This window comes from Thermoanaerobaculia bacterium, assembly GCA_018057705.1.
Classification (GTDB): Bacteria; Acidobacteriota; Thermoanaerobaculia; order Multivoradales; family JAGPDF01; genus JAGPDF01.
Genome location: JAGPDF010000001.1, coordinates 1 through 57495, shown reverse-complemented (window position 1 = coordinate 57495; position 57495 = coordinate 1). Strand labels below are relative to the sequence as shown.

Sequence of the window (57495 nt, the reverse complement as noted above, 5' to 3'; positions counted from 1 at the left end):
GGCATGCGCCGGGTGCTCGAGCTGGTCGAGCGCGTCGCACCGCGCAGCGTCAACGTCCTGGTGCGCGGCGAGAGCGGCACCGGCAAGGAGCTGATCGCGAAGCTCCTGCATCACCTCTCCGGCCGCTCCGGCTCGCTCGTCGCCATCAACTGCGGCGCCCTGCCGGAGTCGCTCCTCGAGAGCGAGCTCTTCGGCATCGAGGGCGGCGTCGCGACCGGAGTCACGGCGCGCCGCGGCAAGTTCGAGCTCGCCGACGGGGGGACGCTCTTTCTCGACGAGATCGGCGATATGGCGCCGGCGCTGCAGGTCAAGCTCCTGCGTGCGCTGCAGGAGCGCGAGATCGTCCGTCTGGGCGGCGAGCGTCCCATCCCGGTGGATGCACGGCTGGTGGCGGCGACGCACCGCAGTCTCGAAGAGCTCGTCGCCGAGGGGAGCTTTCGCGAGGACCTCTACTACCGCATCAAGGGCGTCGAGCTCGAGCTGCCCCCGCTGCGCCAGCGGCGCGAGGAGATCCCCCTCCTGGTGCGCCATTTCGTCGAGCAGTTCTGCCACCGCGAGGGGATCCCGGTGCCGCAGATCTCCCGCGAGGCGCTCGCCCTGCTCCTCGACTACGACTACCCCGGAAACGTCCGCGAGCTCGAGAATCTGATCGCCGGCGCGGTTTCGCTCGCCGACGGGACGATCGAGGCGGCGCTCGTGCGCTCTCTTCTCGGCAGCGAGAACCGCGGGGCGGGTCCCGAAGCGCTCGATCTGGGAGCGGTCGAACGGCGGCACATCGAGCGCGTGCTCAAGCTGGCGAGTGGCAACCGGAGCGCCGCGGCGAAGCTCCTCGGCGTCGATCGCCGGACGCTGCACCGCAAGGGTTTCTGACCGCGTTTCATTAACCCTCCTGTTCTCAAAGCTTTACAGCAATGGCGACAATTTGTCTCTATTGCGCCAGACTGTCCCATGCGCGCTGGTTCCGTGACACTTGGGCACTGCGGACGTTCTCGGAGAGGAAAGGTCACAGGCCGCGGGGCAATATGTCCCAACAAGGGTGGGCGCCCGGTTCGGGCCGGCAGGCGGGCCATCCAGCCTAACCCATTGCAGAAAGGACATTTATCCGACCTTCACCGAACCCGGGACGGACCTGGCAGCGGGGTTGCCTCTGTCGTACGGCACCAAGGAGATTGCACATGCTACAGTCCGCCGCCAAGTCGATAGATGTCCGTGCGTTGCCGATCGAGTGGATCGCCGGAACCGTCGCTATCGGGTGCGTCACCTGGCTCCTCGCCACCGACCGCATCCCCCCGGCGTTGGTCTATCTGGTGCAGCTCTTCCTGAGCTTTTGAGAGCGAGAACCTGATGTCTGGACGGTCCCGGCTGCGGGAGGTCAAGTTGACGCTCCCCATGGCGCCTGACATGGAGGTCGTGGCCAGTCAGGCCGCGAGCTCCCTGGCGGCGTTCATCGGCATGAGCCCGGACCGGGTCGACGAGGTTCGACTGGCCGTCGTCGAGGCCTGCATCAACGCCTTCGAGCACAGCCACTCCTCAGAGCGCAAGGTGGAGATCACGTTTTGCCTCATCGGCGACAAAGAGCCGGACTGCCTCGAGATCAGCGTCCACGACCGCGGTGTCGGTTTCGCCTTTTCCGAGGTGGAGGAGCCGAGGATCGAGGCCAAGCTCAAGGGCTCGCGCAAGCGCGGCTGGGGCCTTAAGATCATCCAGGGGCTGATGGACGAAGTTCGGATCCTCTCGGGCAACGAGGGCACCACCGTAGTCATGAGCAAGTCACGCTAGGGAAGGACGGGGAACGATGACCGAAGCGCTCAAACTGACCATCGATCGCCGCGACGCTCTCGCCGTGATTCAGACCGAGGGCTACATCAACAACCAGGGCGGCGAGGAGATCGCTCGCGCCGCGTACGAGTTGCTGGAATCGGGCTACACGCTGCTCCTGCTCGATCTCACCGGGACGAAGATCATCAACTCGATCGGCATCTCGATCCTCATCGAGATCATCGAAAAGATGCTGGAAGTCCAGGGCAAGCTCGCATTCTGCTCGCTGACGCCGACGATCGAGAAGACCTTCCACATCATGGGACTCGCCCAGTACGCCTCGATCTACCCCGACCAGCAGACCGCGGTGACGCAGCTCAAGCCGTGAACGCCGGCGGACCTACTTCAACCGCCGCGAACCGGCGGGCGCTGGACGATCTGGAAGAAGCCCTTCTCGCCCTGGCGCGCCGCGAACCTCAGGGGCGGCAACTCACCGAACAACTGCTGGCGCTGCTCGACCGTGCGACCGGTTCGGGCGGAGCGGCGCTCTATCTGAAGAGCGACCGCGGTTTCCGCCGCGAGATCGCGACCCCGGGCTCGGCACACGAGGAGCTGCTCACCGTGGCGCCGGTCGACGGCCCCGGGCAACTCACTTTCTGCGGCGGTCTGGTGCGCTGGAACGGCGCGACGGTGGAGCCCGGGGTGGCGACGCCGGCGCTCCTCCTCGCGCTGGTCACGGCGGCGCGCGAGCTCGTGCTGCGTGGCCAGCTCAAGCGGCAGGATTTCGAGGCCAAGTCGCGCGGCGTGCAGCTCGAGGCGCTCTACGACGTCGGATTGGCCATCGCCTCGACGCTCGACTTCGAGCGCCTGTGCGAGGAGATCCTCATGCGCGCCGTCTCGCTCTCCGATGCGCGGCGCGGCGCGCTCTATCTCATGCAGAGCGGCCGGTTCGACCTGCATCGCGTCTTCGGCGGCGACGCCCAGGCGCGGCTCGACCCGCAGGAGGACGAGACCCGGGAGCTCCTGGCCGGCGTCTCCCGCCCGACCTGTTGCGTCCTGCCGGGGGCGCTGCACGTCCTGGGCGTGCCGATCGCCGTGGACGGCCTGCCCAAGGGCCTGCTGGTGATCGGCGACAAGGAGAGCCGACAGGGCGTCGGCCCGTTCTCACCCGCCGACCGCCGGACCCTCGATCTGCTCGCCAACCAGGCGGCGATCGCGCTCGAGAACGCGGACCTCCACCGCCAGGCGCTCGAGAAGGAGCGCCTCGAGCGCGAGATCGAGCTCGCCTCCGAGATCCAGCGGCAGATTCTGCCGAAAGGGACCCCCGAGATCGCGGGCTACGAGCTCGCCGGGTGGAACCGTCCGGCGAAGCACATCGGCGGTGACTACTACGATTTCTTCCCGTTCGACAAAGGCCGCAGCTGGGGGCTGGTGCTGGGGGACGTCTCCGGCAAGGGCGTGCCGGCGGCGCTCCTGGTCTCGACGCTGCACTCGGCGCTGCGGCTGCTGCTCGATCGCCTGGAGCTCGGCTCGGATCTCTTCTCGCGCCTGAACGACCACATCCTCGCCTCCTCGGCGGCGAACAAGTTCATCACGCTGCTCGCCGCGCGCTTGGACACCGCGACCGGCGTGCTCCACTACCTGAACGCCGGACACAATCCAGGCATCATCGTGCACTGTCGCGGAGGGGTCGAGCAGATGGGGCCCGGAGGCCTGCCCCTGGGGCTCCTGCCGGGAGTCTCCTGCCGCACGGAGCAGGCGACGATCGAGCCCGGGGACCTCCTCTGCTTCTACAGCGACGGCATCACCGAAGCGGTCGGACCGGACGACGTGGAGTTCGGCTTCGACCGTCTCGCGGACCTCCTGGCGGACGCCTGCGAAGCGCCCCTCGGCGACATCATCCGGCGCATCGACCTCGAGGTCAGCGCCCACGCCGGCACCCTCCCGCAGGGCGACGACCAGACCGTCCTGCTGCTGCGCCGCAGCGCCCTTACTTCCTGAGCTAGCCGCGCGCCTCGCGCGACGGGGTCATTTCGCCCACCGCGGCGAGGCGCAGTGCGGGCGCGACGGCGGCCGAGCGGTGCGTCCCTGGAACCCAGAGCACCCGCTCCCGCGCGCAGCCGTCGACCGCGGCGAGCAGGTCGAGGAGCTTTCCGGTCCAGATCAACGGCGGCAGCGCGGCCGCGAGCGCGCCGCCGGCTGCGATCCGCCGGACGCTTCTGGCGACGCCACGGAACGGCAGCCCGGGGCCGGGAAGGCAGCGCAGGTTCTCGATCGACCCGATGCGGATCCCGCCCTCCGAGCGCGCGAGGAGACCAGCCTCGTCCTCTTCGCCCGCCAGCCATTGCGGATGCCCGGGGATGGCATCCTCGCCGGCGACGCTGTGTCCGGTGGAATGCCGGCCGCAGCGGGCCGCGAGCTCGAGGTCGAGCACCGGTCCCCCGAGCTCGCCATCGTGCACGAGCTCGCGGCGGCGTTTGAGAACACCGTCGTAGTCGAACGGGAAGCCGAGCGCCATCGCCTCGCCCGGCTCGTCGATCAGCCGGACGACGGACGAGAGCGGACGGCGCTCCGAGGGATCGGCGAGCGGCCCCTGACCGGCCAGGAAGCGCCGGCCCGAGAACACCTCTCGCGCCACGAGCTCGAGCAGAGCCACGGCCGCCTCGGGAGCGAGCACCGCTGGAGCTCCGGGCTCCGGAACCGCCTCGGAGATCTCGGTCGCCTGCAGTCTCTGGGCGCGGGCGATCAACGCTTCGATCGCCAGGGAGGCGAGCGAGCGGCTCGACGCCGCTGCGAATCCCGACCCGGGCCGCCGGCCGGTGCGCGCTTCGAGGCTGATCTCGGTGGCGCTCGCGGCGCGCAGCGGTCGCCCGGTCGCCGCCACGACCAGATTGCGCTCCGTCCAGGAGCAGCGCAGCGCCGAGCGCTTGTCGGAAAGCTGCTGCAGCCGCTGGAGGACGGCCGGAGGGGCAAGCGCCGCCGTTTCGGCGTCGTGGAGCACGGCCAGGGAGGCGGCCGCGACCGGCTCTTCGGAGCCGCGCGGCCACTCCCAGTCGGGCGAGATCGACGCTCCGCGGGCGACGGCCAGCGCCTGCCGGAGGGTCGCTTGCAGCTCGCCGACGTCACTCGCCGCGCCGCGAGCGAGTCCGGTTCGCCGCCCCTCGCGCACCCGCACGACGACGACGCGCGAAGCGCTGGCCTCGGCCCGCCGGCTGCGGGCGCTTTCGTTCGCGACACTCGAGGAGGTCTCGATCCAGCTGAGGATCGTGGCGTCGGCGGGGGAGAGTCGCAGAAGGTGTTCGCTTCGTTCGACGATTTCGGCGAGTGAGAGTTGACCGGGATTCACCCTCGCATCCTAGCAATCGGTAGATGTCGGCCGATGCCCCAAGATGACGGCCGATCGAGTCGGTTGCCGCCCGATGCCCAAAGGCGCCGGGCCATGGCTTGAACTTTGCAGCCTGCCCCAGCCAGAATGCACTCCACCGTGTTCGAGCCTCGACGCCTCTCAGCCTGCTCCCGGCGCCTCGGCGTCGCGCTTCTGTTCGCCTGCGCCAGCTTCGCCGCGCTGCCGGCCGCCGCCCAGGAGGACCTTGCGACAATGCGAAGGCAGCAGATGGTCGAGGTCGTGCGCGACCGCGGCGTCTCCGACGCCCGGGTGCTCGACGCCATGGGGCAGGTGCCGCGCCACCTCTTCGTCCCCGAGAAGGTACGGCCGCAGGCCTACGAGGACTTTCCGCTGCCGATCGGCTCGCAGCAGACGATCTCCCAGCCCTACATCGTGGCCCTCATGACCTCTCTCCTCGACCTCAAGGGCGGCGAGCGGGTCCTCGAGATCGGCACCGGCTCGGGCTACCAGGCGGCGGTGCTCTCCAAGGTGGCTGGCGAGGTCTACACCATCGAGATCCTCGGCGCGCTCTCGGAGGGCGCCCGCAAGGCGATCGACGGGCTCGGCTACGACAACATCCACTTCCGCGTCGGAGACGGCTATGCCGGCTGGCCGGAAGCGGCCCCGTTCGACGGTATCCTGGTCACCGCGGCGCCGGAGAAGGTCCCCCAGCCCCTCCTCGATCAACTGAAAGTCGGCGGCAAGCTGGTGATTCCGGTCGGCTCGTTCTTCCAGGACCTGCTGGTCTACACCCGCACGGCCAACGGGATCGAGAGGAAGAACGTCGCCCCGGTGCGCTTCGTGCCGATGACCGGCGAGGCGCAGAAGCCGCCGCCGAGATAGACGCGCCGCCGGGTGTCCGACATCCCTGCAGCCTCCTCGGTCTCCGGCAGCGCGGACCCGCGCGTCGCGCAACGCTGGGACGAGACGGCCTGCGTCCGGGCGCGGAACCCCCTCCAGGGCTGGCTCGATTCGCAGCTTCTCTTCGGCGAGGTGTTCCAGGCCCGCCTGTCGGGAGCGCCGCACCGGAACTGGCTCGAAGGGCTGATGACGCGCGGCGGCGTCCCCAAAGGAGGGCGGTGGGCGAGTCTGGGGTGCGGCGCCGCCGGGGAGGAGATGGGCGCGGCACGTCTCGGGCTCTTCGAATCGCTCGTCGGCTTCGATGCCTCGCCGGCGTCGCTCGAGCTCGCCCGGCGATCGACGGCGGCGGAGGGCCTCCACCAGCTCACTTTCGAACCGATCGACCTCGACGACTTCACCCTGCCTCCCGGCGCCTTCGACGTCATCCTGATGAACATGGCGCTGCATCACGTGCGCGAGCTCCCGGCGGGGCTCGAGGCCGTCCGCCGCGGGCTCGCGCCGGGAGGGGCCCTCCTGCTCAATGAATTCGTCGGACCGCGCCAGTTCCAGTATCCCGAAGCGCAGGTCGAGACCGTCCGCGCCCTGCTCGCGGCGCTGCCGGAGTCGCTACGCCGGGATACGGCGAACGGCGTCCTGAAGCGCGACTATGCCGTCTGGCCGGTCGAGTTCTGGAACCGGGTCGACCCGTCGGAGGCGATCCGGTCCGATCTCATCCTGTCCGAGGTCGAGCGGCGATTCGAGATCACGGTCCGCGTCGACTACGGCGGGACGATCCTCAACCTGCTGCTCGAGAACATCATCCACAACTTCGACTCCGAGGACGAGAAGGACGCCGCGATCCTCCGCCTCCTCGCCGCCTTCGAGGCCGTGCTCGTCGATTCCGGCTTCCTCGACAGCGACTTCACCGCCCTCGTCGCGCGGCCGCTCGCCCACGATCGCGAGGTGCCGCCGGGCGGATTCGCGCCGCCGATTCGCCTCGGCGCGGCCGCCCCCGCCGCGCCCCGCGGCGCTGGCGCCGCCGCCCGGGAGATCGCCGCCCTGCGAGCGGAGCTCGCGACGATGCGCTCGTCCCGAGGCTGGCGGTGGCTGCAGGCGCTGCGCGGCCTCGTCGGCCGGCGCTGGTAAGTCGAAGCGGCCGGTCCGCTCCAGGGTTGCCTCGCCTGCTTCACCGAGCTCGGGTGCTAGAGTTTTTTCTCCGATGCGGACAGCGAATCGCTCCTTTTCCCGCACTCGGTTCGCCGGTTTCTATTTCCTGTTTCAAGGCCTCCTGGTCGGCGCCTGGTGGATCCTACTCTGGGCGCTCCCGGAGTCGAGGGCCGACTTTCGGCCGCCCGGGGCCTCCGAGGTCGAGCTCCTCGCCTTCGCGGCTCCCGATCTTTTCCTGCTCGTCCTCGGCTCGGTTGCGGCCGGCGGGCTCGCGCTCACGCAGTCGAGTTGGGCCATGCCCCTGGGCTGGCTCGTGGCCGGCGCGATGGACTACGCGACCCTCTACTGCATCGCCTGGGCGGCGCTGCGCGGCGGAGGATGGGTGAGCGTCGTCGCGATGGCTCCGGCTGCGCTCCTGTCCACCATCGCCGCGCTCGATGGCAGCGCCGGCGTCGTGCCCATCTTCCGCCGGGCGACGCCGGCCTCGCCGACGCGGAACGTCGCGGCTACCGCAGGGCAGATTCTGGTGTTCTGGACGTTCTTTCTCCTGTTCGTCCCGGCCGGTATCGCCCATGTCGAGCGCGCACTCGGGGTGCCGCCGCTGGCTTTCCCTGGACGGGATGTTGCGGGTTGGCTACTCCTGACGCTGGCGAGTCTTCTCGGCCTCGCGAGCGGCTGGGCCCTCGCAGCGCACGGTCGGGGCACACCGCTTCCGATGGACGCCACGAATCGTCTGGTGACGAACGGCCCCTACGGCCACCTGAGAAATCCGATGGTGGTCGCGGGACTGGCTCAGGGAGCGGCTTCGGGCCTGCTCTTCGGGTCGTATGCCGTCGTCGCCTACGTCTTGACCGGAGGCCTCATCTGGCAAGCTCTGGTGCGTCCGGCCGAGGAAGACGAACTGGCGACGAAGTTCGGTGCCGAGTTCGATAACTACCGCGCCGCGGTGCGGTGCTGGATTCCGATGACCCGTCGCTACTTGCCCCCCTCCTGAGCCTGGGTGGCGGACCGCCCCCTGCCCGAGCGGGGCCTCTCCCTGAGTTGGAAAAGGGGCCGGGGCAGGAAGTCGAAATCCAGCTAGGCGAGTCGAAAAACCTACCTTTCGCGAGGACTCTGCCGAAAAGTAGCGCGTTCGTCGCTCGATCTACCTCGCTGCCTGCAGCTGGCGCGCGTTCGGCTCACCGGGGCCGACAGCCGCCCCGAGCCGGGAGCGCAGGTCGAGCTCGGCGGTGAGGGGCAGGGTGTCGCGGCTGCGCAGGAGCACGAGGAGGTCTTCCACGGCGCCGCCCGAGGCGAGCTTGGCGCGCGCTTCGGAGAGATCGGCGTTCGCCACCGCGCTCGCCAGGGCGGCGAGGGCCGGTTCGACGAGGTCGGGCGGGCGGAGAGTCGCTTCGGCCGCCGCGATGACGGCGAGATCGCAGATCGCCGGGCTCCCACCGCGCTCGGAGAACCAGCAGACGCCCTCCTCGACCAGGTCGAGCAGCAGGTGGAAGGCGCCGAGCGACTGCGGCAGGTCGACCTCCACGAAGAAGGTGAGCTCGGCTCCCGGCAGTACGCCAGGCGGAATCTGCACGCCTCTGAGCTCGCCCAGAACCCTGCCGTCGCCGTCGAGAAGCCGCACGCCGAGGCGGAACGAGCCGGCGCCGGGGCCGCCCCAGACCGCGAGCCCTTCATGGCGCACCGTCACTGGCAGAAGGACCCGTTCGCCCGGGCGTCCGCGCAGAGCCGTGATCCGCGGCCGGATTCCGGCGCGGTGGCGCAGCGCCTCGTAGCCGCCGGCGCGGACGATCTCGGCGCCCTTCAAGTCGCAGGAGAGCGCCCGGAAGGCACGCTCGCCACCGACCAGCGCCGCCAGCGCCTCGCTCCCCGGGAGATAGCGCTGCGAGGCCCCGGGTGTGTGGGTCACCACCCACTCGATCGGCACGCCGATGCCGGCGGCGATCTCGCGCGCCTCCGCGAGCTCTTCGTCGGAGTCGTTCCATTCGAACAGGATGTACTGCCACCAGATCTCGAAACGGTCGCGCGTTCCGGCGGCGTTCGCTTCGGCGACCATCTGGCGCATCGCGCCGAGCGCCTTGTCGAGCTTGCCGCCGACGCGGTAGCGAGCGTAGCTCTCGGCGCGGGCGCCGTCGATCGCGAACAGCATCCGGTCGACCAGGCGCTCGGCGACGACTTCGCGCACCCGCGCCGCGGTGAGCGCCAGAGCGTTGGTGCTGATGTGGATCGCGAGCTGCGGCCGGTTCTGCCGCAGCCAGCGCAGGAGCGGCAGCGCGTCGGCGTGCAGGAACGCTTCGCCGTAGTTGTAGAACAGGACCTTCTCGAGCGACGGGAGCTGCTCGAAGATGGCGATCATCTCGGCGAGGGTCAGCGACCCGGTCCGGTCCGCGGTGTAGCGCGGGTCCGTGCCGAACTCGGTGACCGGGCAGGCGGGGCACTTCAAATTGCAGTGCGACGTCGGCTCGAGCTGCAGCATGCGCGGCAGATGGCCCTCCACCGTATCGAGCGGCGTCGCGCGGTGGACGCGCAGCGGGCAGTCGCCGGAGATCGCCGGGCACCAGCGGTCCGGCCGCGAGGCGAGCTGCCACTCGCGGATCTCGCGGAACATCGGCCCAGCCAGGATCTCCCCGAGTGGCTGCTTTCGGATATTGCCGTAGACCCGCAGCCCAACCGAGTCGGCGCACGAACAGACGACGTCGCCGTTGGCGAGCACGCAGACCTCTTCGAAAACTGCCTTGCAGATGAGCGGCGCGCTCGCGTCGCCCTGCTCGCGCGGCGCCGGCGCCGGCAGTTCGCCGGCCTGACGCACCCGGAAGCGATGGTCCGCCAGCGCCTGTCGGGCTTCGAACACCCAGCGCGCCGGCCCCGTCCTCTCCTTGCCCATACCTCTCGCCTCCAAGAAGCGGAAGATAGCAGGAGCGGCGGCTAGCTCCACCCCTGGCGGGCGATCCAGGGGTCGCTGTAGATCGTCGAGAGGTAGCGGTTGCCGGAGTCGGCGAACAGGGTGGCGATGCGCACTCCAGCGCCGGCACCGTCGGTCGCGGTGAGGCGGGCAGCGAGCTGGCGGACGCCCCAGAGGCTGGCGCCGGAGGAGCCGCCGGCGAAGATCGCTTCGGTGCGGGCGAGCTCGCGGGCGGCGAGGATGGCGTCGCGGTCGGTCGCCTGCACCATGTCGTCGAGGCGCTCCCATTCGGGGCAGCCGATGATCTCTTCGTCGCCCAGGCCCTCGACGAGAGTTCGCTGCGGCGTCACGCGGCGGCCGTGCTTGAAGTGGTCGAGGAACACCGAGCCGGCGATGTCGACCGCCAGCACCTTCACGTTCGGGTCCTGCTCCTTGAGATAGCGCGCCACGCCGGAGACCGTGCCGCCGGTGCCGATGCCGGCGACGAACCAGTCGATGCGGCCCTCCATCTGGCGCCAGATCTCGGGGCCGGTCGAGCGGTAGTGCGCCTCGTTGTTCGCCCGGTCGTTGTGCTGGTCGGGAAAGTAGGCGCCGGGGATCTCGGCGGCGAGGCGGCGGGCCATCCGGTTGTAGCTCTCCGGATGCTCGGGGGGCAGGTCGCCGTCGACCAGCACGAGCTCGACGCCCATGGCCCGCAGGGCGTCGATCTTCTCGGGGCTGGTCTGCTTCCTCACCACCATGACGCAGCGCAGGTCGTACTCGATCGCCATCATCGCGAGACCCATGGCGGTGTTGCCCGACGACGCCTCGACGACCGTGCCGCCGGCCGCGAGCCGGCCGTCGGCCATCGCCTGCTCGACCATGTGGCGGGCGATGCGGTCTTTGATGCTGCCCATCGGGTTCATGTACTCGAGCTTGGCGTAGACCTCACCCGCGAAGCCGGGCACCGCCCGGCGCAAACGCACCATCGGCGTATCGCCGACGGCATCGGAGACTTTCTCGAAGACCTTTCGGACGCTCATCGGGAGCGAGGATAGCAATCCGGACCGCGAAGCGCAGGGGCCGCCAAGGGTTGCCGATGCCGGCCGACGACTGCCTGCGGCAGCCGATGGCTACCGACGACCAAGGACAGTGGCGGCCGGCGGGCGGCGGCCGGGGCGTGCCGACATCGTCGACCCCGCCGCAGCCGCCAACGAAGTCAGCTCTTCAGAACGCCGCGATCAGGCCGAAGCTCACCCGGTCGTCGTCGAGATCGAGATCGTGGTAGATCTCGCCGTTCGCCCGCATGTTGCGCGCCAGGAGGTAGGAGAGCGTCAGAGAGACGTTCTCGGCCTGCGACTCGAGGACGTCCGAATCCACTTTGTTGTAGAGCCCCGCGATCGCCCAGCGGCCGTCCGGGCCGCCGGGGAGGAAGATCAGCTCGGCGAATCCGCCCTCGGTTTTCAGATCCGGTCCGGTGCGCCCGACCAGGAACGGATCCTCGTCGCTGCGCTCGAGATAGATGGCGTTCAACTGCCATTTCTCGGAGATCTCGATGGCGAGGTCGGGACCGAGGTAGGTGAAGCTCGTCGACGGTCCATCGACGAGCTCCTCCTTGCCCCAGTAGCCGAAGGCGCCGACGCGCACCGGTCCGAACTGCCGCGCGAGACGCAGCGCCGTGTTCTTGAAGTCGTTGTCGTCGAAGTTGCCGTTCTCCGCCGCCTCGATGCCGTTGCCGTTGACGATCTGCCCGACGACCTCGACGGCGGCGGGGGCGTGCCAGGTGAGCACCATGCCGCGGTCGTAGGTCAGGTTGCTCGGCAGCACGCCGACGCGGGTCTTGAAGATCGTGTAGTCGTTGCGCTCGAGCCGCAGCTCGCGCTTGAACAGCGAATCGGAGAGCTGGAACTGCCCGACCACCATGTCGACCGGCAGACCGAAGAGGTCGTTGAACTGGAAGAAGGTGTCCTCCAGCTTGACCGACTCGCCCTGCTCGAAGATGGCGTAGAAGTAGTAGGAGATCTTCTCGGTGATCGGCCCGCCGGAGAGGAGCTTGAGCGACCAGGGCCACTCGAAGTCGGTCTGCGGACCGCCGTTGTCCTCGTACGAGGCCCAGGCGTCCATGCGCACCGCGAGCGGCACGTCGCGCACCAGCTTGAGCAGCGGGTCGCCGACGTCGAACGTCGCCCGGGAGGGCTCCTTGGTGGGGTCCTCCATGCGGAAGCCGCGGGCCGCGAACTCCTCGCCGAACGGCTTCAGGCGGGGGAACGGCGCATGGCAGGTGCTGCACGAGATCTGGTACTTGCGGGCGAAAGCCGGAATGGCGCCGGCGTCATCGGTGACGGTGACCGCCAGCAGCACGGCCACCGCGAGCAACGACAGGACGAACGAGCGGGTATAGGTCATCGCGGGCTCCGTCACTGAAGAACGGTGAAAGTCGTTTCGTGGAAGTTGAGGGTCACCGGCGCGTACTCCTCGGCGGGGACCTTGAGGAACTCGCCGACCGACGAGACCAGGCGCGAGTAGTAGAGGCTCGCCCTCACCGTCACCGGTCCGGCGGCCATCTCCTGCGGCAGCTTCCAGGTGTAGGTCTCGGCGACCGCCTGGAGCGGCGCCAGGCGGTAGTCGGTGGCGAACGATGCGGTCGCCCATTGCGCGATCGTCATCCGGCCCTTGGCGTCGAGATACGGCAGGCGGAAGATCCGGTCGCCTGCGGCCATGGTCTCGTAGGTGCCGTCGCGCTTGAGGCCGGCGAACCCGGCGATGTCCCGGATGTCGCCGATGTCCTGGTAGGCGAGCGCGCTCGCCGACGCAATCGTGAGCTCCTCGTCCTTGAACCCCTTGGGGTCGACCGCCAGGTGGTAGCTCTTGCCGGCGGCGTCGGTGGCTTCGACGTGCAGCCAGAGAACGCGCTCCTCGGCCGAGCCGCTGGGGATCTTGTGCCCTGCCTTGGCGTTGACCACCACGGCGGTCATCTTCAGGGTGTCCCCGGGCTCGGCCTCCCGCGTCTCCGGGTGGATCCGCACTTCGGCGACGCCGGCGAGCTTGCCGGGGTCGTGCGCGCCGTGGAAGAGGTGCTGACGGACGTCCGGAAGCTCGGCCCCCATGCGGGCGCTACGCCCCGGCGCCGGCGGCATATGGCACTCCTGGCAGACGACGCCTCCGCGGCCGTGTGGCCCCTCTTTCCACTCGAGGTGCGTCGACTTGACGAACAGCCCCCACGGATTCTTCTCGTTGTGGCAGGTGCCGCAGAACTCGGCGCTGCGCAGGAACGGGTTCTCGCGCGTCTCGTGGTGCGGACTCACCGCGCCGGCGCGCGGGCCCTGCTTGACCTTGCCGGGAGAGATCGTCCAGTTGAAGTTGACCGGCACGTCGCCGCTGAAGCCGGTCACCGTGTGGCAAAGGTCGCACGACACCGATTCGTTGGCGCGGCTACCCTTCTCCGGGCGCTGCGGCGGAATGTCGCCGGCGAGGAAGGCGAGCGGCGCGTGGCAGCCGTTGCAGCCGGCCTTGACACCGGCGACCTTGGCCTCCTTCTCTGCGTGCAGGACGGCGAGCTCGAAGTACTCGATCTCGTCCCAGGCATGCGTGTACGCCTGCGACATCATCGCCTGCTCGTGCTGCCGGGCGATGTCGATGTGACAGGTGGCACACGCTGCCGGACGCTCGAACGCGTCGTACGGCTGGGTGCCCAGGGCTTCGTCACTGACTCTGGGTGCCCCCTGTCCGGCGAGCGGGCCGGCGAAGAGGCAGGCGAGGGAGAGTAGAGAAGAGAGGAGAACTGCGGAGCGGCTTCGGGGCATGAACACCTCCCGGCCGGAATCGGCCGCTCCCTCAAGGGTCGGCCTGCCACCGGGAGGTGTCCACACCCCAGAGGGTGGGCTGTCTAGCGTCGGTTCTTGAAGTCGGCGACCGGCGCGGCGTCGAAGGTCAGGTCGTAGAAGAGGTCGTACTTCTCGAACACCTTCCAGGCCTGGCCGCCGAAGACCCGCAGGCGGCCGGCGAAGTGCCCCGCCACGGCGGGTTCCACTTTCCACTCGTCGTCGCCCGAAACGGTGGTCGAGTAGCACATGCCGTCGCCGAACTCCGGGTGGCAGATCGAGATGTCCGCCTTGCCGCCGGACCGCGCCTCGACGACGACCCGCTGCGGGGCGAACTGCAGCGCTTCGACGAGCGTCTTCGCCTGCCGGAGCTTCGCCTCGTCGAGCGGTTTCGCCGTGATCATCACGACGGAATTGATCTCACCCTCCTCCCAGTTGTCCGGGGCGTGGAAGAGGTAGGCGTGGTTCACCGCCAGCGGCTTGCCGTTGACGGTGACCTTGCCGGCGGTCTTCTGCGGCGTGATCGGGGTCACTGCGAAGGCCGGAGCGAGAAAGGGCGTGGCGACGAGAAGAGCGATGGCGATTCTGCAAGAGCGGGCGTTCGAATGGGGCATGGGGGTCTCCTTGAACCTGAGACGCCGAAAGGGGCACGAAGAGGACACTCCGCAACCGAAGGGCCTGGCCGGCCGTCGTTTCCGACGATCTGGCAGGGGCAGCCCGACGGGTGCTGGTGGTTCGGACGGCCGCATGTCCGTTTGGCGGCGCGGATGGCGTTCGTCTCTACGACGCTTCCGGTCCGCCCGCCTGTTCCACTCTCACCGATCCTCGAGGAGTCCACGCATGTCGCGCTTCGCCCTCCAACTGACGCTCGCCCTCTCGCCGTTCGCCGCTCTCTTCCCGCTCGCCGCGGCCACTGCCGCCGCCGACTTCCCCACCCGCAAGCCGGGCATCTGGGAGACCACGATGACAATGGACGGCGGCGCGCCGGTCACCCACCGGATGTGTTTCTCCCCGGCGGTCGAGAAGAAGGTGCTGGAGACCACCGCCGCCGCCTGCTCGCGCTACGAAGTGCGCCGCGACGGGCCGGCCTGGATCATCGACTCGACCTGCAAGATCGGCGCTGAGGTGACGAGCGGACGGGTCGTGACGACCGGCGACTTCACCGGCCGGATCCACGCCGAGGTGACGTCGGAGTCGGCGGGCAAGACGACCGCGATGACCCTCGACGCCAAGTGGCTGCGCGACTGCGCGCCCAACGAGAAGCCGGGCGCCATCGTGAAGTAGGGGAGCGGCGTCGCCCCAGCCTGTCCGACGCCGTTCGACCCGGGTGAACTCCTACACCGACCCGCTCCCGAAGTGCGCGATAGAATCAGGATCCGCACCCTTTCGTCCAGCTTCGGAGGCTCGATGCATCGATTTCTCGCCGTGGCCCTCGCGCTCGCCCTGCCGCCCGCCGCAGCCGCCGCACCTGCGGCGTTCGCCGACAAGATCTCCCCGGCTCTGGCTCGAGCCCTCGGCGAGGCCCCCGACGGCCGGGCCGAAATGCTGATCGTGATGGCCGAGCAGGCCGACCTCGGCGCGGCCCGCGGAATTTCGGGCAAGGCAGCCAAGGGCCGCTTCGTCTTCGAGAGCCTCACCGCGACGGCGCGCCGGACGCAGGCGCCGCTCCTCGCCGAGCTCGCGCGGCGGGGCGTCCCGCACCGCTCCTTCTGGGCGGCGAACTTCATCTGGGTCGAGGGCGACCGCGCGCTCGCCGAGGCGCTCGCGGCGCGCGGTGACGTGGCGCGGCTCGACACCAACCCGCGTTTGATCCTCCAGCCGCCGGTCGCCGAGCCGGAGGACCTCCTGCCGCGGGCGCCGGAAGCGATCGAGTGGAACATCCTGAAGGTCAACGCCGACGACGTCTGGGCCCTGCCGCCCGGCTACAACGGGCAGGGCGCCGTCATCGCCGGCCAGGACACCGGCTATCAGTGGGATCACCCGGCGCTCAAGGAGCAGTACCGCGGGTGGGACGGCGCGGTGGCTGACCACAACTACAACTGGCACGACGCCATTCACGCCGGCGGCAGCAACTGCGGCGCGGACTCCCAGGTACCTTGCGACGACACCGACCACGGCACCCACACCATGGGCACCATGGTCGGCGACGACGGCGCCACGAATCAGGTCGGCATGGCGCCGGGGGCGCGCTGGATCGGCTGCCGCAACATGAACGAGGGGGCTGGCACCCCGACCACCTACATCGAGTGCTTCGAATGGTTCATCGCGCCGACCGACCTCACCGGGCAGAACGCGAACCCCGCGATGGCGCCGGACGTGATCAACAACTCCTGGGGCTGCCCGGAATCCGAAGGCTGCAACCCGGGCAACTTCGCCGTCATGCAGCAGGTGGTCGAGAACGTGCGTGCTGCCGGCATCTTCGTCGCCGTCTCGGCCGGCAACGACGGCTCGTCGTGCTCGACCGTGAATACGCCGGCCGCCATCTATGACGCCGTCTTCTCGGTCGGCTCGACCACGTCGTCCGACGCAGCCTCGAGCTTCTCGAGCCGCGGCCCGGTGACCGTGGACGGCTCGAACCGGATGAAGCCGGACATCGCGGCGCCCGGAGACAGTGTGCGCTCCGCGCTCCCGGGCGGCGGCTACGGCTTCAAGTCGGGCACTTCGATGGCGGGCCCGCACGTCGCGGGCCTGGTCGGGTTGTTGATCTCGGCGGTGCCGGCAGCGGCCGGCGAGGTCGACCTGCTCGAAGAGGTGATCCGTCAGAGCGCCTTCCATCCGACCGCCATCGCGCAGATCTGTGGCGGCGTGGATACCAACGTCTTTCCGAACAACACCTTCGGTGCCGGCCGGATCGATGCCCTGGCGGCGGTGAACCTCCTCCTCTCGCAGGCCGGTTTCCAGACTGCCGTGACACCGTCGGGCCAGGCGGTCTGCGCGCCGGCGAATGCGCTGTTCGATATCGCGGTCGACCAGCTGGGAGATTTCTCCGAACCGGTGACGCTCTCGGCATCGGGGAACCCGGCCGGCTCCACGGTCGACTTTCTGACCAATCCCGTGGCGCCACCCGGCACCTCGTTGATGACCGTCACGACCACAGGTGTCGCGGCCGGCGCCTCGACGATCACCGTCACCGGCACGGCGCTGCCGAGCGGCCTCGAGCGCAGTGACACGGCGACGCTCCAGGTCTTCACGACCGGAGCGGCCGCTCCCGCGCTCACGACGCCTGCGAACGCCGCCACCAACGTCGCGGTGCGGCCGGCCTTCACCTGGAGCCCGGCGGCCGGCGCCGCCTCCTATCTCCTCGAAGTCGACGATGCTGCCGACTTCGCGAGCCCGGTCCATAGTGCCACGCTCACGGGCACGACCCACACCCCGGCGAGCGATCTGCCCTCGAACGCGGAGCTCTACTGGCGGGTGACCGCCAGCAACCCCTGCGCATCGGCGGTGTCGCCGACCTTCTCGCTCGCCACCGTGCCGCTGCCCGGAGACTGCGCGACCGGCGCCATCGCCAACGCGATCTACGAGTACGGTTTCGAAGCGGGCATTGGCGACTGGGCCTCGAGCGGCACGGGCAACACCTGGGCGCAGTCGTCGGCGCGCGTCCACTCCGGCGCCTTCGCCTGGCGTGCCCTGGACGTGGACTCGACCTCCGATCAGCGCCTGGTCTCTCCGGCGATGCTGCTGCCCAGCGGCGAGCTGCCGCTCACGCTGCAGTTCTGGAATCACCAGACCTTCGAACCCCGCAGCGGCGGCTGCTGGGACGGCGGGCTGCTCGAAATCTCCACCAATGGCGGTGCGACCTACACCCCGATCACCGCCGGACTCCTGACCGATCCGTACGACGGGCCGCTCGGCAGTGGCAATCCGGCCGCGGGACTCTCCGCCTGGTGCGGCGATCCGCAGGACTGGATGCGCTCGGTCGTCGATCTCGCCCCCTGGGCGGGGCAAACCGTGCACTTTCGCTTCCGCGCGACGTCCGATGGCAGCCTCGGCCGGGCGCCCGACGGCTGGTACCTCGACGACATCAGAGTCCAGAGCTGTTTCGTCGCCACGACGCTCTTCCTCGGGGACTTCGAGGCCGGGAACGCCTCGCAGTGGTCTCTCGTGGTCCCCTGATCGGCCGGTCCGGGACGCTGGCGCAGGCGCGGAGGCGGGCGGCGCAGGTTCTACAAAGGAATCCGTCCCGCGACGGCCGCGAGCCTCTCGATCTGCAGTTCGGGCCCGTATCGGCCTGGTTTCGCGTCGGCTCCGGTTCTGCCGGATTGGCACTCTCCTTGCTATCGACATCTGCGCTGCCGCCGTTGCGGGAGGCTTCTCGATCCGATTCGAACGAGCTCTGAGAGGAGCCACTGATGCTGTCCTGGGCCGTCGCCTTCCTCCTCATCGCCGTCATCGCGGCGGTACTCGGTTTCGCCGTGATCGCCGGCACCGCAGCACTGCTCGCCAAGGTCGCTGTCTTCGTCTTCCTGGTGCTCTTCGTGGTCGCCCTCGTTGTGGGCCGCAGACGCAGCTGACGCAGTTTTCGCCGCCCAGGTCGATGACCTGACAGACTCGCGTCCTCCCGACGGCCGCGCGCCTTCCGGTGCGGCGGGCTCGAAACGGATGGGGCGGACGGAAGCGAACCTCCGGAGGTGGACGGTGAAAGCGCAGCGCCGCGAAAAGATCTTCACCGGCTCTCTCCTGCTGGGTATCTCTGCGGTCCTCGCCCTGATGATCGGCAACATCTTCGTCACGCAAAACACCAGCGAGGATCAGCGCAGCGCGACGGCCAGGGTCATCCACACCCTCGACGTCATCGCCCGTCTGGACGAGATCTACGCTCTCGTCTTCGAATCCGAGTCGGCGCAGCGCGGCTTCATTCTTACCAGCGACGCCGACTTCCTCTCGATGTATGCCACTACGGCGGCCGCCGCGGAGCAGCGCATCGACGAGCTGAAGACCGCGAGCTGGGACGATCTGCGGCAACGGGCGCTCGTCCAGCGCCTCGGGGCGCTGGTCAACGAGCGCCTCAAGCAGACGGATGAGGTGGTCCAGGTCAGCAAAGGAAAAGGGCTGCTGGAGGCGCGCCGTGTGCTGCTCGCGAATCGCAGCAAGGAGACGATGACCTCGATCCAGGGGCTCATCGTGGCGATGAAGGCCTCCGAGGACGAGGTCCTGGCGAAGCGGCTGCGGAGCGCCGACGCGAGTCATCGCCGGTCGCAGAGCCTCAATCTGGCCGCGGGGGTGCTGGGTCTGCTGGCGCTGGGTGCCTTCGTTTTTCTGGTCGACCGGACCCTGCGGGCCCGCGAAGCCGCCGCGGACGAGATCGCACGCCAGCGCGAGACCCTGCGGGTCACCCTGGCGAGCATCGGCCACGGCGTGATCAGCACCGATGTTCTCGGCAGGGTGGTCTTCCTCAACGCCGAGGCGGAGCGCCTCACCGGCTGGGAGACCTCGAAGGCCGCCGGCAGCCGTCTCGAGCGGGTCTTCCCGATCGTTGACGAGGAGACCCGCGAGCCGTTCGACAACCCTGCCGCGATCGCCCTGCGCGAGGGCGCCGACGCCGGCCCGGCACATCCGACGCTGCTCATCGGCAGGGACGGCGACGAACGGCCCATCGACCACCTCGCCGCCCCGATCCGCGACTCTCAAGGCAGGATCGCTGGCGCCGTATTGATCTTCCGGGACGTCAGCAAGGAGCGGTCCTCGACCCATCAACTGCGTCAGCTCGCCAGCGAGCTCTCGGAGACCGACCGCCGCAAGAACGAGTTCCTCGCCATGCTGGCGCACGAGATCCGCAATCCGCTCGCGGCGATCCGCAACTCGGTGGCGATCCTCAGGCACGGGGGCCGCGAAGCGGAGATCGCGGCGGCGCAGGGGGCGATCGAGCGTCAGATGGTGCATCTGGTGCGGCTGATCGATGACCTCCTGGATGTCGCCCGGATCAGCCGAGGGAAGCTCGCGCTCCAGCGGTCGCGGATGGACCTGCGGCAGGCCCTCGAGCAGGCAATCGAGGTCAGCCTCCCGATGTGCAGGGAGAACGAACAGGTGCTGGACGTCGAGATCCCGGATACGCCGCTCCATGTCGACGGCGACGCCGTGCGGATCACGCAGGCGATCGCCAACCTCCTGAACAACGCCTGCAAGTTCACCCAGCGCGGAGGCCGGATCCGGCTCACCGTCGGTGTCGAGAACGGCCATGCCATCGTCCGGATCCAGGACAACGGCATCGGCATCGCGGCCGAGCATCTTCCCCGGCTGTTCGACATGTTTTCGCAGATCGACACCAGCCTCGAGCGCACCCAGGGGGGCCTGGGGATAGGGCTCAATCTCGTCAAGCAGTTGGTCGAGATGCACGGCGGGCGCGTCGAAGTCCGTAGCGGCGGGATCGGCAAGGGCAGCGAATTCATCGTTCACTTCCCGGTGCTGTCGGTGCTCGACAGCGCTACCGATGCGCCGCCGCCCTCCGAACCGACGATGGTGCCGGTATCCGCGGTCGCCGCGGTATCGGCGGTATCTGCGGCACCGGCGCCAGCATCTGTCGCGGGCGAGGAGAGCGGCGCCCGGCTTTCGTCGAGCGGCGAGCGGCGGAAGATTCTGGTCGTCGACGACAATGCGGATGCGGCCGACTCGCTGGCGATTCTCCTCGGCCTTCAGGGGCACGAGACCGAGGTGGCACGCGATGGACTGGAGGCTGTGGAGAAGGCTCTGAGGACGCTGCCCGACGTCGTGCTGCTCGACATCGGCCTGCCGCGCCTGAACGGCTACGAGGCCGCGCGCCGCATCCGGTTGTCGCCGGCGGGCGGCGCGATGCGCCTGATCGCGGTCACCGGCTGGGGCCAGGACGAGGACCGCAACCGGTCGCGTGAAGCCGGCTTCGACGATCACCTGGTGAAGCCGGTCGATGTCGAGCTGCTGGGCCGGCTGCTTGCGAAGCTTCCGCCCGGCTCGCGCGAAGCCTGACAGCGCAACAGCGCCGCCGGGCCTTCTTCAGCCGGGTGGCTCGGACAGCGGCTTCGTCTTGGGCGAAGCCCCTGTCCAATGGCCCGAGGCCTGATACTCACGCAGGCGCGAGTAGAGCGTCTTGGTGCTGATACCGAGCATCTCCGCCGTCTTCGTCTTGTCCCCCCCGCTGAGCTCGAGGGTGGCGATGACGAGCAGGCGCTCGGCGTCGGCGAGTGGCATCCCGGGCTCGATCGTGATGCTGCGCTTCGAGGGCGGCTCGCCCTGCGCCGCGCGGGCCCGGGGCGCCGGAAGGCTGGCCAGGGCCTCCGGCGCGATCTCGGCGTCGGAGAGGATGAAGGCGCGCTGCAACACGTGCTTGAGCTCGCGGACGTTCCCGGGCCAGTCGTGCGCCCGGAGCTGGTCGAGGGCCGCGGCGGCGATCTTCTTGCTCGCGCCCTCGGCGACGTTCATCTCCGCGAGGAAGTGGTCGACGAGCAGGATGAGGTCGTCCTGGCGGTCGCGCAGCGGCGGCAGGTGCACCGGAAAGACCCTGAGGCGATAGAGCAGGTCCTCGCGGAAGCGGCCTTCCGCGACGGCGACGTCGAGATCGCGATTCGAGGCCGCGACGATGCGCACGTCCACCTTGATCGGCCGATCGCCTCCGATGCGCGAGAAGGTGCCGCTCTCGAGAACGCGCAGGAGCTTCACCTGCAGCTCGTACGGCATCTCCCCGATCTCGTCGAGGAAGAGAGTTCCGCCGTCGGCGCGCTCGAAGTGGCCGCGATGGACCCGGTCGGCGCCGGTGAAGCTGCCGCGCTCGTGCCCGAAGAGCTCGCTTTCGATGAGATTGGCAGAGATCGCGCCGCAGTTGATCGAGATCATCGGCCGCGTTCTGCGCCGGCCGAGCGCGTGCACGGTTTCGGCGACCAGCTCTTTGCCGGTGCCGCTCTCGCCCAGGATCAGAACCGTGGCATCGGTTGGCGCGACGCGGGCGACCTGATCGAAGAGCTTCTGCATGACCGGCGAGGCACCGACCATCGCTCCGAACCTGCCGAGGCCGCGCAGCCGGTCCCGCAGCTCCCGGATCTCCCCCCGCAACTGCTGGCGGCCGGAGGTCTGGAGCAGAACGGTGCGCAGACGCGCCATGTCGAGAGGCTTGACCAGGTAGTCGACCGCTCCCCTGCGCAGCGCGTCGACGACGGTCTCGACCGACGAGTGGCCGGTGACGACGATGACGTCGGGCGGTTCGGCGAGGTCGTCTTCGAGCGGCACCGCGAGCATCTCGAGGCCGCTGCCGTCGGGGAGGAAGAGGTCGACCAGGACGAGCTCCGGACGGAACGAACGGAGCAGCGTGCGCGCCTGGGCGAGATTCCCGGCCGAGGCTGCCTCGAAGCCCTCGCCCTCGATGACCTCGACGAGGGCGTCCCGGGAGTCGGGGTCGTCCTCGATGACGAGAGCGCGCAGCTGCGCGGAGCGATCGTTTGCGGGAGAGCTCATGGAGAGGTGGATCCTGGAATATCGGAGAGGTAGGGTCAAGCGTCCGGGCCGCGCTCAGGAGCGCGAGCGGTCCTCGCGGGCGAGGGGCAAGAGCTCGCGTTCGACGATCTGCTGGATCTCCCGGGTGGCGCGTCGGAGACTGGCCAGGCAACGCGCCCGGCGCTCTTTGTCGTCGCCGGTCTCGGCCACCTTTTCGAGCAGCTCGATGTTCAGGCTCAGGCTGTTGAGCGCGCCGTTGAGCCCATGGACGATGTGGCGCACGGGATCCCGCAGAGACGCGGACGCGCTTTCTCCGGGGGACCGTGCGGACTCGATCTGCGTTAACTTGCCGTCGGAATCGGGCATGCCGCCTCTCGGGTCGCCCGGAAAGCGCACCGATGGATTCCGGCGCGCCCAGCGGACGTTGTGAAGTTTACCTTCGGACGGTTCGCCTTGAGTCCGGCGGAACCCGGTCCGGCTTCAGGCGCGATCGGCAACCATCGCTTCGAAATTGATGCGCTTGCGCGCCAGCCGCGAGAGGCCCGTGTCGGCCGCGGACTCTTCGTCGAGCGTCGCCTGCAGCAAGGCCGCCGCTTCGTGCTCGCCGAGCAGCTCGGCGAAGGCCCCGGCGGTGCCGTAACCGGCGATCTCGTAGTGTTCGACGCGCTGGCAGGCGGCAATGATGGCGGCGTCGCGGACCTGTGGCTCGTCGGCCGCGTCCTCGAGCAGGCCCCGACCCTCCTCGAGCAGGCCCTCCATGCCCTTGCAGCGCTGGCCCGAGGCGGAGAAGTCGAGCCCCTTGAAGATCTTCTCCAGCCGGCTGACATGCGTGCGGGTTTCCTGCAGGTGCTCGGCCAGCGCCATCTTGAGCTCGTCATGCGAGGCGGCGGCGACCATTCTGGGTAGCGCTTCGAGGAGCTGCGTCTCGGCGCTGTGAAGGTCCTTCAACTCGTGAATCCAGAGCTTGTGCAAAGACTCGAGCTTCATGGGCGGTCCCCTCTTCCTTTCTGGAGTGCGGCAGCTTTGCCGGAAAGGAGTAAGAGCAAGAGTCCTGCCACGATCCATGAAGCGTTGGAAGGTCGCGGATGGGCGTCGTCCGGTGAGAAAACGGCGGGTCACCGAGGCGGCACGGCAGGCCGATCCGTGAAGATTCTGCGAATCGCCGGAAAAAACCGGCCACCGGAAAGCTCGTTCCGGCCGCGGCGCCCGATTCAGCCGGGCGCGTGCTGCCGGTTCAGGCGCTTGTCGTAGTCGAGAAAACGCACGCGTAGGCCGGCCGGGATTCTCTGGTCGGCGGCGCGGTAGCGGTTCACGTAGTCGATGACGGTCGGAGTTTTCGCTCCGCCAGCGCGCTCGTGGTCGAGGAAGTCGTCGTCAAACCAGTCGAAGATCTTCGACAGCCAAACCGTGCGCGCCGCGGTATCGATCCGGCAGTTGCGCTCGTCGCTGACGAACTCCCTCATGGCCGCGTCGAGCTCCGCCTGCAGCGTTGCCCCGGCGAAGGCGCGCCGCGGCAGGCGCGGACAGCCGACCGAGGCGCAGTTGAGAGCGGCGTGGACGCGCGGATCGTGGAAGCGCTCGCGCACCTGCTCGTCTTCCAGACCCTTGAGACTCATTCTGCGTCCGCCGAGCGTCGCGCGGCGGACGGTGAAAAAGCCGATGCCGAAGAGGCCGTCGCCCCAGACGCTCGGGGTCTCGACGCCGCGGTCGAGAACGCCAGCGACGACCAGGGCGTTGTAGGCGTTGAGCCAGTAGGCGAGCTCGTCGGCGCGGGTCGGGAAGAGCGCCGGCGTGGAGTCGGGGCTCTCCTGCGCGAGGCTCCCGAGGTAGCGGTCGAGCACGCCGCGGTCACCGGCGAGACCGGCATAGTCGACACGCCCGCCTTCGTCGACGAAGCGCTCGAGGACGGCGGTCCAATCCGCATGGGGAAACTCCGCGGCCGCCACGGTGCCGGGAAGAGAAGCGCAGGAAAGCAGGAGCAAGCGCGCGAGGAAAGCCAGTGGCGCGAGCCCGCGGGGCGAAGTGGCCGTCGTGCGCATCCGCGGGCTCAGGCAAGCGCTCCCGAGCAGCTCGAGCCGGCGCCGGCGGTGCAGCCGAAGCAGTGGCCGGCGGTGGCGATGGCGCTGCCGGAGAGGTCCTCGAGGCGCGCGATGTCCCAGATCGTCCGGCGCACCGCCCCCTCTTCCGCCGGCAGTGGCAGCTCGAGCATCAGGTTGAAGTCGCAGTCGTAGAGGTCGCCGTTCCAGTCGACGCTCACCTGGGTGCGGCACATCAGGCCGTTGACGGTCGCCGGGTTGAAGCTCGCGACGAGCAGCTTCTGGTAGCTCGCGGTCTTGCCGAGGCGTTCGAGCTGCTCGGCGAAGCGGCGGATCGGCATGTTGGTGATCGTGATCAGGTGATGGAACTCGATGCCGAAGCGCTCGCCCAGCTCGCGCTTGTAGTCGAGCTCGAGAGCCGCCTGCGCCGGCGGCAGCGATGGCCCCAGCGGGTTGTAGACCAGATCGAGGCGCAGCGCCGAGCCCGGCTTGCCGTACCCGAGCGCGTTCAAGCGCCGCAGGGCCGCGATGCTCTCGTCGAAGGTGCCGCGCCCGCGCTGTTGATCCACGTTCCCCTCCGTGTAGCAGGGGAGACTCGCGACGATCTCGACCTGGTGCGCGGCGAGGAAGCCGGCGAGGTCGTCGTGGCCCGGCTGCTCGAGGATCGAGAGATTACAGCGGTCGATCACCCGCCTCCGCAGCGCGCGAGCACTCGCGACCAGGCGCCGGAACTCGGGATTCATCTCCGGGGCGCCGCCTGTCAGATCGAGCACGGCGACCTCCGGGCTCAGGGCGAGCAGCTCGAGCAGCCGGTCGGCGATCACCGCGGAGAGCGACTCGGTGCGTTTCGGACCGGCCTCGACATGACAATGATGGCAGGCGAGATTGCACAACCGCCCGACGTTGACCTGCAGTGTCGTCACCCGGGCGCGGCTGAGCGCACCCAGCCCGTTCCGGCTCAGGGCGTCGTCGAAGGTGGCGTCCCGCAGGGGCGCCGGCAGCACGGGCAGTCGCGATGTTCGGGAAGGGGGCATGCAGGGTCCTCTCCTCTAGTCTGTCAGAAGGCCGGGAGAGAACCGGGGGCGATGACGAGAAGGGACGCATCCAAGGTAACGTCTTCCGTGTCGGAACCGCAGGTCGATGGGGAGGAATCGTGATCGAGTCGGGAGATGAAGATGGTGCGCAGCGCGTTGCGGCGGTTCCCTTTCGCCGCCGGGGCTGGCTGAAACCGGTCCTGTTCGTCGTCGTCCTGGCGGCGCTCGTCGTCTCCTTCGAGCTTCTCGGGCTGGGCGATCGGCTGGTCGAGCTCCGGGCCTGGATCCTCGCGCTGGGGCCGCTCGGCGCGGTTGTCTTCGTGCTGATCTACGGTGTCGCGACGACCGTGGCGCTGCCGGCCTCGGTCCTGACTGTCGCCGCGGGGGCGATGTTCGGGTCGGTGACGGGCGTCGTGCTGGTCAGTATCGGGTCGACGCTGGGCGCCGCCGGCGCCTTTGCCCTGGCGCGCTGGTTCGCGCGCGATGCAGTGTCGCGCTGGCTCGAGGGCAACGAGAGGTTCCGCCGGCTCGACGCCCTGACCGAGCGCCACGGCGCGATCATCGTGGCGATCATGCGGCTCGTGCCGATCTTCCCGTTCAATCTGCTCAACTACGGCTTCGGTCTGACCCGCGTCTCGTTCGGCACCTACATCTTCTGGTCATGGCTCTGCATGCTGCCGGGGACGGTCCTCTACGTGGTCGGCGCGGACGCCGTCGCGCAGGGTCTCGCCGAGGGGCGGGTGCCCTGGGCGCTGCTCGGCGCGCTCGTCGCGGCGATCGTCGTCCTCGGGCTGCTCGTACGCCACGCGCGGCGCATGCTCGCCCTTCGCGAGGCCGCCCTGCCGGCGAACTCAACGGAGAAGTCTCCGCTCGACCTCTGAGCGCGGGTCGCGCTTGCGTGCGGCGGCGCGGTTCCTTACGATGCGCCGATGACCGAGACGACCGCTGCACCCAAGCCTGGCGCGAAGCGCACGGCGCTCGACCGCTTTCTCTCCGGCGTCGAGCGTGCCGGGAACGCGCTGCCGCATCCCGCGACGCTGTTCGCGCTGCTGGCGCTCTTCATCATCGTCGCCTCCGATATCGCGCTGCGGCTCGATCTGGTCGCGATGCACCCGGTCACCGGCGAGGCGGTCCGCCCGGTCTCGCTGCTGTCGATCGACGGCCTGCACCGGATCCTGCGCCAGACAGTGACCAACTTCACCGGCTTCGCTCCTCTCGGGACGGTGCTGGTGGCGCTCATCGGCATCGGCATCTGCGAGTCGAGCGGCTTCATCGGTGCCCTCTTGCGGCTGCTCGTTCTCGGCGCGCCGCGCAAGCTCCTGACTCTGGTCATCGTCTTCGCCGGCGTGATGTCGAACGCCGCCAGCGAGGTCGGGTACGTCCTCCTCATCCCCCTCGCCGGCATCATCTTCCAGGCGGTCGGCCGCCATCCGGTCGTCGGCATGGCGGCGGCCTTTGCCGGTGTCTCGGGCGGGTACAGTGCGAATCTGCTGCTCGGCACGGTCGACCCGCTGCTCTCCGGCCTCACGCAGGAGGCGGCGCGCATCGTGCTGCCCGGCTACGAGGTCAACCCGGCCTGCAACTACTACTTCATGGTCGCCTCGACCTTCCTGATCGCGGCGCTCGGCACCTGGGTCACCGAGCGCATCGTCGCGCCGCGCTTCGGCGCCTATTCCGGCGCCGTCGAGGCGCCCGAGCTCCAGCGGCTGACGCCGGCCGAGAAGCGCGGCCTGAAGTTCGCCTTCCTCACCCTGGCCGGCATCACCGCTGTTCTGCTTTGGGGCCTCCTGCCTGCCCAGGGGTTCCTGCGCCAGGAGGGGACCGGGAGCGTGATCCACTCGCCGTTCCTCTCCGGCATCGTGACCGTGATCTTCCTCGCCGGCACGATGCTCGGAGTGGCCTACGGCGTCGGCGCCGGCACGGTCAAGAACGACGCCGACGTGATCAAAGGGATGAGCCAGCAGATGTCGACCATGGGCGGTTACCTCGTCCTGGTCTTCTTCGCCGCGCAGTTCGTCGCCTTCTTCAACTGGACGAATCTGGGGCTGATCTTCGCGGTGCGCGGCGCCGACTTCCTGCGCGGCGCCGGGCTGCACGAGATTCCGCTCCTCCTCGCCTTCATCCTGCTCGCGGCGGTGATCAACCTCGCCATGGGCAGTGCTTCGGCGAAGTGGGCGGTCATGGCGCCGGTCTTCGTCCCGATGTTCGCGCTCCTGGGCTACAGCCCCGAGCTCACCCAGGCTGCCTACCGCGTCGGCGACAGCGTGACCAACATCATCTCGCCGATGATGAGCTACTTCGCGCTGATCATCGCCTTCGTCCAGAAGTACGAGCCCAAGGCGGGGCTCGGCACCGTCGTCGCAACGATGCTGCCCTACACCTTCGTCTTCTGGATCGGCTGGAGCCTGCTGTTCGTGGGCTGGGTGCTGCTCGAGCTGCCGCTCGGTCCGGGGTCGCCGATGTTCCTGACCGTCGCCGAGGCCGCGCCCCAGCCCTGAAAACCGGTAACTGTCACGCATTTCCAAAAACCGTGACAGTTACTGATTTCCGACCCGCTCTCCAAAGCCATGGGAGGGGGCGGGGTCATTCAATTGGTAACTGTCACGAATTCTTTTGACGGTCACCCCTTCGTCACCGGGCCTCCGGATAGCGCCGCAGGAAGGCGCGGTCGAGGCGGTCCTTGAGCCGCCAGGCGAGCCTCGAATGTCCGGCGAGCCCCTTCCACCGCCAGATCGCGCGGCCGTCGGCGCTGTTGAGCAGCGCGAGAAAGCCGGCTTGGGGACGAAAGCGTCGGGGCTCGGTGCCGGCGAGGGCGGCCCGCAGGTTGTGGTCGAGGATCGGCGCCTCGCGGACCGCGTAGACGCCGGCCTTGGCGAGCCCGGGGTAGCCGGCGATCCCGATGCAGTCGCCGGCGCCGAAGAGCGGCCCTCCGTCGACGGCGCGCAGGGTCGCGTCGACCAAGAGGAAGCCGTCCGGATCCTTCGGAAGGTCGGACTCGGCGAGCAGGCGGGGCGCGGCCGCGCCCGCGATCCAGACGGTGAGTTGCGAAGGCAGTCGCCGACCGTCGTCGAGCACCACGCTCGCCGCCTCGACGGCGGCGACCGGACGGCCGGCGCAGACGGCGATGCCGCGCGCCGCGAGCAGTCGCCCGGCGATCCCCTGAACACGCCGCGAGAACTCCGGAACCACGTCCGTGGCGGCCTCGACGATCGTCACCCGGACACGGGCGGCGCGCTCGCGGCCCAACCGTTCGAGCGCGAACGCCACTTCGACTCCGGCAGCGCCGCCGCCCACGACCGCAACTTCGACTCTGTCGGCGGCGCCGGACGCGAACAGCTCCTCGGCGCGTCGCCGCAAGGCGGCCGCGCGGTTCATCGGGCGGACGGTGAGCGCGTGCTCGCGTACGCCCGACGTCTCGAGGCCCGCCGGCTCGGAGCCGACGTCGAGCGACAGCAGGTCGTAGGGGAGCCGTTCGCCGGCGACCTCGACCCGCCGCGCTGCAGCGTCGATCCGGTCCGCCTTCGCTGTGATGAATCGCGCGCCGGCGCGCGCCGCGAGGGCGCGCAGGTCGAAGGTGAGATCGGTCTCGGCGTAGATCCCCTGCAGGTAGCCCGGCACCATTCCCGAATAGAGGTGGCGTTCGTACGGCGAAACCAGCGTCAGTTCGAGCTCCCCCGGAGGGGCGAGCGGCGCCCGCGCCGCCTGGGCGAGCAGGTGAACGTGAGCGTGTCCACCGCCGAGGAGGACCAATCGGCGGGCTGCCTTCGCGCGCGGCATCATTGCTGCATCGTACGCCCGGGTGGCCACCCGTCGCACGGCAGGCCGGCGCTGCGACTCCTCCGGCCCCCGTGGGTGAGGAAGGCGAAGTGAGGGCGGCACCGCGGTGCCCGAGAAAGCGAGGATTGGGATGAGCCAGGAGCTGCAGGGCACGTCGGAGTCGCCCGTACCGCGAGAGGCCGCGAAAGCCCGGATTCTGCTCGCGGTGCTGACCGCCGTCGCGGCCTACCTCTGCTGGCGCACCCTGCAGCCCTTCGCGACGATTCTCCTTTGGGCGATGGTGCTGGCCTCGATGTTCCGGCCCCTCTTCCGCCAGATCCTCGCCCGCACCCGCCGCCGGAATCTCGCGGCCGCCCTGACGCTCTCGGTGGCGATCGTTTCAGTCCTGCTGCCGGTAGGAGCGATCACGGTGGCGGTCGCGGCTGAGGTCGGGTCGCTCATCGACGAGGCGCCCGCGAAATGGAGCGAATGGGCCGGCGATCCCGTTCTGCAGGCGCGCGCGGCCCGCTGGCGCGGCGATCTTGCCCAACGCTTTCCCTTCGTGGAGCGGATCGACGTCGGGCGCATCCAGGAGAGCCTCACCGCCCTCGGCGAGTCGATGGTGAAGCGTTCGGTGGGTCTTGTCGGCAGCGTACTGTGGGCTCTGGTCGGATTCGTGATGATCGTCTTCAGTCTCTTCTTCATGCTGCGCGACGCCGACCGGTTCGAGGCCGTTCTGCGCGGGCTTCTGCCCCTGTCGCGCCGCCAGAGCGACCTCCTGATCGGCCGCACGGTGGAGGTCGTGAACGCTTCGGTGGTCGGCGTGCTCGCGGTCGCCGCCCTGCAGGGGGCCCTGGGGGGAGCGATGTTCGCGGTCCTCGGCCTGCCGTCGCCGATCCTTTGGGGCGTCGTCATGGCCTTCTTCGCCATGATTCCGATGATCGGCGCCGGTGCGATCTGGCTGCCAGCGGCGATCCTACTCATGGTCGCCGGGGAGCCCGGGAAGGCGATCGCGCTCTGCGCGGTCGGGGCGCTGCTGATTGGAACAATCGACAACTTTCTGCGGCCCTATCTGGTCGGCGGCCGCACGGGGCTCCATGAGTTGGTGGTCTTCTTCGCCGTTCTCGGAGGCCTCAAGCTCTTCGGTGTCGTCGGACTGCTCGTCGGCCCGGCGCTCTTCGCGATCGGCTGGTCGCTGCTGGAGCTCTTTCGCGATGGCCGCGTGGACGCCGCGCGCGAGGGCGGGGCAGTGGGGCCGATCGGGCCGGTGGAGCAGGTCCCCGAGGCGACCGTCGGCTCCTAGGCCGACCTCCTGGCCCTGGGCTTCCCTGAGTAGTTTCTACCTAGTGAGCCGGCGCGCCCGGGCGTAGAAAGTGCGCTTCACGTTGGCCGCGCTGCAATTTAGATTTGAAAAGCAGGCGAAGAGGGGCGGGTGCTCGATGCTACTCACAGTCATGGCGGTTGCGGCCGCACCGCGGGTCGGGTCTCGTGCGGCGCGCGTCAGGCAGAGTACACGGCTCCTCCGCCGGGAGGGATCGGCCTCGGCCGGCACCGCCGGCACCGTGGCGCGCACCGGGCAGAGCAGACGATGACGACGCCCGCCGACGCCTCGCCGCGCGAACGCGACGACGCCAAGGAGTCCGAGGCGCGCTATCGCGGGCTGCTCGAGGCGGCGCCGGATGCGATGGTCGTCGTCAATCCGAGCGGCGAAATCGTGCTGCTCAATGTCCAGGCCGAGAAGCAGTTCGGCTACCGTCGCGACGAGCTCCTGGGCCAGAGGGTGACGAACATCATCCCGGAGGGCTTCGCCGAGCGCCTGGTCGCCGACGCGCTGCGCTCGACCGAGGATGCGCTGGCGCAGCAGATCGGCACCGGACTCGAGCTCTCCGGGCGGCGCCGGGACGGCAGCGAGTTCCCGATCGAGATCATGCTGAGCCCGCTGGCGAGCGCCGATGGCATCCTGGTGACGGCGGCCATCCGGGACATCACCACCCGCAAACGGGCCGAAGCGCACCTGATCCAGAAGCTGGAGGAGCTCAAGCGCTCGAACGAGGAGCTCGAACAGTTCGCCTATCTGGCCTCGCACGACCTGCAGGAGCCGCTGCGCATGGTGGCGAGCTACACCCAGCTGCTGTCGCGCCGGTACAAAGGGCGGCTGGACGCCGACGCCGACGAGTTCATCGCCTTCGCGGTGGACGGAGCGAGCCGGATGCAGCGCCTGATCCAGGACCTGCTCGCCTACTCGCGCGTCGCCTCCAAGGGCAAGGACCTCCTCGAGACCGAAAGCGAAGAGGCGCTGCAGCGGGCGCTCCTCAACCTGCGCGGTGCCATCGAGGAGAGCGCCGCCGTGGTGACCCACGATCCGCTGCCCGAGGTCCTTGCGGACGAGACCCAGCTCGTCCAGCTCTTCCAGAACCTGGTCGGCAACGCCATCAAGTACCAGGGCTCGGGAACTCCCCTCATCCACGTCTCCGCGGCGCGCAATCGCGCCGGCCGGTGGGTCTTTTCGGTGCGCGACAACGGGCTGGGTATCGAGCTGCAGTACTTCGACCGGATCTTCGGCATGTTCCAGCGTCTGCACAAGCGCGAGGAGTTCGAGGGTACCGGCATCGGACTCGCGATCTGCAAGAAGATCGTCGAGCGCCACGGGGGAACGATTTCGGTCGAGTCCCAGCCCGGGCAGGGTTCCACGTTTCGCTTCGAGCTGGCGGGAATCGAAGGACGGCCATGAGCGCGGGGCGGGAAGCGGCTCCGCCGATCGAGGTGCTGCTGGTGGAGGACAACCCGGGAGACGTCCGGCTGACCCGGGAAGCGTTCCGCAGCGCGCGGATGGAGAGGCCCCTGCACGTCGCCGCCGACGGCGTCGAGGCCATGGCCTTCCTGCGGCGCGAGGGCGAGTTCGCCCGGGTCCCGCGCCCGGATCTCATCCTGCTGGACCTGAATCTCCCCAGGATGGACGGCCGCGAGGTCCTGGCGCGGATCAAGGAGGACGAGAGCCTGCGGACCATTCCGACGGTGATCCTGACCACCTCCGAGGCGGAATCGGACATCCTGAAGAGCTACGAGCTCCAGGCGAATTGCTACCTCGCGAAGCCCGTGCAGCTGGAGGCGTTCGAGAGCCTCATCCAGAGCGTCAACGACTTCTGGCTGACGAAAGTGAAGCTGCCGCAGAGGCGGGTGGACGAATGAGAAAGTCCCCACTCCTGCGACTCCTGCTGGTCGAGGACAATCCGGGAGACGCGCGGCTCCTGCGCGAGATGATCGGGGAAGAGGCTCCGCACGACATTGTGGTGGCGCATGTCGCGAGCATGGGCGAGGCCGAGCGGCATCTGGCCGGAACTCCCGTCGACCTCGTTCTGCTCGACCTGGGCTTGCCCGATGCCGTGGGACTGGACGCCGTCCGGCGGGCGCACGCCGCCGCGCCTCGCGTTCCGCTGGTGGTGCTGACCGGCCTCGATGACGACTCGCTGGCCTTGAGTGCTCTGAAGGAGGGCGCCGAGGACTATCTCGTGAAGGGTCAGATCGAGAGCCGCGGCCTGTTGCGGGCCCTGCGCTATGCGATCGAGCGCAAGATCCTGGAAGAGTCCCTGTTCGCCGAGAAGGAGCGCGCCCAGGTCTCGCTCAAGTGCATCGGCGACGCCGTGATCTGCACGGATATCGCGGGGCGTATCACCTTCCTGAACGTCGTCGCAGCGACGACGACCGGCTGGTCGCTCCGAGAGGCCATCGGGCGGCCCCGGGGAGAGGTGCTCCGGGTGTTGGACGCCATGGGCATCGAGATCTCGGCGGACTCGACGCCGATGGCGATCGATCTCGAGCAGACCATGAATCTGCCGGCGAGCTGGACGCTCGTCCGCAGAGACGGCCTGGAGATTCCGATCGAGGGCTCGGCCGCCCCTATTCACGACCGCGACGGGCGGGCTGCCGGCGCGGTGATCGTTTTCCGCGACGTGAGCGCGGCACGGGCAGTGGCGGCGCAGATCGCGCATTCCGCCGAGCACGACTTCCTGACCGGGCTGCCCAACCGGATGCTGTTGAACGATCGCCTCGGCCAGGCCATTGCCCTGGCGGCGCGGCACAGGAAGAAAGTGGCGGTGCTCTTCCTCGATCTCGACGGCTTCAAGCACATCAACGACTCGTTGGGGCATACCGTCGGCGACAAGCTGTTGCAGGCGATTGCCCTGCGTCTGGTGGCCAACGTGCGCGCCCCGGACACGGTGAGCCGCCAGGGCGGCGACGAGTTCGTCGTGCTGCTCTCGGAGGTGGAGCGCTGGGAGGAGGCCGCCGTGGAGGCGAAGCGGATGCTGCGCACCGTGGCCGAGGCGCACACCGTCGACCTGCACGATCTGCACGTCACCGCGAGCATCGGCGTGAGCGTCTATCCCGACGACGGGATGGACGCGGAGACCCTCGTCAAGAACGCCGACACCGCCATGTACCAGGCCAAGGCGAACGGGCGGCAGGGCTACAAGTTCTTCAAGCCGGCCATGTACCTGCGGGCCGTGGAGCGCCAGTCGATCGAGGAGGGCCTGCGCCGCGCCCTGGAGCGGCAGGAGCTCACGCTGCACTACCAGCCGAAGGTCAATCTTCAGACGGGCAAGATCTCCGGCGCCGAAGCCCTGCTCCGATGGACCCATCCGGTGCGGGGCGTCGTGACGCCGGCGGAGTTCATCCACGTCGCGGAAGACTGCGGCCTGATCGTGGCGATCGGCGGGTGGGTCCTGCGCGAGGCCTGCAGGCAGGCTCGGGCCTGGCGCGACGAGGGCCTGCCGGCGATCACCATGGCGGTCAACATCTCCGCGATGGAGTTCGGCTCCGAGAAGTTCCTCGAGGGTGTCTTCTCGATCCTCGAAGTGACCGGGCTCGAGCCGCAGTTGCTCGAGCTCGAGCTGACCGAGAGTGTCCTCATGAAACGGGCGGACTCCACGGAGTCGACGCTGCGGGCATTGAAGGCTCTCGGCGTGACGCTGGCGGTGGACGACTTCGGCACCGGCTACTCGAGCCTGAGCTATCTCCGGCGGTTCCCGATCGACGCGCTGAAGATCGACCAGTCGTTCGTCCGCCAGATCTCCACCACGCCCGACGAGACCAGCATCGTCACCGCCGTGATCAGCATGGGGCGGAGCCTCAAGCTCCGGGTCGTGGCCGAGGGCGTCGAGACTCATGCGGAGGCGGAGTTCTTGAAGGCGCTCCAGTGCGAGGAGGCCCAGGGGTTCCACTTCAGCCGCCCGCTCCCCCCGAAGCGATTCGCCCAGCTGCTTGCGAGCGGTTTGCCCGCCCGGAGCCGGTTTGCGGCGCCGCGCGCCGATCTCGAAGCGGACGAGGTGGCTCGTGAAGGCGAGTCGCTACAATGGTGAGTGTGAACCCGCCTCGAACCCCTCCGGGCGCTCGCGCTGCCGACCCGGTCCTGCGGCTGCTGCTGGTCGAGGACAGTGCCGGCGATGCGCGACTGATTCGCGAGCTCATCACCGAGGGCAGCGCTCGCGGTATCGAGTTGGCTCATGTCGCGACCATGCGGGAGGCCGAGAGGCACCTCGAGCTGGGGGCGGTCGACGTCGTGGTCCTCGATCTGGGGCTGCCCGATGCGCAGGGACTGGAGGCCGTGCGCAGGGCCCACGGCGCGGCACCGCGAGTGCCTTTGGTGGTGGTGACCGGGCTCGACAACGAGGCGCTGGCGGTCGAGGCCCTGAAGGCGGGTGCCGAGGATTTTCTCGTCAAGGGCCAGATCGAGACGCGGAGTCTGCAACGCGCCCTGGTGCATGCCGTCGAGCGCAAGGCGCTGCGGGAGGCGCTCGTCGAAGAGGAGGCGGAATCCAAGGTTGCTGCCCGCCTCTTCCGCACGCTGGTCGAGAACCTGCCCGACGTCATCTCGCGCCTGAATCCGGACCTGCACTTCCTCTACATGAGCCCTTCCGTTCAAGCCGTAACGGGCCTGCGGCCGGAAGAGTTCCTGGGCAAGACCAGCCGCGAACTGGGCATGCCGGCCGACCTCTTGGACACCTGGGAGACAGCTCTCCGCCGCGTGCTTTCGAGCGGGAACGCCGAGCGCCTGGAGCTCGCCTTTCCCGCGCTGCAGGGGACGGTGCAGTTCGACTGCCGGCTGGTGCCCGAGTTCGGGGACGCCGGCGCCCCGCACTCCGTGCTCACCGTGGCGCGCGACGTGACCGAGAGATGGAACGCGCTCGAAGCCGAACGCCGTGCCCGCAGCGTGGCGGAAGAGCTGCGTGAGGCGACCATCGAGCTCACGCGCAGCCTCGACCGAGAGGTCGTGCTGGTGACGCTGCTCGACCGTCTGCGCCAGCTGGTGCCTTTCGATCGTGCCAGCGTCATGCTGATCGAGGAGGCGACCCGGCTCTCCGTGAGGGCGGTCTTCGACGGCAACCGTGTCGTTCCCTTGCCGGCGGAGAAGCGGCCCGAGTTCGAGGCCTCCGACCACCCGATCGTGCACGGCATCCTCACCAGCGGCGCCGCCGTCCTGATCCCCGACCTCTCCCTCCACCCCGAATGGAAGCTGCCCACGGTCGCGGCTCCCGCGGGGAGCTGGATGGGCGTGCCGCTGTTCGCGCGCGGCAACGTCGCCGGGCTGGTGGCGCTCGGCAAAGTCGAGGCCGATGCCTTCAGCGAGGACCAGGTCCGTCTCGCCGAGACGATGTCCTCCCAGGCCTCGGTCGCGGTGGAGAATGCGGTGCTCTTCGCGCAAATGCAGGCTTCGACCCTGCGCATGCAGGCGCTCTCCCGCCGGCTGGTCGAAGCGCAGGAGAGCGAGCGGCGCAGCATCGCCCGCGAGCTCCACGACGAGGCGGGCCAGTCGCTGACCTCGCTGCGCATCGGTCTTCGTCTGCTGGAGCGCGAGATCGCCAACGGCGGGGAGATCACCGGACGGGTCGCCGAGCTGGTCAAGACGACCGACGCCGTGATCGACGGCCTGCACCGTCTGGCCGCCGATCTGCGGCCGGCGAGCCTCGATCACCTGGGCCTCGATGCGGCCCTTCGCCAGTACTCCCGCGAAGCGGCCGCGAAGTTCGGCCTGGCGGTGCACTTCAAAGCGCTCGGCTTCACGGACCAACGGCTGCCCACCGTCGTGGAGACGGCGCTCTACCGCGTAGTGCAGGAGGCGATGACCAACGTCGTGCGCCACGCCGCCGCGAAACGGGTCGATATCCTGGTGGAGCGCCGCGGCGACCGGGTGATGGTGATGGTCGAGGACGATGGCGCGGGCTTCGATCCCATGCAGGCCCAGCGTCACGACCACTTCGGCCTGCTCGGAATGAAGGAGCGCGCCGAAGCCCTGGGCGGTAGTCTGACGCTCGAGAGCTCCCCCGGCGCGGGGACGACGATCGTCGTGGAGGTGGCGAGTGCCGATCCGCATCCTCATCACTGACGACCACGCCGTCGTGCGCTCGGGCCTCCGGGCACTGCTCTGTGCGGACACCGATCTCGACGTCGTCGGCGAGGCGGCGAACGGCGTCGAGGCGATGCAGCTGGCCGCCGAGCTCCATCCGGATCTGATCCTGCTCGACATCACGATGCCGCAGGAGAGCGGCGTCAGGATCGCGCAGCGGCTCAAGGAGGTGCACCCCGGCATCAAGGTGCTCTTCCTCACCATGCACGAGGACGAGGCGCTGCTGCACGAGGCGCTGCGCACCGGAGCGGCCGGCTACGTGATCAAGCGGGCCGAAGAGATGGAGATTCTCCAGGCGATCCATGCCGCGATGCGCGGCGACATCTATGTCCATCCCGCCATGACCCGGGCGCTCCTGCACCAGCCCGTGACGTCGGAGCACCGGCGCGGGGCGCCCGCGAATCCGCTGACCCGGCGCGAGATCGACGTCCTGCGACTGCTCGCCAGGGGCAACACGAACCGGCAGATCGCCAACCTCCTCGAGCTCTCGATGCGCACCGTGGAGAACCATCGCGCCAACCTGATGGGCAAACTCGGCCTCGCCAGCCGGGTCGAACTGGTGAATTTCGCCGAAGAGCACAAGTTGCTCTGAGATCTGCGGGCGCCTGCTGCCGCGCGCTCGCTCCGGCCCCCGGACGGAGGGGCGGGGGACGACTGGTCCGTACTATCTACGCTATCCGGGGAACCTGCGAAGGCCTACAGTGCGAGGTCGCGTACGTCGATGTGCGCCCCAAGGGCGAGCTCGCCGCGAACAAAGGAGCCTCGAGACATGAACCGGAGATCGACAGGCAGGAAGAACTTGCTGGCGGTGGCGGGCTGCGCAGCCCTGCTGGGCATGCCGTGCGCGGCCTTCGCCCAGGTCGCGCCGCCGCTCGGCACGGCGGCGCAGTTCGGCGCGCTGGGCAACTCGGGGGTGACCGGATCCACCGGCCTCGGCACGATCGTCAACGGTGACGTCGGCTCGTCGCCGACGCCCGCGATCTCGAACTTCCCGCCCTCCACAACGGCTTTCCCCTACACCGTTCACCTGCTGAACGACAGCACGGTGCAGCAGGCGCATACGGACGCCATCGCGGCCTACAACTTCCTCGCCGCCCAGGGGCCCGGCCTCGTGATCGCGGACCAGCTGGACGCCGCGGTGCTCACCTCCGGCATCTATTCCTTCGTCTCGGGCGCCGCCGACCTCGCCGCCAACGGGACCCTCACTCTCAATGGACCCGGGATCTTCGTCTTCCAGGTGGACAGCGCTCTGACGGCGAATACCGGCTCGAATGTCGTCGGCACGGCGGATCCCTGCAGCGTCTTCTGGCGGGTGGGAACTTCCGCGACCCTCAACGGCATCACATTCCATGGCAACGTGATCGCGGACGCCAGCATCACCGTCGGCTCGACTTCGAATGTCGCCGGGCAGCTCCTCGCCGGCACCGGCGCGACCGGCGCAGTGACGATGGCGGGCTCCGGCGGCAACACCATCGGAGGCTGCAGTGGGCCACCGCTGCCGCCGCCGCCCTCCCTGGTCGAGATCCCGGCGCTCGACAGGGCCGGCATGGTCCTGCTCATGCTGGTGCTCGGCGGCGCGGCTCTCTTCGTCCTGAGGCGCCGGCGCTGCGCTTGAGGAATACGCTCGGTCTCGCCTTCCCCGCCGATTCCTGACGGCGACTCCCGCCCGCGCTCATCGAAGTGAGCGCGGGCGGACTTCTTTCAGCCGCCTACCACCGCCGGCGCGAGAAGAGGTGGATCAGGGCTACGAAGAGGGCGGAGCCGATGATCGACCAGAGGATCGGGAACGGGTGCCCGCCGATCGAGAGCATGAACGGCTCGGGGAGGCTGAGCTTGCCGGCGACCCATGGGCCGAGCAGCGCGCCGATGAAACCGAGAACGATCGAGACCAGCAGGCCGCCGCGCACGTCGCCTGCGATCGCCTTGCCCAGGGCGCCGCAGACGGCGGCGATCACCAGCAGGATCAGGAGTGCCGGGAGTGAGATGGTCATCGCTTACTCCTTGATCGCCTTGGCGACGGCGTCGACGAGCTCGCCGACCTTGCGCCGCGCCTTACCCAGGCTCTCTTCGACGGCGCCCTCGGCGCGCTCCGCCGCACCTTTCTGTTCGAGCTTCTCGTTGCCCGTGAGAATGCCGGCGGCCTCCTTCACCTGGCCGGTGACTTTCTTGACCTTGCCATCCATTTCCTGACTCATCCCGTCTCCTCGGCGGATCTCGGCGAACCGCGTCCCGGCCGCGCGTCGGTGCGCAGCTTGCGTTCAATTTAATTCCCGGCGCGGGCGCGAGGAAGAGCACTAACTACGCAGACGACGATGGAGAGCCGCGTAGAAAGTGCTCTTCCCGGCACGAGATCTGCAGACTAGGTTGGAGTCACGTTCGGGGACACTCGGGCGCGGCGTCAGCGATCGGCCCGTGGGTCGTCGCGCAGTGCCGCGGAGTGTCGGTTGCTCCGCACTATCAGGTTCCACCAATGGAGGTAACAATGAGACGGAATCGAATCGCAATGGTGATGCTCGCGGCGGGATTCGCCGTCGGCGTGGCAGAGGCCCAGTCCGATCCGTACGGCCCGCCCGGTAATCCGGGGCCGGGGCCGCAGGGACAGTATGGCCAGCAGGGACAGGGCTACGATCCCGGCCGGTACGAAGACGACTGGCGTGAGGGTGACGACTGGTACGAACGCCAGTCGAACGACGACTACGATCGCAATGGCTACGATGGCTCCGGTGGCTCCGGTGGCTACGGTGGCTACGACGACTACAGCGGTCGCGACAACCGCTATCAGCCGCCCTCTGTAGAGGTCGGCTTCTTCTACAACGAGCTCTCGCCGTACGGCGAGTGGGTGCGGCATCCCTACTACGGTTGGGTCTGGTTCCCGCGCAACGTCCACGCGGGCTGGCGTCCTTACTCTGTCGGCCGCTGGGTCATGAGCGACTACGGCTGGACCTGGGTCTCCTACGAGCGCTTCGGCTGGGCGACCTATCACTACGGCCGCTGGGCCTGGGACCGTTACGTCGGCTGGCTGTGGGTCCCCGGCACCGACTGGGGCCCGGCCTGGGTGGCCTGGCAGCAGGGCAACGGTTATATCGGCTGGGCGCCGTTGCCGCCGGCCGTCGGCTTCGATGTGCGGGTCGGCATCCAGCTCGGTGGGTTCAACTTGAGCTTCGGAATCGCGCCGCGCAACTACGCCTTCGTCGAGGAGCGCCGCTTTCTCGACAACCGTATCGGCGGCTACATCGTGCCGGAGGCGCGCAACGTGACGATCATCCACAACACCACGAACATCACCAACTACACCGTGGTGGACAACCGGGTGATCAATCGGGGTGTTCCGGTCGAGCGTGTCGAGAGGGTGACCGGCAGGCGGGCGCAGCGCATGCGCGTTGCCAACGCGAGCGCGCCCACCACCAACGTGATCGAAAAGGACGTCGTGCGGATCTACCGTCCGGCCGAGACCAAGCTCGAGTCGGTCAAGGTAGCCAAGCGCAACAACGCCGGACTGCGCCAAGTGGCAAAGCCGGAGAAGGCCCCCAGGGCCCAGGCCCCCGACACCGCTCCCGCCAACCGGCCGCCCACGGCGAGCTCGGAGCGCAAGCAGAACTCCGACAAGGTGCCGATTGCGGTCGCGCCGCGCGTCCAGACGGCGCCGCAGAAGGTGAACGAAAAGCAGTTCGCGCGTGAGCAGGAGGAGCTCAAGGCGAACCAGCAGAAGCAGCAGCAGGCCGTGGAACAGATCCAGCGCCGCGAGAAGGCCCAGGTGGAGCAGAAATCGAAGGATCGATCGGATGGGAAAGGCGCGGCCACGGCCGAGACCCAGGGAGCGGCCAAGGCGAAAGGACAGGCAGCTCCCAAGGCCGATGCGCAGGAGATCCAGAAGCGTCACGCGGCGGAGCGCGCCGAGCAGCAGCTGCTGCGCGAGCGCGAAGCGGCGCAGTTGAAGAACCGCCAGCAGATCCAGCGCCAGGCCGCCGAGGCGAGCGCCGTGAAGGCGAAGGGCCAGGGCAAGGCCCCCCAGGCCGCCACCGAGGAGGCGAAGCCCCCGAAGGGCGGCAAGGGCAAGCAGGGCAAGGAACAGACCGAAGAGGAGAAGCAGCAGGAGCAGCAGAAGAACAAGAAGAAGAGTCAGAAGCAGAACAGCTCGAACGAGGGTCAGAAGCCGCCGCAGTAGTACGGATTCGAGGACACATTGGGGCCGGCCGGTCGAACTGTCGATCGCCGGCCCTTCGCTTTTCTCGTGGAATCTCTACGGTCAGGCCGCGGCCGAGCCGTCGTGCACCACCAGTTGATCCCTTCCCCTGAGCTTGGCGCGATAGAGCGCGGCGTCGGCGAGCCGCACGAGCGCGCTGGCGTCGAGGGTCTGATCCGGGTAGGTGGCGATGCCGATCGAGGTCGTGACCGGACCGATCGCGTCGCGGCCGAAACGCAGGCTCGATTCGCGCTGGAACCTGAGCAGCGCCTCGGCACGGGCGAGAGCATCCTCGGGCGAACACTCCGGCAGGACGAAGCAGAACTCCTCACCGCCATAGCGGCAGAGCAGGTCCTCGCTGCGGAAGTGGCGGCGGGCTGTTTCTGCGAAGCTCTGGATCGCGAGATCACCCGCCTCGTGACCCCAGGTGTCGTTGAGCTTCTTGAAGTGGTCGAGATCGGCCATCACCACGGTCAGCGGCAGATTTCGCCGCCGGCAGCGGTCGATCTCGCGCGGCAGCGACTCCTCGAGGAATCGCCGGTTGTAGAGGCCGGTGAGTCCGTCGCGGACCGACTGGGACTTGAGCTTCTCGCGTAGCGCGAGGTTGCCGAGCGCCAGGCTGACGGCGGTGGCGATGGTGTCGAGCTCTTCGCCGCGTTGGTCGAGCGATGTCTCCTCGAGCGTCGCGGCGGAGAAGGAGAGATGCAGCAGGCCGATGGTCTCTCCCTGGGTGACCAGCGGCAGGCAGGCGTAGGCGTCGCGCAGGCCGTGCCGACCGCCGAGGTGCTCGCAGACGAGCTTGAGCTCGGCGTCCGCGACCGAGTAGCTGTGCCCCTGGCGCAGAGCCCAACAGTCGGCGGGCGCCGCCTGCGGCCTGTATTCGTGCACCTCGGGGCCGAACCGGATCTTCAGTTCGAGGTCGTCGCGCGACGGACTGATGGCGTAGATCGCTCCCGAGACGCCCGGAAGCAGGACCGGCGTCAGGCGCTCGAAAATGGCCAGCGCTTCGCCGGCATCGGTGGCCGTCTGCAGCAGGTGGGAGAGCTCGTGCAGGCGCGTTGCCGCGCGTTCGCGGCGCTCGAGCCGCTCGGCCATCGAGTTGAACGAGCGCGCCAGGCGCCCGATCTCGTCATCGCAATGGACCAGGGCGCGTGCAGAGAGCTGACCGCTCTTCAAGGCGTCGGAGGCCTTCACGATGGCCTTGAGCGGCAGCAACAGGCGGCGGGCGAAGTGGAACGCGAGAGCGGTTCCGAGCAGCGCCGACACCGTCAACCCGCCGACGAGAATCGTCGTTGCGAGGTCCGGCCGGCTCTCGACGGCGAGGGCCACCGCGGCGGCCATGAGCGCCAGCGGAGCACCGAGAGTGAAGAGGAGTCGGTGGGACAGGCGTTGCGCTGCCGTTGTTCGGGACCGGATCCAGGAGAGGTTCATCGTTCGCACCTCCGACCGGCGCGTCCGCCGGCGCCGGGCCCGACGTCGATTCCATGCCGGTTCCTCCGGGAGGAGTCTCCCGATCTGTCGAACCGCGAAGTCGTGGGCGGGCGGCGCATGGGGGTCAGAACACTCGAACGCAAGCCCGATGCCGACTTGGGGACCTTCCCTTGACCATCGAGAGGACCGACCGGCAAGGTGTTCGATTCAATGAAATCAACGACTTGCGCGGAGCTGCCGAGGCGTACCCGGGCCGTGGAGCCTTCGGGAGAGGCACGGGGGGGCCTGATTCGTCTCCGGAATCCAGACTGCGGAGCTCTGGCGAGGAGCTCAGGATCTCGCACCGGCGCGCCGAGGTAGGCGCCCCTTGCCGATTTCTCGGGCTACCTGGCGGGCGGGTGCTCGTGCAGCGCAGTTTCTACCTGAATCGCGGCTCTGCAACCGGGTAGAAAGTGCGCTTCACGCACGGGGAGGAACGGAACAGACTTGCCCATACTTCAGAAAGAGAGGGACAACCATGAGCAACACGAACCTGATTCTCCTGATCATCGTCCTGGTCCTGGTCTTTGGCGGCGGCGGCTTCTACTGGCGCCGGGGAAGGTGAATCGGGACCGCTCCCCGGGCGGCGTCGCGACGGGCGACGGCGTCCGGGAAGCGGGGCTGCATCGTCTTTAGACCGCCGTCCGCCGTCCGCGGACCAGGAGGCCCAGCAGGAAGCCGGCCGAGGCGACGAGCAGCAGGGATTTCCCAGGGTTGGCGGTGACGTAGTCGGTCGCCTTCGCCGCGGCGCACGTCAAGTCACTCTTCGCCCTGTTGTAGCCGTGGTCGATCGCCTGCGCTGCTCCGGCGACACTGCGATGCGCGCCGAGCGAGGCCGACTCGGCCTTCTCGCGGATCTTCTCGCCGGTCTCATGAGCCTTCTCGACTACCCGCCCGGCCGCCGACTCGATGCCCTGTTCGGTGCGATCCGTGGCCGCGACGACGGCGTCGCGAGTGCGGTCGATCAGCGAGTCCACTCCGCCCTGGGTGCGTTCGATGTTCTTGATCATGGATCGCCGTCCTTTCGAGGTGTGCGCAACTAACGACGCTTCGTCCGCGGCGCGGTGCCGGGTCTAGAGCTCCGATAGCTGCACGAGTTGTTTGCCTTCGTTTCTTCCCTGGAGCATCCCGATGAAAGCCTGCGGCGCCGCCTCGATTCCGTGCGCCACGTCCTCCCGGTACTTGAGCTGCCCGGAATGCAGCCATTGGGTCAGTTGCGCGCACCCCTCGGGGAACCGGTCGAGGTAGGCGGAAACCAGAAAGCCCTGGACTCTCGCCTGCCTGACGATCAACTGGTCGAGCCAGCGCGGACCGCTCTCGGGAGCCTCGAGGTTGTACTGCGAGTTCTGTCCGCAGAGACTGATCCGGGCGCCCGGATTGAGGTGGCGCATGGCCGCGTCGGTGATCGCGCCGCCGACGTTGTCGAAGTAGACGTCGATGCCGGCGGGGCAGAGCGTCTCGAATCTGGAGTCGAAATCGTCGCCCACCTTGTAGTTCCAGGCGGCGTCGAAGCCGAGCTCTTCGAGCAGCCAGGCAGCCTTCGCGCCGCTGCCCGCGACCCCGACGACGCGGCAGCCGCGCAGTTTCGCGATCTGTCCGGCGACCATTCCGACCGCGCCGGCGGCCCCCGAGATCACGACGGTCTCGCCGGCCTGCGGAGCGCAGATGTCGACCAGGCCGAAATAGGCCGCGAGCCCCGGCATGCCCAGGACGCCCAGAGCCGAGGAGATCGGGGCGGAAGCGGCATCGAGCTTGCGCAGCTCGCCGGCCCGGGCGACGGCGTACTCCTGCCAGCCCAGCATGCCAAAGACGGAGTCCCCGACCTCGAATGCGGGATCCGCGGACTCGAGGACGAAGCCGACCGCACCACCGGTCATGACCGCTCCGAGGCCGATCGAGTCGGAATCCGCGCCGCCGGCGTTCATTCGGATCCGCATGTAGGGGTCGAGCGACAGATAGACCGTTCGCACCAGCACCTCCCCTTCGGCCGGCGAGGGCAGGGAGGTGTAGGCGAGCTCGAAGTCCGAGATTCGGGGGAATCCGAACGGCCGGGCCGCGAGGATGATCTGTCGGTTGACTCTGGTCATCGAGCTCGGCGCTCCGGGATCGTGCCGCCGGAAGGGCCGGGCTCGCGGATACGGCCCTGCCCTTCGGGGGTCACGTCGTTCTCAGCAAGTCGCATGGGTGCTCACGCGGCTTCATGCTCGATCCCCGGCGACACGAGGGCGGACTAAGTCTTCCGCCCCGTGGCGAGCAGCACGCCGCCGACCACGATGGCGGCGACGCCGGCCCAGACGGGAACGTTGACCCGTTCCTTGTCCTTGACCGAAAACTCGAGCGGACCGATCTTCGCGTCGTGGGTCGACTTGGTGTAGGTGAAGCCGCCGTAGATCAGCCCGACGATGCCGCCGACGACGAGCAGCAGCGCCACGATTTTGAGCGGGCTCATCAGAGCCGCCGCCCGGTGACCAGCCGGAAGATCAGGATGACCACGGCCACCACCAGCAGGATGTGGATGAAGCCGCCCATCGTGTACGAAGTCACGAGGCCGAGCAGCCAGAGGATGACGAGGATGACGAAGATGGTCCAGAGCATGAGAAGTCCCCTTTCAGAAGCGGGTTCGAGATGCTGCGTCGAACGGCGGCGTCACGGGTCGCCGCCCCTCCGGGCGCCTCTGAAAAGTAGCCGTTCTGTCGTTCCGCGGGAAGAGCAATTTCTACGCGGCAGCCGGGTGGCCTGTAGGTAGTTAACACGCTCGCCGGGTGAAGGTCCTGGCTGAAACCGGTTGCGGGCCGCCCGTCCGCGAAGACCGGCGAACCGACGACGGGGACCGTCGGCGTGCTGGGCGCCCGGAGCGCGGGCGACTACGGCGAGACGGCGGCGGACCACCTGCTGGCGTTGCCGGTCTCGAAGCCGTCGCTGAAGAGACCCGAGCCGTCGAGCGTGGTCTCGACCAGGAAGGCAACCGCCAGACGGGCGAACTTCGCGGCGTGCGCGGCGCTCCCGCCGAGTGTCGCGACGGTGTCGTCGATGGAGTGGATTTCGGGATTGTAGTCGCCGAACCTGGATTCGAAGGAGAACGCCGCGCGGTAGCCGCGGCTCGTCCATGGAGCGTGGTCGGAGCAGGCGTAGCCGCAGGTGGTCGTGGTCCAGAGGAGGCCGGGCTGATAGGTATCGAGCAGCTCGCCGAGAAAGGCGGTGAGATCCGGGTGGGTGTAGTCCGAGATGAGCGCCAAATCCTCGACCGACCCGTTGTAGCCGGTCATATCCTGCTGCAGCACGGCAATCACATCGACGCCCGCCGCGGAGTAATCGGCGGCGATGTCGTCCGAGCCATCGAGCCCGACCTCTTCGGCGGCATAGGCGATGAACTTCACGGTGCGCTGGGGGGCGAAACCGGCCGCGAGTGCCACCCGCAGCACCTCGGAGAGCGTCGCGATCCCCGAGGCGTCGTCGTCGGCGCCCGGTGCGGTGCAGTTGGCATTGAATGAGCAACCCGAGCTGATCGAGTCCTGATGCCCGCCCAGGATGACGACCTCGTCGGCAAGAGTCGTCCCCGGGATCGTCAGGACGACGGAGGGCTGCGGCGTGATCCCGGCGTGTGAGTAGAGCTCGACGGTGATCTCGGGGCGAGCGGCGGCGTAACCGGCCCAGAGATCGCGGATCCAGTTCGCGGACGCCGTTCCCGACGGGTGGGCGTGATAGCGATTGGGGAAGCTCGTCGACAGGGTGGTGATCGTGGCGAGAATCTGCGCCTCGTCGATCGCGCCCGCGAGGGCCGCGACTTCGTTCGGCCGGTCGATCGCGAAGGGGAGCGCGGCTGGTGCCGATCCTTGCGGCGGGGAGGCGAGGCGGGCGAGCGCCGCTTCGCCTTCGGCACGGCTCTCGTGGGCGAAGTAGCCGCCGCAGCGCCGGAGCTCGTCATGGATGCGCGCGCTCAACGCCGGCAGCTCCGAGCGCGGCACGCGGGTCAGGACGACGCCCTCGACCTCGGCGATGCGGGTGAGAGCCAGGCCGTCCGCGCCGGCGACGAAGAGGCGGCTCGCCGTCGCGAAGGCGTCCGCGCCGAGGGTGATCCAGACCTCGTCGGCGTCTGGGGTGGCGACGGGCGCGACAGGCTGGAGACCGGCAACCGGACTGGCCACCACGACTGCCAGCGCTGGGAGCGGAAGGGTGAGGCAGAGCGCCAGCCACATACCCGACCTTGCTGCCGCGGAGTGCGCGCCCGGCTCGAGGCTCGTTTTCCGGATCATGCGCTGACGATATCGCGGCTGGAGGCCGATCCGAGTCCTGCGGAAGGCCGACGGCCTCCCCTCGGCGAAGATTGCGGTCCCGCTGCCGCCTGGCCAGGCCTTCAGCCGCGCAGCAGGCGGAGGGCGTTGGCGACGACGAGGAGCGACGCTCCCATATCGGCGGCGATCGCCGCCCAGAGCGAGGCGGTGCCGAGGAAGGTGAGGGCGACGAAGAGCGCCTTGACGGCGAGCGCGAAAGTGATGTTCTGGCGAATCACCGCGAGCGTCCGCCGGGAGTGTCCGATGAGCCAGGGAAGGCGCGACAGGTCGTCAGAGAGGAGAGCCACGTCGGCGGTCTCGATAGCGGCGTCCGAGCCGGCGCCACCCATGGCGATGCCGAGAGTAGCGCAGGCGAGAGCCGGCGCGTCGTTGATCCCGTCGCCGACCATCGCCACCCGCCCGTAGCGCGCGACGAGCTCTTCGATCGCCGCCACTTTCTCGTCGGGCAGCAGCTCGGCGCGCACCTCGGAGAGGCCGGTCGCCAGGCCGATCGCCTCCGCCGTGCCGCGATTGTCGCCGGTCAGCATGACGGTGGTCTCGATCCCCAACCGGTGGAGCTCGGCGACCGTCGCGCGGGCGCTCTCCCGCACGCCGTCGGCGACCGCGACGAGACCGCAGACGTGGCTTTCGTTGCCCACCACCACGGCGGTCTGGCCGGCCTGCGACATCGCCTCGAGGCGGGCGTGGACCTCGGGCGTCTCCTGCCCGCGCTCCTCGAGGTAGCGGTGGGAACCGACCCAGAACAATCGTCCGCCGACCCTTCCGGAGGCGCCCTTGCCTTCGAAGGCGCGGAACTCCTCGGCGGGGGGGGCGGAGATGCCGCGCTCGGCGGCGTAACCGCGCAGGGCCGAGGCGAGCGGATGCTCGCTCCGCGCCTCGAGCGCCGCCAGCCGTTCGAGCACCTCTCGTTCGTCGTGACCGGAGAGCGGCACGACCTCGAGCACCCGCGGCCGTCCGTGGGTGAGCGTCCCGGTCTTGTCGAAGGCGAAGGCACGCAGGGTGGCGGGCACCTCGAGGAAGGCGCCTCCCTTGATGAGCACGCCGTGCCGCGCCGCGGCCGCGAGGCCGGCGACGATCGCGACCGGCGTCGAGATGACGAGCGCGCAGGGGCAGCCGATCACCAGCAGGACGAGCGCGCGATAGCCCCATTCGCTCCAGCTCGCACCGGCGAGGAGCGGCGGCAGCAGAGCGACCGCGAGCGCGGCGGCGAAGACCGCCGGGGTGTAGATCGCGGCGAAGCGGTCGACCCAGCGCTCGGAGGGGGAGCGGCGTGCCTGGGCCTCCTCGACGAGTCGCAGGATCCGGGCCAGCATCGTCGCCTCGGCGGGGGCGGTGGTCTCGATCTCGAGGGCGCCCGGACCGTTGATCGAGCCGGCGAAGACCTCGTCTCCGGGCGCCTTCTCGACCGGCCGGCTCTCGCCGGTGATCGGCGCCTGGTCGAGCGTCGAGCGCCCGGCGACGACCCGGCCGTCGAGCGCCAGCCGCTCCCCGGGCCGCACCGCGATCCGGGCCCCGACGGGGACCTCCGACGGATGGACTTCGCGCTCGCCCTGCGCCGTGACCAGGCGCGCCATCGGCGGCACGAGGTCGAGGAGCTTGGCGATGGCGTGCCGTGCCCGGCCGATGCTCCAGGCCTCGAGCGTCAGCGAGAGCGCGAAGAGAAAGGCCACGGTGCCGGCCTCGAACCACTCCCCGATGGCGATCGCGCCGGCGATGGCGATGGTCATCAGGAGATTCATGTCGGGGCGCAGCCGCCGCAACGCCAGCCAGGCCTTGGGCAGGACCGGGACGATTCCGGCCGCGATACCGACGGCATAGAAGAGACGGGCGAGGAGAGGGACCGGCAGCTCGCCGCCCAGTCCTTCGCGGCCGAGGGCCGCGCCGAGGTCGCCGGCGAGGAGCGCGTGGCCGAGGAAGCCGGCAGCCGCCGCCATGCCGGAAAGGACGGTCAGGAGCCGGCGTCGCCGCCGCAGGCGCTCGCCGGAGCCGCCGCGCTCTTCGCCCGCGGTCCGCCAGGGCTCGGCCGCGAGCCCCGCCCGGCGCACCCCATCCAGAATGGCGGCGTCGGGGATCCGCCGTGCCGCCGCGTCGACCGTCATCCGGCCGCGCAGCAGGTCGAAGCCCAGCCGCGCCTCGCCGCCGACGATCGGCCCGAGCTCGCGCCGCAGCGCAGCGATCTCCTCGGCACAATCCAGGCCGGTGACGCGGAAGGCCCGCGCCTTTTCGATGGTCACTTGGTTGCTGCTCCTTCGCCGCCGGTCACGGTCGGCGACCGCCGTGAATCTTCCATCTTGCCACGATACGTGCGGGACCCAGGCCGCATCCTGGCAAGGCCCTGAGAACAGCCTGTCCTTTGGCGCCGGCGATTGGGGTACTACCATCTGAGTACATCTCGTTCCTGCACGGCTTCCCACGGGGGGCCTTCCCCCGTTGCGACCGGAGGTGAGACATGAACGGAAAGCGGACAGTCATCGCCCTCGCGAACGCCCTCCTGCTCGGCGGCGCCTTCGCGACTCCCGCGCTCCCGCAGAGCATGACTCCAGGCGACTCCGGCGGCGTCGTCGAGGCGCTCGTCGGGACGGGCTTCACCTATCAGGGGTTTCTCACCCAGTCGGGAGTGGTGGCCACCGGCGCCTGGGATTTCGAGTTCCTGCTCTTCGACGCCGCCGCCGGCGGCGCTCAGCAGGGACCGACGGTGACGGTTGGCGATCTCGCCACCACCGCCGGAGTTTTCACGGCGACGCTCGACTTCGGTGCCGGGGTCTTCGGCGGCGGAGCGCGCTGGCTCGAGATTCGCGTCCGCCCCGGCGCCAGCATCGGCGCCTACAGCACCCTGGCGCCGCGCCAGTCCGTCGCGCCGGCGCCGATGGCGCTCTCGATGCCCAATCTCTACACCAGCGAGGCCACCAGCTTCGTCGGCGTGGGGCGCGACTTCCGGATCAGTGGCAACGAGGTTTTCGGCGTGCGCTACATCGGCGGTGCCGACCAGTACGGCGGCATGTATGTCGAGACCAGCGACGCCGCGGGCTGGCCGTTCTACGGCTTCGCCACCAACGGCTCGTTCCGGGCCTGGACCTACTACAACGGCACCACGAGCGACTGGCATCTCTACAACGCCGGACTGCGGCTGACCGTACCGAACGAGGGCGGCCTGCGCATCGGGCCGTCGGCGGACTACAGCCTGGTCATCGAGAACACCACCGGCTCCGACGGCATCCGGATTCTCGACACCGGCGATGACTCGATCCAGATCGGCAGCCCCCCGGATGTCGGCAACTACGGCGTCTACATTCCGTCGCCCGGCGTCAGCACCTACGGCCTCTGGTCGAACACCGCGAACGCCTCCGGAGAGTGGGCGCTCTACAGCGTCGACAACATCCAGGCCGGCAACGTCTTCGCCGCTGGCGAGACCCAGATCGCCCGCGTCGCGGGCGACCGGCCGCTCCTCGGCGGCGAGGTCGTCGCAGCGACCGGATTCGGTGCCGGCGTGGTCGGGGCCCACGACTTCATTCCGCAGGTCGGCGCCGCCGCGGGACCGGACCGCCTGGGAGTGATCGGGGTGGTCCGTACCCGGATGGCGCTGGTGCCGAGGCCGGGCAAGGAGGGCGAGGATGCCTTTGCCCTGGAGAGCCTCCCCGGGCCGGCCGAACCGGGCGACTTCGTCGCGCTGACGGTGCGCGGCGTCACATGGGTGCGCATCGATCGCGCCGAATCGGTCGAAGCCGGGCAGCGCCTCACCGTGGCGGAAGACGAGGGCACCGTGCGGCCGCTGCGCACGCGCTCGCTCGAGGGCATGGAGGTTACCGAGGGCACTCCTGTGATTGGTGTCGCCCTCGGGCCCGTCGATGACGAGTCGGGGCTGGTTCCGGTCTACGTGAAGCTGCCATGAGCGCACCGGGAACGATGCCTCCTCGCGGCGCTCGCGCGGCGATGCCCAGAGGTGCTCGCCGCGCCGTGACGGCTGCAATGGCTGCGATGGCCTTCGGGCTCGTGACGGTCACCTCGTTCTCGTGCCCGGCGCTGCGGGCCCAGGCGCTGAACTCCACCTGGCGCACGATCGACGCCGGCGGCGGCGTCTCGGCCGCGGGAATCTATGCGCTGAGTGGAACGATCGGTCAGCCCGACGCCGGAGTCCCTCTCGTGGTCGGAACCTACCGGCTCGACGGCGGCTTCTGGAGGGCGGCGGTCGCCTTGAGCAACCGGTTGATTTTCGCCGACGGTTTCGCGTCGGGAAACACCACCGCCTGGTCGGCAACCGCTGCGGTGGCAGCGGTCCGGGACTCCCCGAAGGGGGCCCCCAACCGCCGCGCAGACGTCGCCGAAGCCGCGCCCGGGCTAGAGCGTTAGCTCGAGGCGCAGGGTGCCGACGAAGGCGTCCGGGTTGCCGACGCCGCCGGGGTGGACGATGTACTGGAGGTCGGGCTTCAAGTGCAGCCAGGGAGTGACCTCGAAGCGGTAGAAGAGCTCCCAGGCGAGCTCGTAGTCGTCGACGGCGATGCCCGCCGCGCGCGCGCCGTCGCCGAAGCGAACGTAGGTACCCATGACGCCGAAGCTGTCCGCTCGCCGCCCGAACAGATAGCCGTTCCAGACGACTCCGCCGCCGGTGTGCAGGTCTACGGCCGAGAGCCGGTCGTCGGTGACACCGATCTGCAGGAAGCCGTCGATGGTCGGACTCCCCGGTCGCTCTCCAGTGGACGGCTGGAGCGACTGGCGCTCGAGATGCTGGTCGAGCACCAGGTAAAAGGAGGTGGCGCCCTCCGAGGTCGCTCCGGTACTGCCGCTGTCCAGCCGGTCGAAGGTGCCGGTGTGGTGCGTGATGCCCAGGCCGGCGCGGCGTAGCCGGCCGCTCGCGGTGGTGCGCCGGACTCCGGCTTCGGCGATGAGGAAGAGATCGCTCGGCTCGCCGAACAGCGTTGCGGGACCGCGCGTGCCGGTGGGCTGGCCGGCCTGGGTCGCGCCGTCGAAGAGGGCGCCGCCCAAGTACAGGCTCTCGACCGGCGAGGCGAAGAGGACCGCGCCGGTCGCCGGGTTGGGATAGGTGGGGAGGCCCACGATCGTCGGGCTGAAGCCGGCCGAGGAGTTGATCAGCGGGCCGCCATGCTCGACGAAGGCGAACTCGTTGCTGGCGTCGATCTTGCCGAGCTTCAGGCGCAGCCGGCCGCCGAGAAAGACCTGTTCGTACCAGAGCTCGTAGAGGGCGGTGAAGCCGGGCGCGTCGATGTTCGAAAAGCCCTGGAAATCGCCGACGAGATTCTCCGTGCCGTGCCGTCCGTCCTGGGTCTGGAAGTCGACGAAGAAGGTGCCGCCCTCGAATCCGAAGAGCGGCTCCGTCGCGAGCGTGAAGCTCACCTCCAGAAGATGCCGAAATGCCTCCTTGCCGGTGCTGATGCCGCCGCGGAAGTTGCGCGACAGGTCACCGAGGAGGAGCGCCTCGAGGCTCATTCCACGGCTTGCCAGCCAGGGCCGGAGGCCGAGGAGATCGCCGCCCAGATGCGAGTCGCCGTCGGTCGTCGGAGGCCCCGCCACCGGCAAGCCCGTCCGATCCGCCGAACCGGCGTCCGTGGCATCGGCGGCCGTCTGCGCGCGCAGCGCTTCGCCGCCGGTGCAGAAGCCGCACAGCAGACCCGCGAGCACCATGGCGCTGCTGCGCGGCCCGCTTCGCAAGTGTCGCTCGTCACTCTCCGGCATCGGCTCCTCGGGAGTCAGAAACGAGGGCGGATTATTCACCAGTTTCCGTTCTCGAGCGAGGCCCGGGACGCGAGCCTGCCGGAGTCTTCGACTCGTCAGCGCGCGATCGGAAGGGGCCTTCGCCGCCCGCCGTCGACTCAGCGGAAGCCGGCGGCCTGGAGGTCGAAGAGCTCGGCGTAGCGGCCGCCTCCGGCCAGGAGCTCCTCGTGGGTGCCGGCGGCCTCGATCTCGCCGTCGGCGAGGACGAGGATCCGGTCGGCGCGGCGGACGGTGGAGAAGCGGTGCGAGATGAGCACCGTGGTCTTGCCGCGCGAGAGCTCGGCGAAGCGTTCGAAGACCTCGAACTCGCTGCGAGCGTCGAGCGCTGCGGTCGGCTCGTCGAGAATCAGGACGTCGGCATCGCGCATGTAGGCCCGCGCGATGGCGATCTTCTGCCACTCGCCGCCGGAAAGCTCGACGCCGGTCTTGAAGCGCCGTCCGATGAGCTGGTCGTAGCCCGCCGGCAGGCGCTCGATCACCTCGTCGGCGAGGCTGCGTCGCGCCGCTTCGCGGATGCGCTCGTGATCGCCTTTCGCCTCGATCCGGCCGACGGCGATGTTCTCGCCGGCGGTCAGGTGATAGCGCACGAAGTCCTGGAAGATGACGCCGATGTGGCCGCGGAGCCCCTCGAGGTCGTAGTCCCGCAGGTCGCGGCCGTCGAGGAGGATGCGGCCTTCGTCCGGGTCGTAGAGGCGCGCCAGGAGCTTGACCAGCGTCGTCTTGCCGGCGCCGTTCTCGCCGACGAGTGCCAGCACCTCGCCGACCCGCAACTCGAAGGAGAGGTGGCGCACCGCCCAGCGCTCGGCTCCCGGGTAGCGGAAGCCGACGTCTTCGAAGACGAAGCCCTGGCGCACCGGTTGCGGGAAGGGCAGCGGGTCGGCCGGCGAGCCGATCTCCGGCCGGATGTCGAAGAACGAAAACAGGTCGTCGAGATAGAGCGCCTGGCCGGCGACCTGCGAGAAGCCGATGAGCAGCCCCTCGAGGAGGTTGCGCAGGCGCCGGAAGGAGGCGGAGAGGAAGGTCAGGTCGCCGATCGTCAGTGCGCCCGAAACCGTGCGCCAGGCAAGATAGGCGTAGGCGCCGTAATAGCCGATCGTGCCGACGGTGGTGAGCAGCCCTCCCCAACCGGCGCGCCGCACGGCAAGCGCCCGGTTCGCGCGGTAGAACTCCTCGGCGAGCTCGCGGTAGCGCGCGATCAGGAAGGCGTTCAGGCCGAAGATCTTGACCTCTTTCGCGGTCTCGACGCTGGCGCCGGTGGCGCGTACGTAGTCGAGCTCGCGCTGCGCCGGCGTCCGCCGCCAGGCGAGCTCGTAGCTCTGGGCATTGAAGTGGCTCTCGCCGAGGAATGCCGGGATCACCGCGAAGGCGAGCAGCACGATGAGCCAGGGGGCGTAGACCGTCAGCCCGGCGGCGAAGGCGATGATGCTGACGACATCCTGCGCCTGGCCGAGGATCTGGGAGAGCAGGCCCGTGCGACCCGAGGCCTGGCGGCGCGCGCGATCGAGCTGGTCCTGGATCTCGCTGTCCTCGAAGTCCTCGAGATCGAGGGTGGCGGCGTGCTCCATGAGACGGATGCTCGCGGTGTTCGAGAAGCGCTCGCCGAGCAGCGCCTCGAGGAGAGAGACCAGCCGCCCGACGACGTCCGAGAGCACCGCGAGGGCGAGCTCGAGGCCGAGAAAAGTGAGGAGCGGGCGCAGGTGCCCGCTCGCGAGCCAGCCCCCGAGGTCCGCCGGCGCTCCCGGCAGATGGGGCAGAGAGGCGAGCCGCAGGACCTCGTCGATGATCCACTTGCCGACGAAGAGTGTCGCGACCGGCAACAGCGCGCGCAGAAGCCGCAGGAGGAGCGTCGCGAGCGCGAAGCCCGGGTGGATCTCCCAGATGAGGCGGAGAAACGGCCGCAGGTTGCCGAGAGCCGAGAAGCGCTGCCGCAGCGATCGCGGCGCCCGGCCGTCGACCGGCCGCCCCGGCCGCGCCCCCGCGAGCGGCGGCGCCGCTCGACCTCCCTGGCTGTACTGCTTCGCCATCGCCCGACCATCTTACGTCCGCGGCGGGGGTCGAGCCGCAACGAAAAAGGGGCCGCTCCGTGGAGCGGCCCCTTCTAGGAGAAGATCGCTGCCGGTGTGGCGCGATCAGTCGACGACGTTGCTCCAGCGATCGGTGCCGATGCCGAAGCTGTCGGCGAAGATCAGGTCGACGCACGCGGAGGGCAGCGTGAAGCTCTCCGTCTCGTCGCCGAGCACACCGCTCGAGCCCTGGCTCGCACCGAAGCCGACCCCGCGCTCGGCGAAGGCGTTCCAGATGGCGCAGGAGAGATCGCCCTCGTAGTTTGACTGGTCGGCGGCGAGAATCGCATCCCGGCCGGTGACGAAGCCCGGGTTGCACGGCTGCAGCTTCATGCCGTCGAGGACCAGCTGGTAGGCGATGTTGTTGCCACCGCTGCCGTAGTAGAGATCCGGGTCGTAGCCCAACTCGCCGACCAGATTCCAGTACATCTCCCACAGGGTGTTCGCCCAGACCGCGCCGACGCCGTGCGGCACCGACTGGGTCGGGATGTCGCTGTAGGTGAGCGGATTCGCAATTTCGTCGGTGTTGTAGGGGAAGGCGCGGATGCCGAAACCGGTCGCCGCGTTCTCGAAGGTGAGGTAAGTGGCGACCGGTCGCGGCGTCGTCGCCGTATCGCCCGGAGCGGCGTGCAGGTAGAGGGTCTGCCAGTCGCTCCAGCCCTCGCCCATCTGCTCCTGGTTGCCGAGGCAGCTGGTGTTGGCGGGACCGCCGGTCAGCCGGTTCGAGATTCCGTGGCCGTATTCGTGGACGATGACGCCGGCGTCGAGATCGCTGTCGCGGTTGATCTGGCCCGCCGGGTTGTCCTCGAGGGTGGCGTTGATCGTCTGGCTACCGATCGTCGTGAGAAGGAGCTGGCCATCGGTCGATCCCACCGCGACCGATGGGATGGCGGCGTTGCCGCCGAAGTTGGTCAGCGGATCGACCGTCACGTCGACGATGATCGCGCCCACGGCGCCGGCGTTGGCGGCGTTCAGGATGAAGGCGCTGGAGTTGCAGATTCCCTCACTCCAGACGATGAGAGCGATCTTGCCGGTGAGGTCGTTGGTGACCGCCTGGCAGGCATCGTCGGTCGGCGCCGTGCCGTCCACGACGAGCGCCAGGTCGGCGGTCAGGCCGTTGCCCACGCCGCCGTTGTTGGAGGGGTTGGCGACGTACGAGTCGGCGATCCCAGCCGGCGAGTTCACGGTCACGAACTGGCTGAACGGGTTGGTCCAGACGAACATCTGCATACGCGGGTTGGAGCCATCCGGCGGGGTACCGAAGTTCGCGTTGTTGGTGCCCGAGCCGTCCTGGGCGTCGGCGTTGACCGAGTCGCTGCCGAGCCCGCCGCGACTGTAGTTGTTCTCCTGGAAGTTGCCCGCCGCCTCGTTGAATCCGTACTGATAGGCGACGTCGTGGATGATGTTGTTCCAGTAGTAGAGGTTCACCACCGCGGCGTCACGATAGTCGGCCGGCTGCTGTGTCGAGAGGTCGAGCACCGGTTGAAAGACGAGCGGTGGCGCCGCTCCGCCGCTCGGCTGGCTGCCGGGGTCACAGAGATTGTTGGCGTCGATGTCGGTGCAGGCGTTGACGTTGTTGCCGGAGGTGACGAACGTTTCGGCTCCCAGCACGCCGTTGGTGTCGTGCCAGCCATAGGGGCTGGCGCCGCTGGCCGGGGCGGTGCCGCCAGTGAGATCGGGATCGACCTCGTCGGTGCGCGGGCCGTCGTCCGGCGATTCTTTGGGTGACGCGAAGACGCTGTAGGTGGCATCGGCCTCCGCGGTCCAGTTCACCCGGCTCGCGATCGTGCCGTTCGCGGCGTCGACCCAGAGATCGAGCCAGCCGGAGTCGCCGGTCACCTTGAGGTTCAGATTCCAGGCGAGCGTCAGACGGTCGCCGCCGGGGGCGCGGAGGTACCGCAGGCGGACCGGAATCTCGGCCTCGGAGAGCGCCGGGCTCGAGTAGACCGTCCGGCGGTCGAAGCCGCCGAGACTCTCGACCAGGGTGAGGTCCGCTGCACGGTCGCCGAGACCGAGCTCCTGTGCGGCGGCGCGGATCGCCTGGTCGGGCGCGAGCGCCGGAAAGGCCGGCACGGCGGCGGCGCGACTGCCGGCGGCGCGGACGAACGCTCCGGTGCGATGGAAGATCCGTCCGCGGCGGTCGATGTGGATTCCCATCTCGGCGCCGTCGATCTCGAGGCCGTTGACCCGCTGGCGCAGGTAGACATGCGTGACGCCGTTGTGCCCGGAGGGCACCAGGTCCGTCACCGCGACGTCGGCGACGTCGCTCGCCGTCAGGTCGAGCTCGGCGGCGGCCTCGCGCAGATGCGCGAGCGCGATCTCCGCTGCCGGCAGAGCCGAGGGCTCGGAGTAGTAGGTGGCCTGGGTCAGCCCGGCGGAGGCCGCCAGCGGAAGCAGCAAGGCGGCGGTCAGCGCCAGGGTGAAGCCACTCGTCCGGCGATCGGGGATTCTTCGGGACATTGCGCCCTCCAGGGTTTCCTGCGATGGAAGCGGGGAGGCTACTTGCGAACACGGCAAATCGCAAGCGGCCCCTGCGCCGAGCCCCGCCGGGCGAGACGAGCTCGCCGACGACTTCTCCGGAGCCGTCTCCGCTGCCGCCTATCTGGCCCATGGCCTCAGAAAGTTGACGTGCACGACGCCGCCGTTCGCTCAAGCCGTCCTGCTCCGGTCGGTCGGTGGTGGCGTCGGCCCAGGGGAGGTTCTTCCAGTGAACTTTCGATCCCGGCACGCGTAGGATCGATGACTGCCGCCGCTTCCGCTCCACTCTTCCGAGGAGACCCGATGATCCGTTCCCGCAGCCTCCTGTTCGCCCCGCTTCTTCTGGTCACATCCCTGCCGCTCGTCGCGGCGGAAAGCCCTGGCTGGGTGGAGCGCAGCAACGTCAACACCAAGCTCCTGCTCGACGTGCAGGCGAAATATGGGCCCGAGGGCGCGGCGCGCATCGGCGTCGACGGTTTCGACGAGGCGGTCAGCCAGTTCCCGCTCGACCTCAACGAGCGGCTCGTGCGCGACGTCGAGGGGGCGATCGCGACGCTGCGCCAGCGGCTCGCCGCCGAGAAGGACGGCGACGTCCGGCAGGATCTGGAGATCCTGATCCAGGCGGCCGAGGACAACGTGCGCGGCACCCGCCTCTCGGAGAAGTACGACCTGCCTTACTTCAACGTCCATGCCCAGATCTTCGGCGGCCTGCGCGCGCTGCTCGACGACCGGGTTCCGGCCGAGCGGCGCCAGGCGGCGCTGGCGCGCCTGAGGAAGTACGCCGGCCTCGAGCCTGGCTTCACGC

49 protein-coding genes (1 of these 49 only partly in view) are annotated in these 57495 nt (G+C 69.1%); 25 read left to right on the top strand and 24 right to left on the bottom strand.

Annotated elements, in window-relative coordinates; translation table 11 throughout:
* From KBI44_00245 to KBI44_00225, 5 genes are all read left to right on the top strand, one after another.
* Positions 1–870 carry the 3' portion of a sigma 54-interacting transcriptional regulator gene (locus KBI44_00245; protein ID MBP9142883.1) on the top strand. The gene continues 606 nt to the left of window position 1, outside the view, so the window shows 870 of its 1476 coding nt (coding positions 607–1476); its start codon lies beyond the left edge, outside the window; its stop codon occupies positions 868–870.
* Positions 871–1175: 305 nt separating this feature from the next.
* Positions 1176–1331, top strand: a complete 156-nt coding sequence (locus KBI44_00240; protein ID MBP9142882.1) for a hypothetical protein — start codon at positions 1176–1178, stop codon at positions 1329–1331.
* A gap of 13 nt (positions 1332–1344) precedes the next feature.
* The gene (locus KBI44_00235; GenBank protein MBP9142881.1) at positions 1345–1779 is read left to right on the top strand and encodes an ATP-binding protein; all 435 of its coding nucleotides are present in this window, start codon (positions 1345–1347) and stop codon (positions 1777–1779) included.
* 16 nt (positions 1780–1795) lie between these two features.
* Positions 1796–2146: an STAS domain-containing protein gene (locus tag KBI44_00230; protein MBP9142880.1), complete on the top strand. Its 351-nt coding sequence runs from the start codon at positions 1796–1798 to the stop codon at positions 2144–2146.
* Positions 2143–3759, top strand: a complete 1617-nt coding sequence (locus KBI44_00225; protein ID MBP9142879.1) for a SpoIIE family protein phosphatase — start codon at positions 2143–2145, stop codon at positions 3757–3759. Before KBI44_00230 ends, KBI44_00225 begins: the two co-directional genes overlap by 4 nt.
* A gap of 1 nt (position 3760) precedes the next feature.
* Here KBI44_00225 and KBI44_00220 read toward each other — a convergent pair whose 3' ends face one another.
* Positions 3761–5104 (bottom strand): hypothetical protein, encoded by a 1344-nt coding sequence (locus KBI44_00220; GenBank protein ID MBP9142878.1) that lies wholly within the window; start codon positions 5102–5104, stop codon positions 3761–3763.
* Positions 5105–5356: 252 nt separating this feature from the next.
* Here KBI44_00220 and KBI44_00215 point away from each other — a divergent pair, with 252 nt between their 5' ends.
* The 3 genes from KBI44_00215 to KBI44_00205 all read left to right on the top strand — a co-directional run bounded on the left by KBI44_00215 (position 5357) and on the right by KBI44_00205 (position 8144).
* The gene (locus KBI44_00215; GenBank protein ID MBP9142877.1) at positions 5357–5986 is read left to right on the top strand and encodes a protein-L-isoaspartate(D-aspartate) O-methyltransferase; all 630 of its coding nucleotides are present in this window, start codon (positions 5357–5359) and stop codon (positions 5984–5986) included.
* Between the two features lie 12 nt (positions 5987–5998).
* Entirely contained in the window at positions 5999–7129 is a 1131-nt protein-coding gene (locus tag KBI44_00210; GenBank protein MBP9142876.1) for a class I SAM-dependent methyltransferase, read from the top strand.
* Positions 7130–7202: 73 nt separating this feature from the next.
* Positions 7203–8144: an isoprenylcysteine carboxylmethyltransferase family protein gene (locus KBI44_00205; GenBank protein MBP9142875.1), complete on the top strand. Its 942-nt coding sequence runs from the start codon at positions 7203–7205 to the stop codon at positions 8142–8144.
* A gap of 150 nt (positions 8145–8294) precedes the next feature.
* On the opposite strand, the gene KBI44_00200 is transcribed toward KBI44_00205, so the two are convergent.
* The 5 genes from KBI44_00200 to KBI44_00180 form a co-directional block, all read right to left on the bottom strand.
* Positions 8295–10031: an SPASM domain-containing protein gene (locus tag KBI44_00200; protein MBP9142874.1), complete on the bottom strand. Its 1737-nt coding sequence runs from the start codon at positions 10029–10031 to the stop codon at positions 8295–8297.
* A 41-nt stretch (positions 10032–10072) separates the two neighbouring features.
* The gene (locus KBI44_00195) at positions 10073–11071 is read right to left on the bottom strand and encodes a cysteine synthase family protein (protein MBP9142873.1); all 999 of its coding nucleotides are present in this window, start codon (positions 11069–11071) and stop codon (positions 10073–10075) included.
* A 184-nt stretch (positions 11072–11255) separates the two neighbouring features.
* Positions 11256–12434 (bottom strand): hypothetical protein, encoded by a 1179-nt coding sequence (locus KBI44_00190; protein MBP9142872.1) that lies wholly within the window; start codon positions 12432–12434, stop codon positions 11256–11258.
* 11 nt (positions 12435–12445) lie between these two features.
* A complete protein-coding gene (locus KBI44_00185; GenBank protein MBP9142871.1) occupies positions 12446–13831 on the bottom strand; it encodes a hypothetical protein in 1386 nt (461 codons plus the stop codon).
* 83 nt (positions 13832–13914) lie between these two features.
* Positions 13915–14463, bottom strand: coding sequence for a hypothetical protein (locus KBI44_00180; GenBank protein ID MBP9142870.1), 549 nt, complete (start codon positions 14461–14463; stop codon positions 13915–13917).
* Positions 14464–14689: 226 nt separating this feature from the next.
* Between KBI44_00180 and KBI44_00175 the strand changes: the two genes are divergently transcribed.
* The 4 genes from KBI44_00175 (at position 14690) to KBI44_00160 (ending at position 20791) form a co-directional block, all read left to right on the top strand.
* Positions 14690–15133 (top strand): DUF3617 family protein, encoded by a 444-nt coding sequence (locus KBI44_00175; protein ID MBP9142869.1) that lies wholly within the window; start codon positions 14690–14692, stop codon positions 15131–15133.
* Between the two features lie 123 nt (positions 15134–15256).
* Positions 15257–17965: a S8 family serine peptidase gene (locus KBI44_00170; protein ID MBP9142868.1), complete on the top strand. Its 2709-nt coding sequence runs from the start codon at positions 15257–15259 to the stop codon at positions 17963–17965.
* A gap of 236 nt (positions 17966–18201) precedes the next feature.
* Entirely contained in the window at positions 18202–18363 is a 162-nt protein-coding gene (locus KBI44_00165; GenBank protein ID MBP9142867.1) for a DUF1328 domain-containing protein, read from the top strand.
* Positions 18364–18487: 124 nt separating this feature from the next.
* Positions 18488–20791: a CHASE3 domain-containing protein gene (locus KBI44_00160; GenBank protein MBP9142866.1), complete on the top strand. Its 2304-nt coding sequence runs from the start codon at positions 18488–18490 to the stop codon at positions 20789–20791.
* A 27-nt stretch (positions 20792–20818) separates the two neighbouring features.
* On the opposite strand, the gene KBI44_00155 is transcribed toward KBI44_00160, so the two are convergent.
* The 5 genes from KBI44_00155 to arsS all read right to left on the bottom strand — a co-directional run bounded on the left by KBI44_00155 (position 20819) and on the right by arsS (position 25319).
* Positions 20819–22270, bottom strand: coding sequence for a sigma-54-dependent Fis family transcriptional regulator (locus tag KBI44_00155; protein MBP9142865.1), 1452 nt, complete (start codon positions 22268–22270; stop codon positions 20819–20821).
* Positions 22271–22324: 54 nt separating this feature from the next.
* The gene (locus tag KBI44_00150; protein MBP9142864.1) at positions 22325–22531 is read right to left on the bottom strand and encodes a hypothetical protein; all 207 of its coding nucleotides are present in this window, start codon (positions 22529–22531) and stop codon (positions 22325–22327) included.
* Positions 22532–22729: 198 nt separating this feature from the next.
* Complete coding sequence (locus tag KBI44_00145) at positions 22730–23236, bottom strand: ferritin-like domain-containing protein (protein ID MBP9142863.1); 507 nt, start codon at positions 23234–23236, stop codon at positions 22730–22732.
* Between the two features lie 224 nt (positions 23237–23460).
* Positions 23461–24288, bottom strand: coding sequence for a DUF547 domain-containing protein (locus KBI44_00140; GenBank protein ID MBP9142862.1), 828 nt, complete (start codon positions 24286–24288; stop codon positions 23461–23463).
* Positions 24289–24296: 8 nt separating this feature from the next.
* Positions 24297–25319 (bottom strand): arsenosugar biosynthesis radical SAM protein ArsS, encoded by a 1023-nt coding sequence (gene arsS / locus KBI44_00135; GenBank protein ID MBP9142861.1) that lies wholly within the window; start codon positions 25317–25319, stop codon positions 24297–24299.
* 119 nt (positions 25320–25438) lie between these two features.
* Here arsS and KBI44_00130 point away from each other — a divergent pair, with 119 nt between their 5' ends.
* Positions 25439–26200 (top strand): TVP38/TMEM64 family protein, encoded by a 762-nt coding sequence (locus tag KBI44_00130; protein MBP9142860.1) that lies wholly within the window; start codon positions 25439–25441, stop codon positions 26198–26200.
* Positions 26201–26248: 48 nt separating this feature from the next.
* Positions 26249–27817 carry an AbgT family transporter gene (locus tag KBI44_00125; protein MBP9142859.1) on the top strand — a complete coding sequence of 523 codons (1569 nt, stop codon included), beginning with the start codon at positions 26249–26251 and terminating at the stop codon, positions 27815–27817.
* A 133-nt stretch (positions 27818–27950) separates the two neighbouring features.
* Here the strand turns inward: KBI44_00125 and KBI44_00120 are convergent, their stop codons facing one another.
* Positions 27951–29099, bottom strand: coding sequence for an FAD-dependent oxidoreductase (locus tag KBI44_00120; GenBank protein ID MBP9142858.1), 1149 nt, complete (start codon positions 29097–29099; stop codon positions 27951–27953).
* A 127-nt stretch (positions 29100–29226) separates the two neighbouring features.
* Here KBI44_00120 and KBI44_00115 point away from each other — a divergent pair, with 127 nt between their 5' ends.
* From KBI44_00115 to KBI44_00085, 7 genes are all read left to right on the top strand, one after another.
* The gene (locus KBI44_00115) at positions 29227–30378 is read left to right on the top strand and encodes an AI-2E family transporter (GenBank protein MBP9142857.1); all 1152 of its coding nucleotides are present in this window, start codon (positions 29227–29229) and stop codon (positions 30376–30378) included.
* Between the two features lie 285 nt (positions 30379–30663).
* Positions 30664–31806 (top strand): PAS domain S-box protein, encoded by a 1143-nt coding sequence (locus KBI44_00110; protein MBP9142856.1) that lies wholly within the window; start codon positions 30664–30666, stop codon positions 31804–31806.
* A complete protein-coding gene (locus tag KBI44_00105) occupies positions 31803–32264 on the top strand; it encodes a response regulator (protein ID MBP9142855.1) in 462 nt (153 codons plus the stop codon). Before KBI44_00110 ends, KBI44_00105 begins: the two co-directional genes overlap by 4 nt.
* The gene (locus tag KBI44_00100) at positions 32261–34432 is read left to right on the top strand and encodes an EAL domain-containing protein (GenBank protein MBP9142854.1); all 2172 of its coding nucleotides are present in this window, start codon (positions 32261–32263) and stop codon (positions 34430–34432) included. The genes KBI44_00105 and KBI44_00100 overlap by 4 nt, the downstream gene beginning before the upstream one ends.
* Positions 34433–34434: 2 nt before the next feature.
* On the top strand, positions 34435–36456 hold the full coding sequence (locus KBI44_00095) for a response regulator (protein ID MBP9142853.1): 2022 nt from the start codon (positions 34435–34437) through the stop codon (positions 36454–36456).
* Positions 36431–37069, top strand: coding sequence for a response regulator transcription factor (locus KBI44_00090; GenBank protein ID MBP9142852.1), 639 nt, complete (start codon positions 36431–36433; stop codon positions 37067–37069). The genes KBI44_00095 and KBI44_00090 overlap by 26 nt, the downstream gene beginning before the upstream one ends.
* A 177-nt stretch (positions 37070–37246) precedes the next feature.
* Positions 37247–38092: a DUF3494 domain-containing protein gene (locus KBI44_00085; protein ID MBP9142851.1), complete on the top strand. Its 846-nt coding sequence runs from the start codon at positions 37247–37249 to the stop codon at positions 38090–38092.
* 94 nt (positions 38093–38186) lie between these two features.
* On the opposite strand, the gene KBI44_00080 is transcribed toward KBI44_00085, so the two are convergent.
* A complete protein-coding gene (locus KBI44_00080) occupies positions 38187–38468 on the bottom strand; it encodes a GlsB/YeaQ/YmgE family stress response membrane protein (protein ID MBP9142850.1) in 282 nt (93 codons plus the stop codon).
* Between the two features lie 3 nt (positions 38469–38471).
* Positions 38472–38672 (bottom strand): CsbD family protein, encoded by a 201-nt coding sequence (locus tag KBI44_00075; GenBank protein MBP9142849.1) that lies wholly within the window; start codon positions 38670–38672, stop codon positions 38472–38474.
* 287 nt (positions 38673–38959) lie between these two features.
* On the opposite strand from KBI44_00075, the gene KBI44_00070 reads away from it, so the two are divergent.
* On the top strand, positions 38960–40642 hold the full coding sequence (locus tag KBI44_00070; GenBank protein MBP9142848.1) for a hypothetical protein: 1683 nt from the start codon (positions 38960–38962) through the stop codon (positions 40640–40642).
* 81 nt (positions 40643–40723) lie between these two features.
* Here the strand turns inward: KBI44_00070 and KBI44_00065 are convergent, their stop codons facing one another.
* The 7 genes from KBI44_00065 to KBI44_00035 all read right to left on the bottom strand — a co-directional run bounded on the left by KBI44_00065 (position 40724) and on the right by KBI44_00035 (position 48803).
* A complete protein-coding gene (locus tag KBI44_00065; protein MBP9142847.1) occupies positions 40724–42091 on the bottom strand; it encodes a diguanylate cyclase in 1368 nt (455 codons plus the stop codon).
* Positions 42092–42762: 671 nt separating this feature from the next.
* The gene (locus KBI44_00060) at positions 42763–43140 is read right to left on the bottom strand and encodes a hypothetical protein (protein MBP9142846.1); all 378 of its coding nucleotides are present in this window, start codon (positions 43138–43140) and stop codon (positions 42763–42765) included.
* A 63-nt stretch (positions 43141–43203) separates the two neighbouring features.
* A complete protein-coding gene (locus KBI44_00055) occupies positions 43204–44217 on the bottom strand; it encodes an NADP-dependent oxidoreductase (GenBank protein ID MBP9142845.1) in 1014 nt (337 codons plus the stop codon).
* Between the two features lie 143 nt (positions 44218–44360).
* The gene (locus KBI44_00050) at positions 44361–44579 is read right to left on the bottom strand and encodes a hypothetical protein (protein MBP9142844.1); all 219 of its coding nucleotides are present in this window, start codon (positions 44577–44579) and stop codon (positions 44361–44363) included.
* A complete protein-coding gene (locus KBI44_00045) occupies positions 44579–44725 on the bottom strand; it encodes a lmo0937 family membrane protein (GenBank protein ID MBP9142843.1) in 147 nt (48 codons plus the stop codon). Before KBI44_00045 ends, KBI44_00050 begins: the two co-directional genes overlap by 1 nt.
* 269 nt (positions 44726–44994) lie before the next feature.
* Positions 44995–46383 carry a M20/M25/M40 family metallo-hydrolase gene (locus tag KBI44_00040; GenBank protein ID MBP9142842.1) on the bottom strand — a complete coding sequence of 463 codons (1389 nt, stop codon included), beginning with the start codon at positions 46381–46383 and terminating at the stop codon, positions 44995–44997.
* 101 nt (positions 46384–46484) lie between these two features.
* Positions 46485–48803 (bottom strand): heavy metal translocating P-type ATPase, encoded by a 2319-nt coding sequence (locus KBI44_00035; GenBank protein MBP9142841.1) that lies wholly within the window; start codon positions 48801–48803, stop codon positions 46485–46487.
* Between the two features lie 68 nt (positions 48804–48871).
* Here KBI44_00035 and KBI44_00030 point away from each other — a divergent pair, with 68 nt between their 5' ends.
* Both KBI44_00030 and KBI44_00025 read left to right on the top strand, forming a co-directional pair.
* Positions 48872–50311, top strand: coding sequence for a hypothetical protein (locus KBI44_00030; protein ID MBP9142840.1), 1440 nt, complete (start codon positions 48872–48874; stop codon positions 50309–50311).
* 41 nt (positions 50312–50352) lie between these two features.
* Entirely contained in the window at positions 50353–50769 is a 417-nt protein-coding gene (locus tag KBI44_00025; protein MBP9142839.1) for a hypothetical protein, read from the top strand.
* Here KBI44_00025 and KBI44_00020 read toward each other — a convergent pair.
* The 3 genes from KBI44_00020 to KBI44_00010 all read right to left on the bottom strand — a co-directional run bounded on the left by KBI44_00020 (position 50758) and on the right by KBI44_00010 (position 56672).
* Positions 50758–52086, bottom strand: coding sequence for a carbohydrate porin (locus tag KBI44_00020; protein MBP9142838.1), 1329 nt, complete (start codon positions 52084–52086; stop codon positions 50758–50760). The two genes, KBI44_00025 and KBI44_00020, sit on opposite strands and share 12 nt — an antisense overlap.
* Before the next feature lie 161 nt (positions 52087–52247).
* Positions 52248–54173, bottom strand: coding sequence for an ABC transporter ATP-binding protein (locus tag KBI44_00015; GenBank protein ID MBP9142837.1), 1926 nt, complete (start codon positions 54171–54173; stop codon positions 52248–52250).
* Positions 54174–54278: 105 nt separating this feature from the next.
* Positions 54279–56672, bottom strand: coding sequence for a M36 family metallopeptidase (locus KBI44_00010; protein MBP9142836.1), 2394 nt, complete (start codon positions 56670–56672; stop codon positions 54279–54281).
* 321 nt (positions 56673–56993) lie between these two features.
* Between KBI44_00010 and KBI44_00005 the strand changes: the two genes are divergently transcribed.
* Positions 56994–57495 (top strand): DUF885 domain-containing protein (locus tag KBI44_00005; GenBank protein MBP9142835.1); only part of this gene is annotated, 502 nt, incomplete at its 3' end.

Excerpts from the sequence above, each read along its gene's own strand:
- KBI44_00170 (MBP9142868.1), top strand. The coding sequence starts at position 15,257 with ATGCATCGATTTCTCGCCGTGGCCCTCGCGCTCGCCCTGCCGCCCGCC.
- KBI44_00100 (MBP9142854.1), top strand. The coding sequence starts at position 32,261 with ATGAGAAAGTCCCCACTCCTGCGACTCCTGCTGGTCGAGGACAATCCG.
- KBI44_00025 (MBP9142839.1), top strand. The coding sequence starts at position 50,353 with ATGCCCAGAGGTGCTCGCCGCGCCGTGACGGCTGCAATGGCTGCGATG.
- KBI44_00180 (MBP9142870.1), bottom strand. The coding sequence starts at position 14,463 with ATGCCCCATTCGAACGCCCGCTCTTGCAGAATCGCCATCGCTCTTCTC.
- KBI44_00195 (MBP9142873.1), bottom strand. The coding sequence starts at position 11,071 with ATGAGCGTCCGAAAGGTCTTCGAGAAAGTCTCCGATGCCGTCGGCGAT.
- KBI44_00190 (MBP9142872.1), bottom strand. The coding sequence starts at position 12,434 with ATGACCTATACCCGCTCGTTCGTCCTGTCGTTGCTCGCGGTGGCCGTG.
- arsS (MBP9142861.1), bottom strand. The coding sequence starts at position 25,319 with ATGCCCCCTTCCCGAACATCGCGACTGCCCGTGCTGCCGGCGCCCCTG.
- KBI44_00040 (MBP9142842.1), bottom strand. The coding sequence starts at position 46,383 with ATGATCCGGAAAACGAGCCTCGAGCCGGGCGCGCACTCCGCGGCAGCA.
- KBI44_00060 (MBP9142846.1), bottom strand. The coding sequence starts at position 43,140 with ATGATCAAGAACATCGAACGCACCCAGGGCGGAGTGGACTCGCTGATC.
- KBI44_00230 (MBP9142880.1), top strand. The coding sequence starts at position 1,796 with ATGACCGAAGCGCTCAAACTGACCATCGATCGCCGCGACGCTCTCGCC.
- KBI44_00055 (MBP9142845.1), bottom strand. The coding sequence starts at position 44,217 with ATGACCAGAGTCAACCGACAGATCATCCTCGCGGCCCGGCCGTTCGGA.
- KBI44_00075 (MBP9142849.1), bottom strand. The coding sequence starts at position 38,672 with ATGAGTCAGGAAATGGATGGCAAGGTCAAGAAAGTCACCGGCCAGGTG.
- KBI44_00235 (MBP9142881.1), top strand. The coding sequence starts at position 1,345 with ATGTCTGGACGGTCCCGGCTGCGGGAGGTCAAGTTGACGCTCCCCATG.
- KBI44_00240 (MBP9142882.1), top strand. The coding sequence starts at position 1,176 with ATGCTACAGTCCGCCGCCAAGTCGATAGATGTCCGTGCGTTGCCGATC.
- KBI44_00045 (MBP9142843.1), bottom strand. The coding sequence starts at position 44,725 with ATGCTCTGGACCATCTTCGTCATCCTCGTCATCCTCTGGCTGCTCGGC.
- KBI44_00145 (MBP9142863.1), bottom strand. The coding sequence starts at position 23,236 with ATGAAGCTCGAGTCTTTGCACAAGCTCTGGATTCACGAGTTGAAGGAC.
- KBI44_00030 (MBP9142840.1), top strand. The coding sequence starts at position 48,872 with ATGAACGGAAAGCGGACAGTCATCGCCCTCGCGAACGCCCTCCTGCTC.
- KBI44_00165 (MBP9142867.1), top strand. The coding sequence starts at position 18,202 with ATGCTGTCCTGGGCCGTCGCCTTCCTCCTCATCGCCGTCATCGCGGCG.
- KBI44_00050 (MBP9142844.1), bottom strand. The coding sequence starts at position 44,579 with ATGAGCCCGCTCAAAATCGTGGCGCTGCTGCTCGTCGTCGGCGGCATC.
- KBI44_00070 (MBP9142848.1), top strand. The coding sequence starts at position 38,960 with ATGAGACGGAATCGAATCGCAATGGTGATGCTCGCGGCGGGATTCGCC.
- KBI44_00010 (MBP9142836.1), bottom strand. The coding sequence starts at position 56,672 with ATGTCCCGAAGAATCCCCGATCGCCGGACGAGTGGCTTCACCCTGGCG.
- KBI44_00205 (MBP9142875.1), top strand. The coding sequence starts at position 7,203 with ATGCGGACAGCGAATCGCTCCTTTTCCCGCACTCGGTTCGCCGGTTTC.
- KBI44_00155 (MBP9142865.1), bottom strand. The coding sequence starts at position 22,270 with ATGAGCTCTCCCGCAAACGATCGCTCCGCGCAGCTGCGCGCTCTCGTC.
- KBI44_00035 (MBP9142841.1), bottom strand. The coding sequence starts at position 48,803 with ATGGTAGTACCCCAATCGCCGGCGCCAAAGGACAGGCTGTTCTCAGGG.
- KBI44_00105 (MBP9142855.1), top strand. The coding sequence starts at position 31,803 with ATGAGCGCGGGGCGGGAAGCGGCTCCGCCGATCGAGGTGCTGCTGGTG.
- KBI44_00110 (MBP9142856.1), top strand. The coding sequence starts at position 30,664 with ATGACGACGCCCGCCGACGCCTCGCCGCGCGAACGCGACGACGCCAAG.
- KBI44_00120 (MBP9142858.1), bottom strand. The coding sequence starts at position 29,099 with ATGATGCCGCGCGCGAAGGCAGCCCGCCGATTGGTCCTCCTCGGCGGT.
- KBI44_00115 (MBP9142857.1), top strand. The coding sequence starts at position 29,227 with ATGAGCCAGGAGCTGCAGGGCACGTCGGAGTCGCCCGTACCGCGAGAG.
- KBI44_00175 (MBP9142869.1), top strand. The coding sequence starts at position 14,690 with ATGTCGCGCTTCGCCCTCCAACTGACGCTCGCCCTCTCGCCGTTCGCC.
- KBI44_00215 (MBP9142877.1), top strand. The coding sequence starts at position 5,357 with ATGCGAAGGCAGCAGATGGTCGAGGTCGTGCGCGACCGCGGCGTCTCC.
- KBI44_00185 (MBP9142871.1), bottom strand. The coding sequence starts at position 13,831 with ATGCCCCGAAGCCGCTCCGCAGTTCTCCTCTCTTCTCTACTCTCCCTC.
- KBI44_00085 (MBP9142851.1), top strand. The coding sequence starts at position 37,247 with ATGAACCGGAGATCGACAGGCAGGAAGAACTTGCTGGCGGTGGCGGGC.
- KBI44_00015 (MBP9142837.1), bottom strand. The coding sequence starts at position 54,173 with ATGGCGAAGCAGTACAGCCAGGGAGGTCGAGCGGCGCCGCCGCTCGCG.
- KBI44_00200 (MBP9142874.1), bottom strand. The coding sequence starts at position 10,031 with ATGGGCAAGGAGAGGACGGGGCCGGCGCGCTGGGTGTTCGAAGCCCGA.
- KBI44_00080 (MBP9142850.1), bottom strand. The coding sequence starts at position 38,468 with ATGACCATCTCACTCCCGGCACTCCTGATCCTGCTGGTGATCGCCGCC.
- KBI44_00125 (MBP9142859.1), top strand. The coding sequence starts at position 26,249 with ATGACCGAGACGACCGCTGCACCCAAGCCTGGCGCGAAGCGCACGGCG.
- KBI44_00065 (MBP9142847.1), bottom strand. The coding sequence starts at position 42,091 with ATGAACCTCTCCTGGATCCGGTCCCGAACAACGGCAGCGCAACGCCTG.
- KBI44_00140 (MBP9142862.1), bottom strand. The coding sequence starts at position 24,288 with ATGCGCACGACGGCCACTTCGCCCCGCGGGCTCGCGCCACTGGCTTTC.